Consider the following 57,671-nt stretch of genomic DNA (forward strand, 5'->3'; position numbering starts at 1 on the left):
TAGCCACTTTATTACCAGGAACAACTTTCTATTTAAATAAAGAAAGCTTTGCCCGCGGTCGTAAAATGATCGATGAAGGTGTTGCAGTTGCGTTAGCTACAGACTTTAACCCAGGTAGCTGTCCAACTGAAAACATTCAGCTTATTATGAGCATCGCAATGTTGAAGCTGAAAATGACACCAGAAGAAGTTTGGAACGCGGTAACAGTTAACTCTTCTTATGCTATTAACCGAGGCGATGTAGCTGGGAAAATTAGAGTTGGTCGTAAGGCAGATTTAGTTTTATGGGATGCTTACAATTATGCTTACGTACCGTATCATTACGGCGTAAGTCATGTAAATACAGTATGGAAGAATGGTAATATCGCATATACAAGAGGTGAACAATCGTGGAGCACGGCCACTATTTAAAGAAGAATGCAAAGTTTATCGATCGTGAAGTGACGAAATGGAGTGAAATGATTAAAGATTGGGAGGAAGGCGTGGAAATATTCGGTGCTGCCTTAATTGGAGCACCCCTTTCTAAACCATCTATTAGTCATTCAGGAGCAAGTTTTGCGCCAAAAACGATTCGTGCGATGTTGGATGCATATAGCACGTACGCGATTACAGAAGAACACGATATGAAAGAAAGTGTTTTATATGATTGCGGCGATATTACGATGCATGTGACGGATATAAAAGAAAGTCATAACCGAATTGCGAAAACAGTTGGTCATGTAACGAAAGTAAATCCGAACATGATACCAATCGTTCTTGGCGGGGATCACTCAATTAGTTTTCCGAGTATAACAGGATTTGCAAACAGTAAAGGAAAGGTCGGGATTATTCAATTTGATGCCCATCATGATTTACGTAATTTAGATGATGGTGGTCCGTCAAATGGTACTCCGTTCCGTAGTTTACTAGAAAATGATATTATTACAGGAAAACAACTCGTTCAAATCGGAATTCGTAATTTTTCAAATGCACGAGCGTACCATGAATATGCAAAAGAACACGGTGTGACAGTTTATACAATGAAAGATGTACGAGAGCGAGAAATCAAAGATATTATTATAGAAAGTATTGAAGTATTAAGAAAGCAAGGCGTGACCGCTATTTACATTTCTCTTGATATGGATGTACTAGATCAAGCATTCGCACCAGGTTGTCCAGCGATTGGTCCTGGTGGAATGGACAGTACGACTTTACTTGATGCGATTGAATTGCTTGGTAAAGAACCGCTTGTGCAAGGGATGGATATTGTAGAAATTGATCCAACCCTCGATTTTAGAGATATGACGAGTCGAGTAGCTGCGCAAGTGATTATGAGTTTTCTTTTGGCCAGGGAAACAGTCCATAAACAGGTTAGTATATAGGCGTGAAGTTAATGGAGAATTTTTACCGATTCCGTATAAAAAGACACATTACTACTCATATGTAGTAATGTGTTTTTATGTAAAAAGAGAAGGCAAAATTAGAATGTATGTATGTGTGGAAAAGTTAATAAGATTGCGGATTTTTAGTGATATTTTACGAAGTCATTTTCTTAGTTTATAAGAATTGACACGAAAAATAATTTTATGATAAAATAAAAATTTTGCTAAAAAATAGAATGTGTGTTAAGATTGAGAAGGTTACCATATATGGAGGTGGATTATTTGTTTCAAATTGGCGATAACATTGTTTATCCAATGCACGGAGCAGGTATAATTAAAGCCATAGAAGAGAAGGAAATCGCAGGGAAAAAACAACAATATTATGTTATAAAAATGTCGGCTAGTAACATGGAAATAATGATTCCTGAAGGTAAAATATTGAATTCAAATATACGACCAGTAACGGATATCACGGCATTAATACACATAATGGATATTTTTCAACATGGAGAATCAGATAGATTACTTACGTGGAAACAAAGGTATAAATTGAACACTGATAAAATAAAAACGGGTAAAATGCAAGAAGGCGCTGAAGTTGTGCGCGATTTAATGCGTATACAGAAAGAAAAAGCACTTAATGCAAGCGAAAAGAAAATGTTAGATAATGCACATGAATTTTTGATTAGTGAACTAGGATTAATTGAAGGTATCACAGAAAATCAAATAAAAAGCTTTTGTTAAGATTCATTACAAATAATGTATTATGTCCCAAAAAAGATTTTGAGTTTTTTGGGAGCATAATTATAGAAAATTAATCCTTTCAAAGACATTCAACTCTTTCAAACCACTTTTAGAGCATTAACCTCTTTTGTTATTACTACAATCAAATCCATTTTTATTTTTTAATTCTTTTACGAATGTTCGAAGTTTAATGAAATACTTCGATAGAATAGTTACTTGATTTTTGCAATCCTGATTCACACTGGCACGGACAAGGAGCCGTAAGGATGAAAGAGAGGTAGGGCTTTCATTGTTTTAGGTATATAAGTTATTATTTTTAGAAGAATACTGAACTATTTTCACTTCTATTGATAAGGGATTTTTTATATGTGAAGAGATAAAGAAATTGATACCCATATATGGTCAACTAAAAAGGTTTCCTACTAAGGAAACCTTTTTAGTTGATTTATCCCGCTATTTGCCGGGCAGTAAGACCCCCACCTCAAAATTTAGCGGAAGCAAAGGAGTCAGGTAGGGATCAACTGCCCGTAAAAGCCCGATTGGTGAGGGCTAATAATCAGTGGGGAATGAACAAAACCCCCACTGATTTTATAGTATTCTATTTGTTTGATATTCGAATATTTCGTGTTTAAAGCGTATAAATTGACGTTACTATCTAAAAGTAAGTATGATGCGATTATAGTGAGAATATTTTTAGGGGGAAGAAAAATGACAAATTCAAATAAGAAAGCGGCAAGTATTTATGAAGGAACAAATGTAAACGCTTGGGGATCTTTTGAAAATATTGAAGAAACGAAGTTGTTTGATCAGATTCAAGTCGGAGCTTGGTCTCTTCGTAATCGCATAGCAATGGCACCGATGACGAGATGCTTTGCAGACAATGAAACTGGAGTAGTTGGTGCTGATGTAGTGGAGTACTATAGAAAGCGTGCTGCTGACGGAGTTGGATTAATTATTACAGAAGGAATTGTCATTAGTCCGAGAGCGAAAGGGAATCCAGGAGTACCAGGGATTTATACGCAAGAACAAATCGACTCTTGGAAACCTGTTACAGAGGCAGTACATAAAGAAGACGGGACGATTATTGCTCAAATATGGCATGTTGGACGTATGAGTCATCACGAAATAATTGGTGGGCAAATGCCGCAAGCGCCTTCTGCAATCGCTGCAGAAGGGAATGTTCCGCGTTTTCGTAAACCATTTGATACACCAGAAGCAATGACGATACAAGAAATACAAGAAGTTATCAGTCAATACGCACAAGCTGCGAAAAACGCGATCGAAGCTGGGTTTGATGGGGTAGAAATTCACGGTGCACACGGATATTTAATTGATCAATTTACTTATGAGTTTGCTAATAAGCGTACTGATAAATATGGCGGTGACTTAAAGCAAAGGTTAACGTTTATGAAAGAAGTAACTGAGGCTGTAATAGAAGCAGTTGGAGCTGATAAAACACTTCTTCGTTTCTCTGCTTTTAAAGGGGATAATCCTACTTATATGTGGGAAAACCCTGAGCTGGCAATTGAAACATTCGTAAATATGTTTAAAGAAGTTGGATTAACGATGATTCACCCTTCAACGATGAATTATACGCAAGTGATTGCTGACGGAAAGAATTTTCATCAATTAGTAAGAAAATATTGGGATGGTACGATTGTTGGAGTTGGTAATTTAAATCCGAAAGAGGCAGAAGAAGCACTGCAAGAAGGAACAATTGACGTAGCTGCATTCGGAAGACCGTTAATTGCGAATCCAGATTTTGTTCATCGAATTAAACATGCTGAAAGTTTAGTTGAATATGACGCGAAAGAGCATCTTGCTACATTAATTTGAATAAAGATAAAAGGAGAACACATGGAGTGTTCTCCTTTTATTATGGAATTTCATAGGGGGAAGCGAGATGAGTGAAACGCTACTCGTTATTATTAGTATATTACTATTATTAATGTTGCTTTTAATCGTCTTTTTTATTATCACATTTTTTATAAAAAAACGGACGCATCATTCTATTTTAAAATTACATCCATACTTAGGAAGAATGCGTTACTTACTGGAAAAGATAGGGCCGGAATTCCGACAATATTGGTTTGATCACGATACAGATGGAAAACCTTTTTCACGCTACGATTTTCAAAGTGTTATGTTTTTAGCGAAGTATCGCTCTGAAATACTTGGTTTTGGGTCGAAACGAGATTTTGAAGCATCTGGTTATTATATTGCTAATACGTTGTTTCCGGTATTAACAGAAGAATTAAGTGTGAACGTAACGCAAGAACGTGAAGGGAAAAAGTATGTGATTCATAAAGAAGGATTATTTTCACGGAGAGAAAAATTGACAGCGGATACAACGAATCTTTGGTTATACGAAGAAGACGATGCAATTATCGTCGGCGAAAATTGTAAATATCCGTGGAAACTGTATGGCATGTTTGGGGCATCAGCAACTTCTTACGGTGCGATTGGCGAAAATTATATTTTAGCGAGCGGCTTTGGAGCGAAAATGGCAGGCGGATCGTGGATTAATACTGGTGAAGGTGGCGTTATTCCAGAACATTTACATACAGGGGCGAATATCGTTGCGCAAATTGGTCCAGGACTATTTGGATACCGTGATGAGGACGGGAATTTTTCAATGGAGAAATTTATGGAGAAAGTGAAAGAAAGTAATATTAAAGCATTTGAATTGAAATTTGGGCAAGGTGCGAAAATACGTGGTGGTCATTTAGAGGGGCAAAAAGTAAATGAGAAAATTGCTTCTGTTCGGAATGTACGAGTAGGAGAGACGATTAATTCTCCGAATCGATTTTCATTTTTGAACAATGCGGCAGATACACTTTATTTTATTCAGCGTTTGCAAGAAACTGGCGGGAAACCAATCGGTATGAAAATTGTAATTGGACAGCAGCAGCCGTTGGAAGATTTATTTAAAACGATGAAAGAGTTAAATATCTATCCGGATTTTATTACAATTGACGGTTCAGAAGGTGGATCAGGAGCAACATATAAATCGATGGCAGATAGTATGGGGATGCCGCTTATTCCAGCGTTACTGACATGTATTGATACAGCGAATCAGTATGGTGTTCGTGATAAATTCAAAGTGTTTGCCTCGGGGAAATTAATTACACCAGATAAAGTGGCAATTGCTTTAGCGATTGGTGCAGATGCTGTAAACTCGGCACGTGGTTTTATGATGGCAAGCGGTTGTATTATGGCGCTTCAATGTAATTCTGGCCAATGTCCATCTGGTGTTGCCACGACGAATCCGCACTATCAAAAAGCGTTAGATCCGTATGAGAAGAAGTGGCGAGTTATGAATTATATTATTAGTATGAGATATAGTTTGTTTTCGTTAGCAGCAGCAGCGGGAGTAAAGAGTCCACGTCATTTAAAGAGAGATCATATTGTATTTAAAGATGAGATGGGGCGGATAGTTCCTCTCTCAGAATTGTTTCCTACTAGTAAATAGAAGTAAGCTATGTTTAATAGATTAAAAGTCATACATTTGTATGGCTTATTTTTATTAAAAAAATAGGTGTTTTATTTTCTGAATATTTTTACTTTAATTCTTTTTAAAAACCGGGTAATCCACTGGGATAAAGGCGTTTATGAAGGTTTTCACATGCAGTAAAAAACACCTGTTCACTTGAAAGAACAAAAAATGTTTGTTAAGGTAGGGAACCATAAGCGAAAACAAGAAAATAGAAAAAGTCATTTTTCGAAATTTTGAATGGCTTATGTAACTAAGGGAGAGATTTGGTGAAGATTGAGATTATGGTTTCGCTTGCTATTTATATGGCAGGTATGTTGTATATCGGTTATTGGTCTTATAAGAAGACATCCGATTTATCAGATTATATGTTAGGCGGAAGGGGACTCGGTCCAGCAGTTACAGCTTTATCAGCTGGTGCTTCTGACATGAGTGGTTGGATGCTAATGGGATTACCTGGTGCGATGTATGCGACAGGGTTATCAAGTGTGTGGATTGCGATAGGTTTATTAATAGGTGCTTATGCAAACTATTTAATTCTTGCCCCGCGTTTGCGAACGTATACAGAAGTGGCTAATGATTCAATTACGATTCCAGACTTTTTAGAGAATCGATTTAAAGATCGTACGAAAATACTTCGTTTTGTCTCCGCTATCGTCATTTTAGTATTTTTCACATTTTATGCGTCGGCTGGTTTAGTATCAGGTGGACGTTTGTTTGAAAATTCTTTCAACCTTGATTATAAAATTGGTTTATTTGTAACTGTCGGTGTCGTAGTTGCTTATACACTATTCGGTGGTTTTTTAGCAGTAAGTTGGACCGACTTTGTGCAAGGGTGTATTATGTTTATTGCTCTCGTATTAGTACCAATTGTTGCTTTTACAGATGTCGGTGGTGTAACAGAAACATTCAATACAATTAAGCAAGTGGATGCATCACATTTAGATATGTTTAAAGGGACCACAATTCTTGGTATTATTTCCTTTTTAGCATGGGGCCTTGGGTATTTTGGTCAACCACATATTATTGTCCGCTTTATGGCAATTACCTCTATTAAAGATTTGAAAACTTCTCGTAGAATCGGTATCGGTTGGATGGCGATTTCCATTATAGGTGCAATGCTTACTGGCTTGGTTGGTATCGCCTACTATGCTAAAAATAATGGGACATTACAAGACCCAGAAATGGTCTTTGTAACATTCTCAAACATTTTATTCCATCCGTACATTACTGGGTTTTTATTGTCAGCTATATTAGCTTCTATAATGAGTAGTATTTCCTCGCAATTACTTGTTATTTCAAGTGCAGTAACGGAAGATTTCTATAAAACATTTTTCCGTCGTAACGCAAGTGATAAAGAACTTGTATTTATCGGTAGACTGTCAGTTTTAGTAGTAGCTATGATCGCAGTTGTTTTAGCGTATCATCCAAGTGATACAATTTTAACACTCGTCGGTTATGCTTGGGCAGGATTTGGTTCAGCATTCGGACCTGCCATTTTATTAAGTTTATATTGGAAAAGAACGAACAAATGGGGCGTTCTTGCTGGGATGATTGTTGGTGCAGTAGTTGTAATTACTTGGGTACAAATTCCAAGTTTAAAAGCGACTATGTATGAGATGGTACCTGGATTCTTCTGTAGTTTATTAGCTGTTATTATCGTAAGTTTAGTAACGAAAGAACCAGTTAAAGCAATACATCGTGAATTTAATGAGATGGAAGCAGTGCTGGAAGAAGAAACGAAATGATTTGAAAAGGGAGTAAACGGTGAATAGTGTTTACTCCCTTTTCATTTTAAATGAAATAAGTAACTTGTTGACAAAGAAAAGTAAGTAACTTATAATAAGTGTTAAGTTCGAGGTAAATGATATTCTAAATCACGTTTTATCCCACTTTAATGGGCGGTAAGCCCCCCCACTGATTATGGTATTAAAGTGAGTAAATTTTTTGGAAACTATCTTGAAATCGAGATAATTTCGATAAGTTAAACGTTAATGTGTAATTTTATAATTAATATCTCGAATTCGAGATAAAATTATCATGACGGATTTTACTAGGCAGTATGGAAAAAATGAATAATGAATTTTAATGTAAAGCAATTTTTATAATAGAATAAAAAGGAGTGGACGAAATGGAAAAGAAAACAATGGGAATTCATCACATTACAGCAATCGTAGGACATCCACAAGAAAATGTAGATTTTTACGCTGGTGTGTTAGGTTTACGTTTAGTAAAACAAACAGTGAATTTTGATGATCCAGGTACGTACCATCTTTATTTTGGTAATGAAGGAGGAAAACCGGGAACAATTATTACGTTTTTCCCATGGGCAGGTGCTCGTCAAGGAGTTATTGGTGACGGTCAAGTAGGAATCACTTCTTATGTTGTACCAAAAGGGGCAATGCAGTTTTGGGAAAATAGATTAGAAAAATTCGATGTTTCGTATACAAAAATGACTCGATTTGGAGAGCAGTATTTAGAATTTGATGATCCACATGGTTTGCATATAGAATTAGTAGAAAGAGAAGAGGGTGAATTAAATAATTGGACTTTTGGAGAAGTTACGCCAGAAGTAGCAATTAAAGGATTTGGTGGTGCAGTTCTTTTATCAACGCAGCCTCAAAAAACAGCCGAACTGTTAGAGCACGTTATGGGTCTTGAGAAAATTGGGGAAGAGGGCGAATTTGTTCGATTCCGTTCTTCTGCTAATATTGGAAATATTATTGATTTGAGATTATCGACAATTGGTCATGGCCAAATGGGCGTTGGTACAGTGCATCATATTGCTTGGAGAGCGAGTGACGATGCTGATCAGCTAGACTGGAAAGAGCATGTGTCCCGTTTTGGATACCACGTAACTCCTGTACAAGATCGAAATTATTTTAACGCAATTTATTTTAGAGAACACGGTGAAATTTTATTTGAAATTGCAACAGATCCCCCTGGTTTCGCTCATGATGAATCGTTAGAGACGATGGGTGAGGAATTAAAGTTACCGGAACAATATGAAAAACATAGAAAACAGATTGAACAAACGCTTTTACCATTTGAAGTGAGACATTTAGATTAAAGTGATTGAAAGGGGAAAAGGATTATGATGAAACATATTTTTCAAAAAGGAAAAGATACGTCAAAACCAGTATTGCTATTACTTCATGGTACAGGAGGTAATGAATTAGATTTATTACCACTTGCAGAAATAATTGATCCGGAAGCATCTGTATTAAGTGTTAGAGGAAATGTATTAGAAAATGGCATGCCACGTTTCTTCCGTAGATTGGCAGAAGGCATTTTTGATGAAGAAGATTTGATTTTCCGTACGAAGGAATTAAATGAGTTTTTAGATGAAGCTTCAAAAGCATATGAATTTGATAGAAATAACATTGTAGCTATCGGGTATTCAAATGGAGCAAACATTGCGGCAAGCTTATTATTCCATTACGAAAATGCGTTAAAAGGTGCTGTGCTTCATCACCCAATGGTGCCTAGAAGAGGAACACAATTGCCTAATTTAGCTGGGAAATCCGTGTTTATTGCTGCTGGGACAAATGATTCAATTTGTTCATCTTCTGAGTCAGAGGAATTGAAGCTACTATTAGAAAATGCAAACGCTAATGTAACAATGCATTGGGAAAATAGAGGACATCAATTAACGATGGGTGAAGTAGAAAAAGCAAAAGAATGGTATGGAAAAACAGTTCTATAAGTATAAATAATAAAAGAAGCATCTGCTAACGATTAGCAGATGCTTCTTTTATTATTTAAGACTGGATTGCAAGGTGAGGTGAAGAAAGTGGTAGGTGAATATCAACGACCGTACCTTTATTTAATTCACTTGAAATGTGTAATTTACCATGATGTTCTTCAATTATTTTGTAACACATCATTAATCCTAGCCCTGTGCCTTTTTCTTTTAAACTATAAAACGGTTCGCCTAAACGGGAGATACGATCTTCTGGGATACCGCAACCTTCATCGATGATCCGTATTAAGATGAAATTACCCTCTAATGGTTTTGTTTGGATGAAAATATTTCCGCCATTTGGCATTGCTTCAATCGCATTTTTTAATATATTTATAAAAACTTGTTTTAATTGGTTACCGTCACATTGAATATCATATACGTAATCAAAATGGTCCATAATGATATGAACGCTGTGCATAATAGCAGTCGGTAAAATAAATGTAACTACCTCTTCAATTAAAGTTTGTATGTTACAAGTTTGGATTGCTAATACTTGTGGTTTAGACATCGCCATAAATTGACTCGTGATAGATTCCATCTGTGAAATTTCACTTAACATAACATCGATATACCACTTCTGCTCCTCATTTATTTCAGGGAGTAGCAATGTTAGAAAACCTTTTAGAGAAGTGAGTGGATTTCGAATTTCATGAGCAATTCCAGCTGTCAGTTGTCCGACTACGGCGAGCTTTTCAGATTTTCGTAATAACTTTTCCGTTTCCTTTAGCTCAGTAATATCTCTTCCCATTACGATAAGACCTTTACGGGAGCCGTCAGGGTGATAGAGAGGAACCTTCGATATACTTAAGATTAGGTCGAAATCATCTCTATGAATAATAAATTCTTCACCATGAAGAATTTGTCTTTGTTGCCATGCTAATTCATCGACTTCTTCACAATGTAAAAAAGCTTCTCGGTACGCTTCATTATATTGAATGAGTTCACTATCTTTTTTTCCGTGGTAAGGTACATGATGGAAATTGAAGCAAGAAAGTGCGTAGTCATTTGCCTCAAGCCAGCGCCCTTCATGATCTTTAAATATAACAAATGCAGGCATGGAGTTTACTAATGTACGCAACCTCTTCTCACTTTCTTTAAGCTTTTTCTCAATTCTTTCTGATTTTTCAAGAGGCTTCATAATGGCATATACGCCAGTTAGACGATTTTGGACAAAAATAGGAACTAGTTTTGTCACGACGTCTAATAAAAATCCATTTTTATGATAAATAGATAATATATACTCGTGCTGATTATCAGCTTTAGTGTTCTTTATATTTTGTAATACTTGCTCAGAAATATGAGCTTCTAAAATAGAGGTAATGCTTTTTCGTTCTAATTCTGAAGAAGTGTAACCTAGTGTTCTTTCGGCAGAAGGATTAGTGTGTATAATAATTCCTTCTAAATTTAATGAAATAATACCATCAGGGTTGTGTTCGAACAGAGATGCATACATTTCTGTTAATGAACGATCTTGTATATGGTTCCGTAAACGTCTAGAAATGTTCGGATGACGTTTTCTTTGAGTTGATGAATATTTTTTACGACTCATAATAGTTCCTCCGTACAAATAGCATCTAAAAAGATTTGTCTATTCATAACTATAATATAGATGTAATGTGTATTTCTATAAAAAATGGAAGTTATATAATAAATTTTGTTTTCTTTATTTTGGAAAAGTGCGTATAGGGTGGTAATAAGGGGAGCTTATATTGTTTTATAAATCATTTGTAAGTTACAGGAGTAGGTTTTCCTTATAACATTAGGGTAGAAGAGGGGGAGAGAAAATGAGAAATTATATTCAAGGTATCGATCATGTACAAGTAGCTGCGCCTGTAGGGTGTGAAGAAGAAGCGCGAGAGTTTTATAGTAATAAAATTGGTATGGAGGAAATCCCAAAGCCAGAGGAATTAAAGAAGCGCGGTGGGTGCTGGTTTAAGTGTGGAAATCAAGAGATTCATATCGGAGTTGAGCAAAACTTTACCCCAGCTAAAAAGGCACATCCGGCTTTTTATGTTTTAAAAATAGATGAATTTAAACAAGCGTTAATACAGCAAGGCATTGAAGTAATAGATGATCATGCACGACCAGATGTAATTCGATTTTATGTGTCAGATCCGTTCGGAAATCGAATTGAATTTATGGAAAATAAAAACTAGGTGGAAATCCACCTAGTTTTTTAACCTTTTCTAAACAATCCTAATACTTCAACCGTTTCTGTAATGTTAACGAATGCATGAGGGTCAATTTCAGAAATTGTTAATTTCATACTTGCTAATTCTTCACGAGAAACGACTGTCATAAGTACACGTTTCTTTTCGCTAGAATAAGCACCTTCGCCATCAAGTAATGTAATGCCACGTACAACAGTTGAAAGAAGTTGTTTTTTCATTTTTTCTGCTTCATTTGTTACAATCATAAGTGTAACCTTCCGATGTTTCGTATGAATAGCATCAATAACTTTACCAGTTACATAAATCGAAAGTAAGCTTGTAAGAGCAACATCCCAAGTGAAGAAGAATCCTGCAATGATTACAACGACTGCATTTAAAACAATAAGGAATCCGCCAAGTTTAATATCTCTTTTGCGAGACAACAACATACCGATAATATCAAATCCACCAGTTGATCCATTACAGTTAAAAACAAGACCGATACCAGCTCCGGCAATAACACCACCAAAGATAGATGATAAAAGTGGATCTGTTGCTACGACTTTCACTGGAACATAGTATAATGCAACAGATAATACAATCACAGAGATAATCGTGTTAAAAATGACTTTTTTTCCAAGACCTATGTATCCTAAAATAAGGATAGGTAAGTTTAATACAAAGTTAATAATACCTGTGTTTACAGGAGTTACAATCCCTAAAATAATAGCAATTCCGCCAATTCCACTACTTAAAATTTTGTGGGGGATAAGGAAAAGATTAAAGGCAATCGCAATAATAATAGAACCAATAATAACACCAAGAAATCTGACCATCTCTTTCCCGTCCTTCACTGAAAAATTCATATTATTTCAAGATTATATATGATATTGAAAGTTTTGGGTAAAAACAGTTTATTTCGGAAAATTAGATTAATCAAAAGAATTTGAGTATTTTATCATTTGGAAGGGGATACAGTTATGAAGATAAAAACATATCAACAGAAAAGCCCGTTGAAGCAAGAATGTGAGGATTCTTATTTTTGTAATGAAGAAAAAAAGATTTATGGTGTATGTGACGGCGCAACACCACTTGTCCCGTTTCGTGATGAAAAGGGACATAATGGAGCATACATCGCTTCACATTTATTTGCAAGTTATTTTAATTCATTTCGCGAAAATCATAGTTTACAAGTTGCTGTTGCAAAAGCAAATGAAGCATTGCAAAGAAAAATGTTAGCATATGGAGTAGATACGAGAAAGAAAGAGCATTTGTGGTGCACATGTATCGCGGCAGTCCAAATAGTTGGTGAGAAAATTGAATATGCACAATTAGGGGACTGTATGATTGTTGCAATACTTCAAAATGGAACGATGCAAGTATTAACGAAAGACACGGTCGAAGGAATTAGTAAACGAGCAAAAAAGAAAAGAGAAGAAGATCGTAAAGAAGGGGTATCTGTACTAGAAGAACATGTTTTTCAAGATGTGCGAGAACAGTTAAAATATAATCGTTATCTTGCAAATATGCAGGGGGGGTATTCCGTTGCAAATGGAATGAAAGAAGCGATTCATTATTTACAGCATGGGGAATTACATATAGATGAAGTGAGCGGCATTTTTATTTGTTCAGACGGATTATTCCACCCAGATTGGTCACTCGAACAAACTGTTGCATATATAAGAAAGAATAGTATAAATGAATATGTAGCAATTATTGAAGAGCTAGAAGGAGAAAAGAAAATAAGACCAGATGATAAAACAATGATGATGATTGATTTTTAAGGGAGGATGTTCAAATGGAAATTAAATGTGTTAATTTAACATTTCAAGATGAATTAGTTCCTTTAGAAAAAGTGAATAAACTGATTATCCACCATACATCCGAAGACGGATGGGATGTATATCAAACACATGAATTTCATCAAAAAGTAAGGGGATGGAGCGGGATTGGTTACAATTATTTTATTGAAGAAGATGGAACCATAGTTGAAGGACGAGGTTTACATATTGGAGCACATGCGAAAGATAATAATAGGGATACAATTGGAATATGTATGACGGGTAATTTTGATAAATACGATCCAACTGCCGCACAAATGAATGCATTATATTCTTTATGTAAAATGTTTATGAAGCAGTTTGCTATAAAGAAAGAAAATATACTCGGTCATAGAGAGCTAGAAGGAGTTACAAAAACTTGCCCTGGAAAGCGTTTTTCTATGGTAGAGTTAAGAAACGTACTATCCTAAATATAGAGGAGTAATAAATGATGATGAATATAAAAATACCAAATGATAAAAAAGAAGAGCTAGTAGCACAAATTCAGCAATTTTTCGTTGAGGAAGATTTAGATGAAATTGGACGCTTCCAAGCAGAGCGTTTAATAGAAGAAATGATTAAATTAGTAGGACCATTTGCATACAATCAAGCGATTGGAGATGCTAGAAAGCTTGTAACAGAGAAATTATCTAATATTGAAGAAGATTTGTATGTGTTAGAAAAAAGTGAAGGGAAGTAAACTTCCGTCAATTATAAAATAAGTGTTATGTCACGGCCTTTTTCGATGTTTTATTTGGAAAAGGCCGTGACATTTTTTTATTGTCATCAGGAAAATAATGAAACTTATTCCTCTATCTCGTACTCCATTCTTTTGCCATTTCATCATGATATGCTTCTGTCCAATGATATGGTTGCAACTCTTTTAAAGGTTTAAAAATAATATCTTGTTTAGCATTTGTAATCGCACACTGTACTTCTGGTCCCCAATAAAATAAACGTTCTTGGCATACACCACAAGGCGAGAGTACCTTTAATTCAGAATGCTCATTTTCTCTCGCAAGACAAATAGAATGTGTAACTTTCTTTTGAAATTTATGAGCTTCTAAAATTGCACCTGTTTCCATACAAAGTTCTGTTGAAGCATTTATTACGCCTGGAGCAACACTTGTATAAATTGTTCCATCTTCTACACGAATCGCTGCGGCTCCACCCCAATCGTTTGGATATCTTTGTTCAATTAACTGTTTCACCACATCATATAATTGTTGCTCAATATTCAATTTCTTTTCCTCATTTCTGCCCAAATTCAGGTTTGTTATTTCGAAATATTCTTTCTTTTATCATAATAGCATAAACAAAAAAATGGAATGAACATTTAATTTCAAGCCATCTTTTTGCCAAAAGGAACGTTTTTTTATAAAAAGATTGAGATTAAAAAATATATAATCTTAATTTTATCTTTTTTTAATAATTTGTTTATGGGCAATTTATAGTTGTTATTTATAATTCCTATATATAGCAGCTATGGATACTACGAAAAAAACTTTGGAGGTGTAACACTTTGTATCCAATTAGCTGTAATGAAAATTTAAAACATGAATTGCTCACATAGAGTCTTCTTTTGGAAGAAAAGTGGTGTAATTATTTGTTAAATTAAGGAAGGGATTGGAAAGCTATGAATAAAACAATTTTAAAAACATGTATCATATCAGCAGTTCTAGGTGGAGTTCTATTAACTGAAAAAAATGGAAAAGTAAAAGCAGAAGAGATTACACCACAAACGAATCATACTGGTGTATTTAAAGATGTTCCAAAGGGGCACTGGGCATATGAGGCGATTCAGCAATTAACAGATGAGAAAATCGTTTTCGGATATGATGATGGGAGATTTGGTTTTGGAGATAATGTGACACGCGAACAAGTTGCAGCTTTACTGTATCGTTATTTTAATTTGGCAGAAGAGAAAAATTATGAGAATCCATATGGGGACGTAAGTGAAGAGTCGACAAGCTATATAAAGGAAATCTTGTCTTTAACAGAAATGGGCGTTTTTAAGGGTGACGAGCACGGGAACTTTAGACCGAAGGCATCCTTAACACGTGCAGAAATGGCACAAGTTCTTACAAATGCTTTTCATTTAAAGGCAAAGAGTAATCATACTTTTAATGACGTTTCAACGAACTCATGGGCAAGCAATGCCATTAGTGCTGTTCAAACAAATAATATTGCAAAAGGAGTAGGCGGAGGGAATTTTGCTCCAAATATGGATGTGACGCGTGAACAGTATGCACAATTTTTATACAATGCAATACAAGAAACTGAGAAAACTCAAGAAACGAAAGGGCAACTATTAGCTAGCATACTTGGTGAAACAAATTGGCAAGGGACAAAAGTCTATGACAAAGATCATAATGATGTAACGAAAGAAAATCAGAATTTCATCGGGCTTGCAAAGTATGATGCTAAAACGGCAAGGTATGAATTTTTTAATGCAAGTACAGGAGAGAGTCGTAATGATAGCGGTACCTTTTTTATAACGAATGATGGAAAGAAAAGAGTACTAATTTCTGAGACGCAAAATTACCAAGCAGTTGTTGAATTAACGCAATTAGATAAAGAGAAATTTACATATAAAAGAATGGGGAAAGATGCAAAAGGGAACGATGTAGAAGTATTTGTTGAACATATTCCTTATCAAGAAAAAGAGCTATCTTTCACGCGACCTGATAAAAATTTAGAGAGCTCGACGGGTAAAATAGTTACAGATGTTGATGGAGATAAAATATTATCTAGTACACTATGGAATGGAACGGTGGTATTAGATGAACAAGGTAATAATGTAACAAAATACAATTCAAACTTAATCAGTCTAGCAAAATATGATAAAAATACAAATAAATATGAGTTTTTTAATGTGAATACAGGAGAAAGTCGTGGAGACTATGGTTTCTTTGATGTTGTACATGATAATAAAATAAGAGCCCACGTTTCGTTAGGAAATAATAAATACGGTGCAGTTCTTGAACTTACAGAATTAAATAAAGAGAAATTTACGTATACAAGAATGGGGAAAGATGCGAATGGAAAAGATATAAAAATCTTTGTTGAGCATGAACCGTATACAGGTGACCTAAAACCAAATTTCACAAAGTAAGCCTTTACTGTATGTAGCAAAGGCATTATGTTAGAAAAGGTTAGTAAGGAAAGATCAGAGTGATTATATAATTAAAATAGTTGTTTATAGACAAATAGATGCCTTGAGGCATCTATTTGTCGTTTTAAAATGATTTTTTATGGGTGCAATTTCTCTTTTCTCAAATCTAGTAACTTACTACTTGCACAACCATACATTGTCGTTTTTTCATTTATTTTCTTTATATTCATTAACTTTCTTTTTTACATTACCAACCGTATCTTTAGCAGTTCCTTTTACCTTATCCCATTTTCCTTCAGCTTGTAATTTCTTATTGTCAGTTACTTTCCCGACAACTTCTTTTACTTCACCTTTTACTTTATCAATAGCACCTTCTACTTTTTCTTTTAAACCATGATCATGTTTAGTCATACATTTCTCCTCCTTGTAGTTTGATTAGAATTCTCTTTTCATATTGCAAGTTGAATGATGTATCTAGCAATAGCGTAACAGATTTAGTTTGAATATTCAAATGATTAATAGAGTTGAAAAGGAATTGTCATAAAGTGTATAAAGTTGTAATGAGAAGAGAAAGAATGTTAATTATATGTTTTTGGCGGTCCAGATTGATTTTGTATAAGCGATCTTCATATGGGCACGTTCCATATTATTTTGACTGCTGCTACCGAATCTTGCTTGTCCGACTATTAAATGACAATTGGATTCAATAGCTGTCTCAATTCGCTTTTGAATTAAGGCAGTATGACAGCCTTTACGCTGAAATTCTGGCAAAGTAGCAGAAGCAGCTAATGATGCGACACCCTTATTTATATACAGGACACCAATGCCCGCAGGAATGTTTTGAACTTCAGCTATGAAAAAATGCCATCCTGGTTTATCGTAGAGAATTTCGTTATTTTGGCGCACACCATCTTTTGTAAAGGATGGCATGTTAAATCCACGTACATATATGTCTGCAAAAACATCAAACTCATTTTCTTTTAATTTGCGTACTGAAATGTTAGAAGGAACAAGGGACGGATCTTCTCGCGGTGTACTATATAAAGCGGTATGGAAGCTAGATTGATAAAAACCTTTTTCAGATAAGTATTGAAATAGTTCAGCTGTACCTTGCGCTGGCGTAATTTCAAAACGGCAAGGAATTTGTAGTGAGTGATAATAAGAGATAATCGCATCTATCTCATCTGTATTTATAAATGTAACGCCTTTTACTGTGTTAAAAGCAGGACCAGCAATTACTTTTGATGAAAAGGCAGTGGCACTACTGAACTTTTTCACTTGTACCTGCATTGGATTTCCGTCCATTGCTTGTAGTAGTGCTAATCTAGAAGAAAGCATATGTATTTCTGCGTTTTCAATTTCTTGTGCGGTATTGATTGTCATAATTGTACTCATGAGATTCCCCCGTCAATAAATATATTTCATAGTACATATACGATGTTTGTTCTGAGATTCCTGTTGAAATGTAAGAGAATAAGGGGTTTTTTGGAAGGGAAATGGAAGTGAACTGTCGAAGGGAGTAGAAACAGATTAAAGGTGGTGCTCTCATGAAACAGAAAGACGTGCAGACATGCTCTAATTGTGGTTCTCAAAATATAGGAGAAGGTGAGTTTGTCGGTTATGCACAAATACGGAAAAAGGAGACGATGTTCACATCTTCACCAGTAGATGCTTATATTTGTACAGATTGCGGGAATGTCCTTTTATTAAAAGTACGACATTATGAAAAGTTTAAGCAGAAGCCGTTATGATTATTAAAAAGTGTTTTTATTAGGGAAGTTAATAGGAGAAATATTTTACATATATATGAATATGCCTTATATAAAGAGATAACAACATATACTGTGTGGGATGCTTATTAATCGTTGCACAACGTACAAAAATGTATAGAAGAAATTGTGAATTAATTGAGATAGAAAATTAGCCATTCTGGAAATATTTCATATCGAAAACTCCTTTAAATAAATAAAGGAGTTTTTATTTTTGGGTAACAATAATTACCTTTAATTGTTATAATTGGTTATTGAGATGGGAGGTTTTTATTCACACCATAATCATAAAAGAAAACTAGCTAAATTATATAGAAAACCGCTATATAACACATTCGCAACCGTAAGTTGACAAAGTGCAACCGCAGGAAGATAGAGACAAGGGCAATGTTTACATACAATTTAGGTAAGAAAACAAAGGGGGACACACACATATGGGATTTGGTGAAAAGCTTTTTAAATTAAGAAAGGGAAAGGGCCTTTCTCAAGAAGCATTAGCTGAAAAATTAAACACGACAAGGCAAGCGGTTAGTAAATGGGAAAACGGTCAAGGTTTTCCTGAAACTGAAAAGTTAATAATGATTGGAAATGTTTTTGAAGTATCACTCGACTATTTATTAAAAGAAACTGCAGAGAAAAGTAATGAAAATATGGATGGCTATTACGTAAGTCAGGAAATGGCAGAAGGGTATATAGTGTACGGACAAAAAATTTCTAAATATATAGCGCTAGGGTTTAGTTTGCTCATTTTATCTACAATACCGTATTTATTATTTAAAGAAAATGTAACAATGTCTATGTTCCTTGTCATCATTATTGCTGTCCTTGGTATTGGAGCAATGATGGTACCTGTAATGATAGAAGAGAGTCGATACAATGTATTAAAAAAGGAAGAATTATTATTTGATCAAAACTTTCTAAAAGAATTGACAAAAAGATATGCAATTATTAAGAAAAAGTATGCTGTAGTAATAATCGTTGGATTTTGTTTTATAGCAGCAGGAGCGCTACCTTTTTTATTTGAGAAAAAGCATATCACTTCAGGAGAATTAGTCCAGTATCACCCTTATTGTGTTGTACTTATTGCTATTGGAGTTTATCTTTTTGTTCGTGTGTTAGGAGTATTAGAGGCGTATCGAATTTTAGTAGAAAATAAAGAATATAGTAATCGTCTTATTTTTAAACTGAAAAAGAAAGTGAGAGAAAAAGTGGATAATTTTTAATAGGAGAAAACATATTTTTATGAAAAGTTAAGATAGGAGTGTAATGATGTCAAATCTTCTAGAAATTGAAAATTTAAGTAAATCATTTGGAAACAAAGTTGTTTTAAGAGATGTTTCTTTCAATGTGCCGTCTGGATCAATTGTTGGATTCATTGGTAACAATGGAGCTGGGAAATCAACAACCTTTAAAACAGTATTACAATTAATTTCTAAAGATAATGGTACAGTAAAAATATTTGGTAAAGAAAATATAAATAAAGATGCCAAGATTAAGGAAAAGATAGGAGTCGTATTTGATGCTATGAATCTCCCGGCTCATCTTACAATAAAACAACTAAATAAAGTTTTTGAAAAGATGTTTGAATCTTGGGATAGAGAAAATTTTTACCGATTAGTTCATTCTTTCTCTGTACCTACTAATGAGAAAGTAGGTAAATTCTCGCGTGGAATGTCAATGAAACTATCTATAGCTGTTGCATTGTCACATAATGCTAAATTATTAATTCTAGATGAAGCGACGGGAGGTCTTGATCCTTCATCTAGGGAGCAGGTATTAGAGGAATTAAAAGGTTTTGTGAATAAAAGTAATGGTGGTATATTACTCTCTTCACATATTATGAGTGATGTAGAAAAAATAGCTAGTCATCTTATTGTGATAAAAGATGGAGAAATTTTATTGAATGAAGAAAAGAATAAGGTTTTGAACAATTATGCCATTGTAGATGTTGATGAGGAACAACTAACTTTAATTAACAAAGATATAGTTGTGGTGGAAAAGAATAATGGCTCTTATTTCAATGTACTTGTATCAGATGTGCATAAACTACCAAATGGGATTGCACATAGAACCATTTCGATAGAAGAAATGAGTGTCTTATTAACGAGGAGTGAAAAATAAATGAGAGGTTTATTATTGACAAACTATTATCTAGTGTATCGAACTTTCTTTACGTTCATGGGAATAGCGATATTAGGGTCGGGATTTGTTTTTTATTTTGGTAATGCTTCAATGTACCGTTTAATTGCTACATTCATTATATTATTTGCTGCAATTCCTGCACTTGAAATTATTAAATATGAGAGTAAGTCGGGGTATGAAAAATATGTACTTACTTTACCGGTTACTAGAAATAACATTGTGCAAAGTCATTACCTTTTCTATTTTTTAGTTGTAATTATTGGTACTTTATTGTCGTATGGCATATTTTATATATATAGTTTCGTTTCAGATACACCAATTGATGATGGGATATGTAAGAGTGTTTCTTTAGGGACGTTCATCATCCTTAATGCCGGAGCAATAGCCTACCCACTTCTCTATGTTTTTGGAGCAGAAAAATCTGATGCTATTACAATTGGAGGCGCATGCGGGGGACTTGTTACTTATTTTGGATTACAAAGTGTAATTGGCTATCTAATAGAACAATTTCCAATATTAAATTTAAATTCATCTTTATACGTTTCCATTTTATATACGATATTTGGCGTTATCATATATATCTTTTCTTTTGTTATTTCGGTATTTATATATCGTAAGAAGGAATTTTAGTATATCTTCTCTTAGTATTTTCTGAATTATTTCCAAAGAAATAATTCAGAAAATACAGAAAAATGTCGTGATTATTTGTAGAAGTCTGTTATAATAAACGAAAAATGAAAGCGTTTTAAAGGGGGATATAATCAATATGATGATGAATGTACCGCTAACAATTAGTTCTATGATGGAAAGAGCAGAAAAACTGTTTTCGAAAAAAGAAATTGTTTCACGGACACATGACACGGTTACGACATTAACGTATAAGCAGTTAGGTGAAAGAACGAGAAGGCTTTCCAGTGCGTTAAAAAAATTAGGAATTAAAGAAGGCGAGCGTATAGGAACGTTAGCGTGGAATCATCATCGACATGTGGAAGCGTATTTTGCTATTCCTGGTATTGCTTCCGTTTTGCACACAATTAATATTCGTTTATCTCCTCAACATATTTCATACATTATTCAGCATGCAGAAGATCGAATTCTACTTATTGATGAAGATCTTGTACCACTCATTGAAAATATTCAATCACAATTAGCAACTGTACAAGCCTACATTATTATGACTGATAAAGATGAAATTCCAAATACTACGCTAGAACCTGTATATCATTATGAAAAACTATTAGAAGAAGGCGATCCAAATTTCCAATTTGTAAAAGATATTGATGAAAATACACCTGCTGGTATGTGTTATACGTCAGCGACTACAGGAAATCCAAAAGGTGTTGTATATACGCATCGTAGTACTGTACTGCATTGTATGGCACTCGGTTTAGCAGATACAGCTGCTTTATCGGAAAGTGATGCGGCAATGGCTATTGTACCGATGTTCCATGTGAATGCTTGGGGACTACCTTTCGCAGCTACTTGGTTTGGATCAAAACAAGTGCTTCCAGGACCGATGTTTACGCCGAAAATTTTATTAGAAATGATTCAAGCTGAAAAAGTGACGTTAGCTGCTGGTGTGCCGACAATTTGGCTTGGTGTATTACAAGAATTAGAAAATAATAGTTACGATTTATCTAGTATGACGAGAATATTATGCGGTGGTGCAGCTGCACCGAAAAGTGTTATTAAAGCATTTGAACAGAAACATAATGTTCCGTTCATCCATGCATATGGTATGACCGAAACAAGCCCACTCGTAACACTTGCACGTTTAAAAAGTTATGAAACAGAATTATCGTATGAAGAGCAATTAGAAATTAGATCAAAGCAAGGGTATCTTGTCCCTGGTGTAGAAATGAAAGTAGTCGGTACAAATGGTGAAGTGAAGTGGGATAGTACGGAGATGGGAGAGCTATGTTTACGAGCACCATGGATCGCTGCAAGCTATTATAACGATGAGCGTACGGTCGAAGGTTTTCGTGATGGTTGGTTATATACAGGAGATGTTGTCACAGTCGATGAGGAAGGTTGCGTAAAAATTGTCGACCGCACGAAAGATGTGATTAAAAGCGGAGGCGAGTGGATTTCTTCAGTAGACCTTGAAAATGCTTTAATGGCACATGATGCTATATTTGAAGCGGCTGTCGTTGCCGTTCCTCATCCGCAGTGGCAAGAGCGACCAGTTGCCTGTGTCGTTCAAAAGAAAAATAGTACAGTAACAAAAGAAGAAATATATGAGTTTTTAAAACCACAGTTTGCAAAGTGGTGGTTACCAGACGATATTGTATTTATGGAAGAAATACCGAAAACATCTGTTGGGAAGTTTTTAAAACAGGCGCTTCGGAAAGAACTTGAGCATTTGCATAAAGAGAAATAATGGAATTTATATTTGTAAACCTAAATTAAAAATAAGTTGACAAACGCTAGATAGAAAGATAATATAACTCCTATAATATGTTATCTAAAAATCATTTCGAGTTTACAAATAGGAGAAGCAAATATGAATACAAAAAACTTAGTTTTCGTCGCTTTATTTAGTTCTATTATGGGAGTGTTAGGGTTAATACCTCCAATTGCTCTTTCTATTACACCAGTTCCAATTACATTACAATCACTCGGTGTTATGCTTGCTGGTGGATTGTTAGGATCACGTCTTGGTGCATTAAGCCAGCTTATTTTCTTACTTATTGTAGGAGTTGGAGCGCCATTACTTGCTGGTGGACGTGGTGGCTTTGGCGTATTTGTTGGGCCAAGTGCAGGATATTTACTTGGTTATATCGTTGGAGCATTTGTCATTGGTTACTTAATTGAGCGTTTACGTGAAGTTTCTATTATAAAAGTATTATGCATTAATATAATTGGTGGTATTTTCGTAGTTTATGTATTTGGTATTATTGTACAAGCTTTCGTAATGGATATTTCTATATGGCAGACGATGAAAGTAAGTGTCGCATTTTTACCAGGGGATTGCATAAAAGCAATTATAGCAGCAATTCTTGTAACGAAATTACATCGTTCATTGAAACATATTATTACGCCTGCTTTAAAGAGTGGGAAATATACAAAAGCGGGATAAGAAAGAGAAGAAACACGTTTATTGCGTGTTTCTTTTTAGTATTTTGTAAAGAAAGGACATCTCATATGGGAATAACAAAAGAATATAAAAAACATGCCTCTTTACAACCGAATAAAATAGCAATAAAGGAAAATGATCGAGTTTTAACATATAAAGAGTGGTTTGAGTCAGTGTGTAAAGTAGTAAACTGGTTGGATGAAAAAAAGTCAAAGAATAAAACGATAGCAATTGTATTAGAAAATCGTATCGAGTTTTTACAACTATTTGCAGGTGCTGCTATGGCCGGATGGATTTGTGTACCATTAGATATAAGGTGGAAACAGGATGAGCTTAAAGAAAGGATTGCAATTAGTAATCCGGATATGATTGTGACAGAGAGATATAAGTTAAATGATTTACCGGATGGAGAAGGAAGAGTAATTGAAATTGATGAGTGGAAAAGGATGATTGAGAAATATCTTCCTACATATTTCCCTATAGAGAATGTACAAAATGCTCCTTTTTATATGGGATTCACATCAGGATCGACTGGGAAAGCAAAAGCGTTTTTACGTGCGCAACAATCGTGGCTTCATAGTTTTGATTGTAATGTACATGACTTTCATATGAAAAGAGAGGATTCGATTTTAATAGCTGGGACGCTCGTTCATTCTCTTTTTTTATACGGGGCAATAAGTGCATTATATGTAGGAGAAACGGTACACATTATGAGAAAGTTTATTCCAGATCAAGTACTGGATAAGTTAGAAACGGAACGTATTTCGGTCATGTATACAGTTCCTACAATGCTTGAATCTTTATATAAAGAAAACAGAGTAATAGAAAATGAAATGAAAATTATTTCGTCAGGGGCGAAATGGGAAGCTGGAGCGAAAGAAAAAATAAAGAGTATATTTCCTTATGCGAAAAGATATGAATTTTATGGTGCATCGGAACTGAGTTTTGTAACAGCATTAGTTGATGAAGAGAGCGAAAGAAGGCCAAATTCAGTAGGGAAATCTTGCCACAATGTGCAAGTGCGAATATGTAATGAAGCAGGAGAAGAAGTACAGAAAGGTGAGATAGGAACTGTTTATGTGAAAAGTGATCAGTTTTTTATGGGATACATATTAGATGGGATTTTAATTCCAGAGTTGACTGCAGATGGCTGGATGACAGTGCGAGATGTAGGTTATGAAGATGAAGAAGGATTTATTTATATTGTCGGTAGAGAGAAGAATATGATTTTATTTGGAGGAATTAATATTTTCCCAGAAGAAATAGAAAGCGTATTACATGAACATCCAGCTGTTGATGAAATAGTTGTAATTGGTGTGGAAGATAGTTACTGGGGTGAAAAACCTGTCGCGATTGTAAAAGGAAGTGCTACGAGGCAACAATTAAAGAGTTTTTGCTTACAACGATTATCCTCTTTTAAAATACCGAAAGAATGGTATTTTGTAGATGAAATACCTTATACAAATAGCGGGAAAATCGCTCGTATGGAAGCAAAAAGTATCATTGAAAATCAGGAGAAAATATATGAATAGAGCAGTTGTTGTAGAAGCGAAAAGGACACCTATTGGTAAGAAGAATGGGATGTTAAAAGACTATGAAGTTCAGCAATTAGCAGCGCCGCTTCTTACATTTTTAAGTAAAGGAATGGAGAGAGCAATAGACGATGTCATATTAGGGAATGTTGTTGGGCCAGGAGGGAATGTTGCGAGATTATCTGCTTTAGAAGCAGGGCTTAGTCATCATATTCCGGGTGTAACGATTGACCGGCAATGTGGTGCCGGATTGGAAGCGATTCGCACCGCATGTCATTTCATTCAAGGGGGGGCCGGTAAGTGCTATATCGCCGGAGGAGTAGAGAGTACAAGTGTGTCACCTTTTCAAAATAGGGCGCGATTTTCACCAGAAACAATTGGCGATCCTAATATGGGAGTAGCGGCTGAATATGTTGCAGAACGTTATAACATCACGAGAGAAATGCAAGATGAGTATGCTTGCCTCAGTTATAAACGAACACTGCAAGCATTAGAAAAAGGATATATATATGATGAAATATTGTCTTTTCATGGATTATTAGATGAATCTATAAAGCCAGAAATGAATTATGAACGAATTATTAAAAGAACAAAACCTGCATTTTTACAAAATGGTACAGTAACGGCAGGTAATTCGTGTGGTGTCAATGATGGGGCATGTGCTGTTCTTGTAATGGAAGAGGGGCAAGCTCGAAAATTAGGATATAAGCCTGTCCTTCGTTTCGTTCGTAGTGCTGTAGTTGGAGTAGACCCAAATCTTCCGGGGACTGGTCCGATATTTGCGGTGAACAAATTATTAAACGAAAGGAATATGAAAGTAGAGGACATCGATTATTTTGAAATAAATGAAGCATTCGCCTCAAAAGTTGTAGCTTGTGCAAAGGAGTTACAAATTCCGTATGAAAAATTAAATGTAAATGGTGGTGCAATTGCGCTCGGTCATCCGTACGGTGCATCTGGGGCTATGCTTGTAACGCGCTTGTTTTATCAGGCGAAACGAGAGCGTATGAAATACGGAATCGCGACGTTAGGAATAGGGGGCGGGATAGGTCTTGCATTATTATTTGAGAAAGTAGAAGACTAGAAAGGAACTAGTTTTCTACTTTTTGAGGAACATAAGCATTGCTACCACGTTTTGCTTTTATTTCATTCCAAGCAGCGATAGCATCAGCTTTTGATTTTCCTTTATTATTTGGATCTTCGAAAAAGTCACGAGTAAAACGATTGTATTCAAACTGCGCACTGATCGTTGTTTTATATGTAGGGTCTTTTTTACGTTCGTTTTCTTCATACCAAAATGTTATCGCGTCTTCATATGTTTTTCCAACATTCTCTTTAAAAAACTTTTGAAGAGCTACTGTAAAGCGGAAGTTTGCTCCAATTTTTTCTTTGAAAAAAGCCCGAACCTTTTCGCTACAGCGGTGATTTTCAGTAATAACAGTTTGAAGAGAAAGGTCTTTATAAGAGAGAGAAGTTTTACTCGCTTTTGGACCAGAGCTGTTTTTTAATATTTTACCAGTATGTAAATAATGGGAGATACGCTCGATTATTTCAATCTTAGAGCCACTAGCTGGTAAACCATTCTCACGACAAAATGTTTGAAGTTCTGCTTTTAACCAATAATAGTTTTGGAAATCTTCAAGTGATATAGACTTTGTTAAAGATGGACGCATGAATGTAACAACTTCTTTCTTCCATAATTTTCTTTAATTATAAAACGTACGTTCTTTTTATGGAAGGATTAATTTGTAAATATAATAGGAAGAGGAGATTACATATGGAAAATGTAATGCAAGTTCGTGTTACCGGAATTTTAATTGAAGATGAAAAGGTATTGCTAGTAAAGCAAAAAGTTGCTAATCGGAATTGGTCTTTACCTGGAGGAAGAGCAGAGAATGGCGAAACGTTAGAGGAAGCAATGATTCGAGAAATGAGAGAAGAGACAGGGTTAGAAGTTAACATTCAGAAGCTACTCTATGTTTGTGATAAACCAGATGCACGCCCGTCTTTATTACATATAACGTTTTTGCTTGAAAGGATTGAAGGTGAAATTACGCTACCTTCTAACGAGTTTGATCATAATCCAATTCATGATGTGCAAATGATACCGTTTAAAGATTTAAGTCAGTATGATTTTTCGGAAACTTTTATAAAACTGGTAAATGAAGGGTTTGCAAATGCAGGGAGTTATCAAGGTTTGAAACAAAATATAGGTCTGTAAATATAGGGGAAGGATAGCCGTTTGCTATCCTTCATAACATGTTTTACACTGCTGACTGTAAAGAAGAAATAAGTTGATTTAAAAACTCATCCCCAGTCATAAACGCTTTTCCACCGCCACGAGCACTTTTTTTATTTCCGCCACCTTTTCCTTCAATTGCAGGAAGTGCATCTTTTAAAAGAGCATTCATATCAAACGTGACTGTTTTTCCGCAAGCAAGAATACATTGTAATTTGTCCTCGTTTTCAATAACAAAATATGTAATGGCATGTTCTTGTTGTTCTGTAATAATAGCGGATAGTTTTGCGATTTCTTGCATAGAACGATTTGTAAACACTTTAGAAATAAGTATGCTAGCATGTATTTTGACAGGCTGTTGAAGTAGTTCATTTGCCTCTGTATATAATAATTTTTCAGTCATTGTTTGCATTGCTTTTTCATTTTCTTTTTGAGAAGTAAGCAGTTGTGCTACTTTTGCTGGAATATCACTCTCGCTACTGTTTAATTGTTTGGAAACATCCTTCATAATTTGTTGTTGTTGCCCTATTAATTTAAGTGTGCGCCAGCCAGCGATAAACGTTAGTCGTATGCCACCTTTATTGCGTTCCCAGCTAAGAACTTGAATAGGACCTACTTCACCAGTACGTTTCGGGTGTGTTCCGCCACAGCCGTTATAATCAAAGTTTTCGATCATAACAATGCGTATATTTTCTGTCATATTCGGTTCTTTACGAAGAGGTAATGTTTTCGCTTCTTCTAAGTCCATCCACTCTATACGGATTGGATGGTTTTCAAAAACTATATTGTTTGCAATTTGTACTGCTTTTTCAACTGTTTCTGTATGCAGATTTTCTGTTTCTAAATCGATTGTTACCGTTTCTCTACCAAGATGGAATCCAATCGTAGGTATGTTAAAATAATCCCAAAAAGAAGCAGATAAAATATGCTGAGCCGCATGTTGTTGCATATGATCAAAACGGCGCTCCCAATTGATTTTACCTTCTACTTCTTCTGTATGTAATTGTTCTACAATGAAGTGGCGAATTTCTCCATCTATCTCTTCTACATTGATTACATCGATGTCATTTAATGTGCCAGTATCATACGGTTGTCCGCCACCTGTCGGATAAAATGCCGTTTCGTTTAAAACAACGTATAAGTGCCCGTCTTTATCATAATCTTGCTTTATAATTTTAGTAGTAAAGTCCTTTTTATAAGCGTCAGTGTAATATAATTTTTGTACCAATTTTCTTTCCCCTTTCATGTTCACTAGTTTCATTGTAAAACAATTGAAATTAGTTTCCTAATATTTCAGAAGAAAGAAACTTTTTTTGGAATTTTCTTGCTATAATAAGAAAAAGAAAATGCGGGGGTGGAATGAATATGTTATATGAAAACGGCGTAGATAAACTGCTTAGTTTAAGCAAAAATATTTCTGAATTGTATCGAGAATTAAACGAAATGACCCGGATTTTAACGGATTGTAACCGTGAAAGTGTGAAGTTTGATCGGTTATATGTAAAAGAGGTACTGTGGAAGAAAGAAGATGTAATAGAGAAATATGACGAGCTGCTTGTACAACTTTGTATAAATGAATGCTTTGATCTAAAAAGTGTCATTACAGGGGAATATAAGTATACATATGAAGAAGTAGAAAACATCGTTTTACAATTTAATGAAAAGTATAATGTCGCAATTTTAATTAAAGATGTTTGTAAAGAATTACAGTTTACATATGGCATAGATATGGATATAACGAGAACAGCTCGAGTATCAACAGCTCAAGTATAAAAAGGGAAAAGAAAGCAAATCCTTTGCTTTCTTTTTTTATGTGATAACAGGGAGAGTAGGTTTTTAAGATGAAGGGGAAGTTACAAAATATTCATCCGTTAGGAATGACAATTATAATAGGGACTTTATTTGCGAGGTTTGCCACGTCAATGAGTATTCCTTTTTTAGCAATTTATTTAACGACTGTTAAAGGTGTATCAGCTGGAATGACGGGTGCTATTATTGGAACGAGTGCACTTGTTGGAGTGTTTGCTAGTTTTATCGGAGGGAATTTATCTGATCGATTTGGTCGAAATATGATTCTAATATGGTCCATGATTGTTTGGGTGTTTGTATTCATAGGATTTTCACTTGCAGATCATGTTTTAAGTTTCTTTTTATTAAATGCTTTGAATGGATTATGTAGGTCCTTTTTTGAACCGACGTCAAGAGCATTATTATCAGATTTAACGAAACCAGAGTATCGTTTACTCGTATATAATTTGCGTTACGGTGCAATCAATGTTGGAGTAGCGATTGGGCCACTTGTCGGATTACAAATCGGAAGCGCAAAATCTACAATTCCTTTTTTAGTAGCAGCGGGAGTATATATTCTATATACAGCTATATTAGCATTCCAATTTAAGAATTATCCAATTGAAAAAAAGAAAGTAAATATAGAAAAGCCTGTAACAATGTTAAATGCAATTCGCATTTTGCGAAAGGATGTTGTATTTTTAGTTGCGTTAGTTGGTATTATTTTGAGTAATTGTGGTTTTTCTCACTTAACGACGACAGTATCACAATATTTTGCAAATGCACATATATTCCAGGATGGAGTGAAATTATTTTCATATATGTTAGCATTAAATGCGATTGTTGTAGTCGTAATTCAATATCCTGTTATTCAAATGTGTAAAAAGTATACACCATTAGCATCCATTATGGTTGGAACTTTATTTGTGAGCGGGGGATTATTTGGATTTGGAATAGTAGAATCTATGCTAGGTGCTGCTATTTGCACAATTATTTTTACAATTGGAGAAGTCTTAATGTTTTCGATGACGGATGTATTTATTGATGATATAGCTGTTGCGCATCTAAAAGGAACGTACTTTGGAGCAATGGGCTTTTCAGGAATTGGAGCAGTAATTGGTCCATGGTTTGGGGGCGTACTTCTCGATTATTACGGGTACCAAAATGGATTTGTAGTATTTTCAGCGCTAGCTATATTTTCAACTGTAGCGTTTCCAGTACTGTTAGTTACGAAAGGTTTATTGAAAAAAAGATATGATGGAAATTCTAATATGAAAGTACATGCGAAATAACATAAGCCCCAGTTACCAACTGGGGCTTATGTTTGTATTATATTAACTCCTAATTTGAAAAAAGAACTTGCTTTTCATGTTTATCAGCTACTTCATTTTTGGAAATATGAATGGCTAAATATCCATTCTCTAAGCAGGCTAGCATCTTTTTATAAATAATATTATCGGGTAAAGGAATGATCCTCTGCAAAGAAATATTTTTATGAAGTATGCAAATGTTTAGGCCTGTCTTCATCTTTTTAATGACTACATTTTGTTCTGTCACATTTGGTACATCTGTTTCCAAAATGTATTCTTGTTCCGTTTCACAAAGGTCAATATGAATTTGATTTGGGAAACTAAAGTTGCTACAAGAATCAGAACAAAACTGATCCATCCATTCTTCGAAACCATCAACATGAAAAAGACAATCCTTCTTTTTCTTGCCCATGTAAGACACCCTCCGTAAAATCTCAATTCATACTATGTTATGCATGAATGAAGTAGGGGTGAAGAATAAATGGAAAAATATAAATATTGTATGTGGAAAAGGTAGCTAGTGTGCACTTTTTGTGTTACATATCATGATGCGCATGATGTTTTTGGCGTGAATGGTTACGGTTTTTTACTTTATGAGATCCGCTTAATGGTTCGGGTTGTCCTTTTTTTTCTTTCACTTCACGATTGTTTTTGCTCATTGTCTGTGACACCTCCTCTTTCTTTTTAGAATGAGAGAAGTTTGCAAATTTATACGAGAATGTTTTTAGAAAAAAAGGTAAAGATAAGTGGGACTAACTATTATGGAAAGGGGATTGTATAATGCCATATCATAAAGATAAGCAACAAGCTTTTCAAGCAGCGCAGCAAGGTGTTACACAAGCAGAACATGCATTTAACAACATTGTAAAAAATGATCCAAACTACGGTCATGATTTAAAAGAATTACGCCAAGAGGTTCAGGAAGCCTATGAACAGATTCAAAATGCACTAGAAGTAGCTTCGGAAACACAACGCCCACAACTTGAGCAATACGAAAATAATCTTCAAAATATTATGCAGCATGTAGATCAATTAGAAAAGTAAATGAGGTTGTTGTGTGTTCGACAACCTCTTACTTTAACGAATATTATGCGAAAACAGAAAATTTTTCTACTCATTTTTTCTTTATTATGCGCAGTACATATATTTCAAGTTGAAAAAGTGGAAGCGAAAATGTTGCTCAGAAAAGAGCTAGAACCAACTGGCTATGTAACATGGGAAGTACCTAATAATGAAAAGATTATTGCTATTACATTTGATGATGGACCGGATCCAACTTATACACCACAAATTTTACATTTATTGCGCCAATATAAAGCAGAAGCGACATTTTTTATGATTGGATTTCGAGTGCAGCGTAATCCATATTTAGTGAAACAAGTGTTAAAAGAGGGACATGAAATTGGAAATCATACGATGAACCATTTGTATGCGAGTAATTCATCAGATGAAAAATTAGAAAATGATATTTTAGATGGAAAGAAATTTTTAGAAAAATGGGTGAAAGAACCTTTACTCTTCCGTCCACCTGGTGGATATATTAACGATGCTGTATTTAAAACAGCGAAAGAAGCTGGTTATCAAACTGTTCTATGGTCGTGGCATCAAGATCCACGTGATTGGGCAAATCCAGGGGTTGAATCCATTGTAAATCATGTAGTGAAACATGCTAAAAGTGGCGATATTGTATTGTTACATGATGGGGGAAATAATCGTAGTCAAACAGTAGCGGCGCTAGCAAAAATATTACCTGAACTGAAAAAGCAGGGCTATCGATTTGTAACGGTTTCGGAATTGTTACGTTATAAACATTAGAAAAAATCCCAAAAGGTGAATGCTCCTTTTGGGATTTTTCGTTACTGGTTCTTTTTGCGTTTCTTATTATTTTGTCGTTCTGCAGCAGTTAAGTTTTCATTTGCAAACTCTTCGTTATAACCAGCACCTTGTCCTTGTGCAGATGCTGCATTCATTCCTGAAATAGTATGATTTGCTTTTCTTTTACCCATTTTATTTCACCTCTATAACTTTTTTGTAAGTTGCATGATGAGCAGTTCATAGTATGTATGAACTGTAAAGAAAGCGCTAATAGAGCACTTTACTTTATGGTAATAGTATTCATAAGGAACATGAACACTATTCAAATTTAGAAACATAAAGAAAACTTATGATAATCTATAAGTTTCTTATTATTTACTTATTTAGAAAGTTGTAATAAGATATTATCGTAAGGTATTGAAAAGTTTGTCTACATTTTATATTCAGACAACTTAGTCACGTTTAACAGGGGGGAAACATAATGGTCAAACATAATCCATTTCAATCACGTGCAACTTTTGAAGTAGATGGAAAAACGTATCATTATTATGATTTGAAAGCGCTTGAAAATGCAGGGGTTGGCAACGTATCTCAATTACCATATTCCGTGAAAGTTTTACTTGAATCAGTACTTCGTCAAGTAGACGGACGTGTAATTACAGAAGAGCATGTTACAAATTTAGCGAAATGGGGAACGAAAGATGTGCAAGATATCGATGTTCCATTTAAACCATCTCGTGTAATTTTACAAGATTTCACTGGTGTTCCAGCTGTTGTAGATTTGGCTTCGCTTCGTAAAGCAATGGCAGACATGGGTGGGGATCCTGATAAAATCAATCCAGAAATTACTGTAGACCTTGTAATTGACCACTCTGTACAGGTTGATAGAGCGGGTACGGCAGACGCGCTTGCATTCAACATGGACTTAGAGTTTAAACGTAATGAAGAACGTTATAAATTTTTAAGCTGGGCACAAAAATCATTTGATAACTACCGTGCAGTTCCGCCAGCTACAGGTATTGTACACCAAGTAAACCTTGAATATTTAGCACCAGTCGTTCACGCGGTAAAAAATGCTGAAGGTGACTTAGTTGCATACCCAGATTCATTAGTTGGAACAGACTCACATACAACAATGATTAACGGTATCGGCGTTCTTGGATGGGGCGTTGGTGGTATTGAAGCAGAAGCAGGAATGCTTGGACAGCCTTCATACTTCCCAGTACCTGAAGTAATCGGTGTGAAATTAACTGGTACACTTCCAAGTGGTACTACAGCAACAGACGTTGCATTAAAAGTAACACAAGTATTACGTCAAAAAGGTGTAGTTGGTAAATTCGTTGAGTTCTTCGGTAATGGACTAAAGAGCATGCCTTTAGCTGACCGTGCAACAATTTCAAATATGGCACCAGAATACGGCGCAACTTGTGGATTCTTCCCAATCGACGAAATTTCATTAGAATACTTACGTTTAACAGGTAGAGATGAAGAGCAAATTCGCGTTGTTGAAGAATACTGTAAAGCAAACGGCTTATTCTATACAGCAGACAGCAAAGATCCGATTTACACTGATCTTGTTGAAATTGATTTAAATACAATTGAATCTAACCTTTCTGGACCGAAACGCCCACAAGATTTAATTCCACTTTCAGATATGAAAGATGCGTTCCACAAAGCTGTTGTAGCACCAGTTGGAACACAAGGACTTGGATTTAATGAGCAAGAGTTCGATAAAGAAGTGAAGGTTACATTAGAAGATAAAGAAGTAACGATGAAAACAGGTGCAATCGCAATCGCTGCAATTACAAGCTGTACAAATACATCAAACCCATACGTATTAATTGGGGCAGGTTTAGTTGCGAAGAAAGCAATTGAAAAAGGACTTAAAGTACCTGAGTACGTAAAAACATCATTAGCACCAGGATCTAAAGTTGTTACTGAATACTTAGATAAATCAGGTTTAACAACGTATTTAGACCAATTAGGTTTCCAAACAGTTGGTTACGGCTGTACGACTTGTATCGGTAACTCTGGTCCATTAGCGCCAGAATTAGAAGAAGCAATCGCAGCAAACGATTTATTAGTAACATCTGTTTTATCTGGTAACCGTAACTTTGAAGGTCGTATTCACCCGCTTGTAAAAGCGAACTACTTAGCATCACCACCACTTGTTGTGGCTTATGCACTTGCAGGTACTGTTGATATTGACCTGAAAAATGATGAAATCGGTAAAGATGCAAATGGCAATGCTGTTTACTTCAATGACATTTGGCCATCAGCTAAAGAAATTGAAGATGTAGTCCAAAGTGTTGTTACATCTGAACTGTTCAAGAAAGAATATGCACAAGTATTTAACAGCAATGAGCGTTGGAATGAAATCCAAACTTCAAACGAAGCTTTATATACTTGGGATAATGATTCAACATACATTCAAAACCCACCATTCTTTGAAGGTTTATCTAAAGAGCCAGGTGAAGTTGAAACGTTATCAGGCTTACGCGTAGTTGGTAAATTTGGTGACTCTGTAACGACAGACCACATTTCACCAGCGGGTTCAATCGGTAAGCACACACCAGCTGGACGCTACTTATTAGAAAACGGCGTACAACCAGTTGACTTCAACTCTTACGGTTCTCGTCGTGGTAACCATGAAGTTATGATGCGTGGTACATTCGCGAACATCCGTATTAAAAACCAAATCGCACCAGGAACAGAAGGCGGATATACAACATACTGGCCAACTGGTGAAGTAACATCTATCTATGATGCTGCTATGAAATATAAAGAAGATGGCACAGGCCTTTTAGTTGTTGCTGGTAAAGATTACGGTATGGGAAGTTCTCGTGACTGGGCTGCGAAAGGTACAAACTTATTAGGTATTAAAGCAGTAATTGCAGAAAGCTTCGAACGTATCCACCGCAGTAACTTAGTATTAATGGGTGTATTACCACTTCAATTTAAAGATGGCGAAAGCGCTGAAACGTTAGGTCTTGTTGGTAACGAGTCGTATGAAATTCAAATCGACAAAACAGTTAGACCACGCGATCTTGTAAAAGTAGTTGCAACTGATGCAGATGGCAACGAAAAACAATTTGAAGTAGTAGCTCGTTTCGATAGTGAAGTGGAAATTGACTACTACCGTCACGGTGGTATCTTACAAATGGTTCTTCGTGAGAAAATTGAAGAGTCTAAAGTGTCGAACTAAACAATTGAAATGAATGATAAGGAAGCTAACAACTGTTAGCTTCCTTATTTTATCCGACTTTAATGGGCAGTAAGACCCCCACCTCAAAATGCAGCGAAAGCAAAGGAGTTAGGTGGGGGATCAACTGTCCATAAAAGTCCGATTGGTTCAACTAATAATCAGTGGGGATGAAGAAAACCCCCACTGATTAAAGTTTCACTTTATGGAAAGGGATGAAACCAAATGGTTTCATCCCTTTCTTTTTGCTATAAAAAATGGAGGGAATGTCATGAAAGAATTTAAAAGAATTTTGTTACCGTTACAGAAAGAAAAAATATTAGTAATAGCAGCTGTATGCAGTGGAATTTTTGCAGCTATTTTAAATCTATCCCGTCCGCTATTCATGGGACTAATTGTAGATAATCTGATTCAACGAGAGCTGAAGGGAGCGTATTTTTACATTACTTTGTTTACAGTTAGCCGCTTGTTGATGTGGGTGAACAATCTTTCATTTGATTATGTAAGCTCAAAAGCAAGTCAACGAATATTGCAAAAGAAGCGTATAGATGTATTGCGCCATTTTTTCTTATTACCATTTGAAGAGAGTGAGAAAATCAAACAAGGAGAGTTAGAAACGTTAGTTGTGTCTGATATCCCAAACTGGGTCAGATTATATGGTTCTATATTAATAGAATATATACATGCCATTGCACAATTTATAGGTGCGTTCATAGCACTACAACATATAGATATACAGTTTATATTGTGGGTAACTCCGTTTTTATTTTTAAGTGCAACGGTTCCGGTGTTGATGGGGAAAAAGGTAAGAAATATTGCAAGTATTGCTCAAAACAATCAGTCAACTGTCGTAGAGGCAGTGTCACAGTTTGTAAAAGGAGCACAAGATTTACGTAGTTTGCAAAAAGAAAAGTGGGCCATTCGCTTATTTAAAGGAGTAACAGCACAATCTTATAAAACAGAAGTAAAGAAGACGATGATGCAACATTGCATTGGAGTAGTTGGAACAGTGATTGAAACAGGAGCATATATCGTTGTTCTCATTATAGGTGCGCAAAAAATAATGAAAGGGGAAATGGAAGTTGGTTCACTTGTTGCCGTGTTAGCGACAATTGAAATGCTCTTTTTCCCTGTCCATTATGTGGGCGATTTGTTAATGATGACACAAGTTGCAGTCGCTTCGGCAAATAGAATTTTTTCTTTTTTAGATAGACGAGTGACAAATGATAATCGAGAAAGAGCGATGGGGATAACGGTAACAAATGTTTCATTTCAGGAGAATGATGAAGAGAAATACAGAATTCATAATATTGATTTGCAAATTACTCCAGGTGAACTCGTTATGATTTTAGGAGAAAGTGGTGCAGGAAAAACGACGCTTTTAAAATTAATGACAGGTTTGTATAAACCATCTAACGGTAGCATTGTTTATTATAGTAATGAGGCTCGTATGACGACAGTATGGCAAGAACCTCGTTTCTTTCGGAAGACAATAAAAGAGAATATGTATTTTGAGGAAGAGGACTTAGAAAACGAGTTAGAAAAAAATGCTGGACTTGTAAATGTAACGCCAATTATTAGGGGGTTACCTGAAAGTCTTCAAACTGTACTACATAAAAGTGGTGAAGAGTTTTCAGGAGGAGAAAGAAAACGTCTTGCATTATTGCGAGCAATTGTTTCAAATCCAAATCTTATTATTTTAGATGAACCGACTGCTGGATTAGATCCGAGCAATCAAGAAATTGTTTGGGATATGATAGAAGGGCTGGGAGGTGAGGTCACGAGAATTGTGGCGACACATGATGTAGAGAAAGTAATACTAGCAGATCGTGTTGTCATAATGAAAGAAGGTAGTATTGTTGCATGTGGAAGTCCTGAAAAATTAATATATAGTCATTCATTTTTTAAGAAATGTGAACAAGGATAAGGGCACTGCTCTTATCCTTATTCAGCATCATTAATTTGATACTCAATAGATTCTGAATGATTCAGATCAACGTTAAAGGTAGCAGTCACAAGGAAAGTGGCAATTCCAAGAATTAAGAAAAGGACGAATGAGACTAGAGAGACGTAGAGACAAATGCGTCCTACTTTCTTTTTTTCAAGATCTTTACTAAAGAGTGAAATGATCCATGTAATAATACCGACTGGGTATAAAAGAAAACTAAGAATATATAATGTTGTTTTTTCGAATGAATTCATAAACAATCCCCCTTTTTGTTGTAGGTTTATAACTACGAGAGGAAAAAGGTGAATGGGTCCATAAGAAGATAAGCAACACTTCATCTGTTTTTCAAATTATATGATAAAAAGGAAAAAATTGCACTTTAAATAAGAATATTCTAATTATTTCGACTGTGAATATTTCCAAGCTTGTCCGTATAAGCTAAAATAAGGTATATAGTATTTTGATAAATATGTTAAAAGAAGATAAATACGTTAGGGTGATATAAAATGTGGCGGAAGCTTACGATTATTGTAGTGTTACTTTGTTTAGCGGGATATGCAGCTTATGAACAGTTTGGTAAAAACGATCAAGTGGTCCAAGGGGAGCGCACAAAAAGTGAAGCTGCTATGAAAGAAATGATTGCAAGTAATGGTATTGAAATAGGGAAGAGTGCGCCAGACATTGAATTAACGAAGTTAGATGGAACGAATGTAAAGTTATCAGATTTAAAAGGAAAGAAAGTGATTTTAAACTTTTGGGCAACTTGGTGTGGGCCTTGCCAGCAAGAAATGCCAGATATGGAGGCTTTCTATAAAGAGCATAAAGAAAATGTAGAAATTTTAGCAATAAATTATACGCCTTCAGAAAAAGGCGGGGGGATAGAAAAGGTAAGTAATTTTGCAAAGGAAAAAGGAATTACTTTTCCTATTTTATTGGACAAGAACATTGATGTAACAACAGCGTATAAAGTCATTACGATCCCAACTTCGTATTTTATAGATACAAAAGGTGTCATTCAAGATAAGTTTATTGGACCGATGACACAAAAAGAAATGGAGAAACGGATTGCTAAATTAAAATAACAGTGAAAAGGTAGAGATGGAATATAATCATTTCTGCCTTTTCTTTTTCACGTAGTGAAAGCTTCATGATATGATAAAAGAAATATAAACGTTGAGAGATAAAGGAGTGTATTTGGAGTGGGGAATATATCCTTACCGTTAGATTATGTTGTAATTGACTTTGAAACAACAGGATTTAACCCTTATAATGATAAAATTATTCAAGTCGCAGCAGTGAAATATCGTAATCATGAACTAGTAGATCAATTTGTTTCCTATGTGAATCCAGAGCGTTCAATTCCGGACCGAATAACGAGTTTAACAGGTATTACAAATTATCGTGTTTCGGATGCACCGACGATTGAAGAAGTGTTACCTTTATTTTTAGCATTTTTACATACAAATGTAATTGTCGCTCATAATGCATCTTTTGATATGCGCTTTTTGAAAAGTAATGTGAATATGCTTGGTTTACCGGAACCGAAAAATAAAGTGATTGATACTGTATTTTTAGCGAAGAAATATATGAAACACGCTCCTAATCATAAACTTGAAACGTTAAAGCGAATGCTTGGAATTCGTTTAAGTTCTCATAATGCATTTGATGATTGTATTACTTGTGCAGCAGTTTATCAAAAATGTGCCTCTATTGAAGAAGAGGCGAAAAGGAAATCGAATACAGAAGTACTTGATGAAACAGCAGTATATGAAGCGGTAAAAGAGATACTTGTACGAAATAAACGTGATATTGAATGGATTCGTTGCATGAATGTAGGAAGCTATTTAGATATAAAAGCTTTTTATCCAGTTATGAGATTAAAGGTAAAAGGGCGAAAGAAATACGTATTAACAGACATATTAGAAGATGATGTGAAAGAAATATGTACGAGTTTAGCCTGTGAACCGGCGTTAAAAAGTGAAGTTGGTAATACGAGAATTATGCTGAATAGCTTAGAGGACGTCCTGAAATTAGAAAGTTATATTTTAGAACAGTATGATTTCGTACTGCAAGCGCTGCATGATTATAAACAAAGTGAAATGAATGCAGATGAAAAGTTAAAAGAGTATTTAAATATTATGGTATGAAAAACTCCGTGTACGTTTTATTGTACACGGAGTTTTTTTAGGAGTATTAAAACATAAAATTTTCTTGCAAATCTGATTAAAGAGTTTTTCCTTTGCTCATACTATGTATAGTAAGAATGCGAAGGAGAGAGGGTGAACAGCATGAGAAGAAGTCGTCGCAAATCATTTGACGAGCTTGTGAAAGAAAATAAACAACAATTATTAAGCGATCGCGATGCAATCGATCGCATTGAAGAGCGTATTGAAAAACGTTATGAAATGAAACTTTTTAAGCAAGCTGAATAATTCTTAACACTAGTACGATACTACTGTTAAGGAGGCGATAGTAATGGGTAATCCGAAAAAGAATTCAAAAGACTTTGCACCGAATCATATTGGAACACAATCAAAAAAAGCTGGTGGCAATAAAGGGAAGCAAATGCAAGACCAAACGGGTAAACAACCGATTGTTGATAACGGTTAAAAAGGGAGAATGTTATCATTCTTCTTTTTGTGACGAGTTTTTAATAGTAAAAAGGGCTGACTTTTGTCAGCCCTTTTTCGTAATCGTAAAGTTTTCAACGAGTAAACGCCAATTTTGTGGAAATGGCAAGCCGATCTTCCAGTAGCTAATACCGCCTATACCTTGTTCTTTCATTAAATTGAATTTACTTTGAACAGAACGTGAATCTTCAAACCAAACTTCGTGTTGTACACCATTTTCATCGAAATAATTAAAATGAGGGGCTTGGGCTGTGAAGTCATAGCGGATAGGGACATTGTATTTACGAGCTAGTGCAACAGCTGCAACAGAGCTAATTGCTTTTGCAGGCGGATTTCCTTGTTTGAACGGTAGTTTCCAATCGAATCCGTACAAATTTTGCCCCATCATAATTTTTTGTGGAGGCATTTGAGATTTTGCGTATTGAAGTACTTCTTTTACAGGACCGATAGGAGAAATAGCCATCGGTGGTCCGCCTTGCCAACCCCAGTCATATGTCATAATGACGACGAAATCAACGATTTGTCCTTGTGCTTTATAATCGTGAGCTTCAAAAAATTTTCCCTTTTGATTTGAACTTGTTTTCGGTACAAGTGTTGTACTTAATGTGTACCCGTTAGGCAAGCGTGTTTTTACATTTCGTAAAAAGCGATTATACGCTTCGCGATCTTCAGGTGCCACGCTCTCAAAGTCAAAATGAATGTCTCGCATACCGTACTTCTCAGCAGTTTGCAAAATGTTTGTAATAAATTTATTTTGAATCGTTGCATCACGTAAAATAACGGATGTTAGATCGGCACTAAAGTTTCCATTTTCAATATTTGTAATAACGAGCATAGGAATGGTGTTTCCTTGTGTTGCAATATTAGCAATTTTAGCTGTTTCAGTTGGTTCTTTTAACGTACCATCTCTTTTTGCCTCGAAACTGAAGTAGGCTAAGTATGTTAAAAATGGATTAATAGCACGTGTAGAATTAACTAAACTTTCTTTAATGGGGATAGTTGAAGGTTGTAAATAAGCGATGGATTCTACTGCTCGTTTCGTCCCTTTTGGAATATATAATTGCTGGCCAACATGGAGAATGGATTTTAAAGATAAATTATTCACTTTAGCTAAACTAGCGAGAGGAACGTTATATGTTTGAGAGATTCGATATAAGCTATCGCCAGGCTGTACATAATAATTATTTCCTTTCGTATTCACAATTAGTGCCTGACCAACAACGAGTGTTTCAGCTGGATTTAATCCATTGTCTTTTACTATCTCGTCAGGTGTTGATCCATATTTTGATGCCAAGCTATATACGCTATCCCCGCTACGAACCGTTACAATTTGAATCATATGCTTGCTCCTTTCGGTAAAAGATTCACTATTTTTATTTTATTTTTGATTCCGCTGTATTATGATTAAATGTATGCAAGGTAGCAGAAGTGAAAGAAGGGGAATACATATGTTTGTAGCAGAACATGAAGTTGAAATCCGTTATGCGGAAACAGATCAAATGGGTGTTGTTTACCATTCAAACTATTTAGTGTGGCTTGAACTAGGTCGCACGAAACTTATACAAGATTTAGGGTTTTCATATGTTGAAATGGAGAAGGAAGGAATTATTTCTCCTGTTTTAGATTTGCAAATTTCTTATCGTAAAGCGATGCGCTACGGGGAAAAAGCAATTGTAAAAACGTGGGTTGATACAGTGAGCCCGCTTCGCGTTGTATATGGATATGAAATTTATAATGGTGATGGCGAACTTTGTATTACTGCAAGTACGACAAATATTTGTGCGAAAAAAGAAGGGTTCAGGCCTGTATCATTTAAAAAGTTCTATCCTGAGTGGTATGCGAAATATGAGGAAATTAAGAAAAAATAAAAAAACGTGGCGGAAGCCACGTTTTTTTATTTTTCATAATTAAATTGCGGGAAATCATCACCGTCGTTAAATGTAACAACTAAATTATGTCCATCGAAGAACCACTCATCATCGCTTTCAATAAAGAAGTTAATATCTTCTTCTTGAATTTGCACAGCAGGATGTGCAGGATCATCTTTACGAATACCTAAAGAAAGTCCTTTTTGCACAGTACTGCAACCACCGTATTGTACGAAAAAGCGTAGTGTTTCACCTGATTGTAAGTTTAATTCGTTTTTATACCATTGTGCTGCTTCTTTTGTTACGGAAAGATTCATGTATAGTTCCTCCAAATTATGTTGCTTTTTCTTTAGTATAAAAAATAACGCAAAAAGACGCTATTAATATGCTTCACGTTTTCTTTTTGCGTTATGTGGGTTACGATCTTATTTTTGCTTTTTTGAAAAGTTTGCTTTCGGTTCAGTTTTATTTATAATTCGTCCAATATTTGCACGGTGTTTATAAATAACCATACCTGCTAATAAACACATCGCAATAATGAAGATTTTATCCCCGCTAACAATGGATGCAATAACAGCAACGACGGCTGTTACCATAGAAGAAAGTGATACGTATCTTGTTGTAAATAAAAGGCTGAAAAAGACAACAGCTAATATTGCAAAAACAACTGGTGAGTAGCATAATAGCACGCCAGCAGAAGTTGCAACTGCTTTACCACCACGGAATTTTGCGAAAATCGGATACACATGTCCAAGAACAGCTGCTAATCCGAACCATAGTGGGTGAACATCTAATCCGAAAATAATCGGTAGACTCGTTGCTAATGTACCTTTTAAAATGTCAGCAATTGTAACGATAAAACCTGCTTTTTTCCCTAATGTGCGGAATGTATTTGTTCCGCCTAAATTACCGCTTCCGTGCTCACGAATGTCAATTCCATAACCAATCTTTCCAACGACTAGTGCAAATGGAATCGAGCCAAGTAAGTAGGCAACGATAAATAAAAGATATGTAGTAACCATAAGTTCAGTCTCCTTTATTCAAATGTGTTGATAAAGGGTAAAAAGAGTTTTTCCCGTATATTGTACCATACATTTGTAAAGAGCACATTTCTTTTTTGTAAATGAAAAATTCATTATTTCGTGCAAAAAATTTCACAGGAATGTTACATTTCTCACAGAAACAATAAGACTATATGTAGTAACATTTTAATCAAAAGACAACAACATATTGGTGGAGGGTTATAAATGTTACAAAAAAATACACGTGGAGAAGAATTAATGAGAGTGTTTGAGACGATTGTCCACGGCAATGAACAAGATTTAATGCAAGAAAATGCAAATGTAGACGGCCGCTCTCCAATGGGAGTAATGGGAACGTTCGCATCTGAGAGTGCAAAATATTATGCTGTTGAAAATTTATTGTCAGATCAAGTGAAAAAAGCGATAAATGAAAATATATTATATCCACATGATTTAGATTTTTATGCGACAGGAACGACGACTTGTTCACAAATTCCGTTAGCGCAAATGCTTGCGAACGGTTTTCATACCGGACATGGACATATGAGACAACCGCAAGACATTAAAAGTGCATTGGCTCTTTCATCTATTATTTTTCAAGCGAATCAAAATATGCAGCACGGTGGTCAATCGTTTGCACTCTTTGATGTTGATTTAGCTCCATATGTGAGAAAAACAGTAGAGAGACATAAGAAACGATTACAGTCATATCCGCTTACGAAAGAACAAATAGAAGAATTTGCGTGGAAAGAAACAGAAAATGATACGTATCAGGCTTGTGAGGCTTTCATTCATAATTCAAATAGTATGCATAGTAGGGGCGGCGGGCAAGTACCGTTTATTTCTATTAATTATGGAACAGACACATCAAAAGAAGGAAGACTTTTGATTAAACAACTTTTAAAAGCGACACAAGCTGGTCTTGGTAAAGGAGAAACACCAATTTTTCCTATTCAAATTTTTAAAATGAAAAAAGGTGTGAACTTTGAAGAAAGTGATCCGAACTATGATTTATTTGAATTAGCGTTAGAGACAACGGCTGAACGATTATTCCCTAACTTTTCATTTTTAGATGCGCCATTTAATGCTGTGCATTATGATGGAAGACCGGAAAGTGAAGTATGTTACATGGGATGTCGTACTCGTGTTATGTCGAACATACATGGAGAAGAAACGGCGATTGGAAGAGGGAATTTATCATTTACATCTATTAATTTAGTGAAATTAGCGTTAATTAGTGGTTCAAAAGAAGCGTTTTTTGAAGCGTTAAATTATTATTTAGATTTAGGAATTAAGCAATTATTAGATCGATTTGAGTATCAATGTACGAAGCGAGCAAGAGATTTTCGATTTTTATATTCACAAGGTGTATGGCGCGGTGGAGAAAAGTTACAGCCTGAAGATTCTGTAGCATCCATTTTAAAGCAAGGGACGTTAAGTCTTGGTTTTATCGGTCTTGCGGAGTGTTTAGTAGCTTTAACAGGAAAGCATCATGGAGAAGATGAAGAATCATGGAAACTTGGGTATGAAATCATTTCCTTTATGAGAGATAGAATGGATAAAGCGACAGAAGAACATGAACTGAATTTCTCAGTCATTGCAACTCCTGCAGAAGGATTATCAGGGAAGTTTGTGAAAAAAGATAGAGAAGAATTTGGCGTGATTAGCGGTATAACAAATCATAATTACTATACGAATTCATTCCATATTCCAGTTTATTATAACATGCAAGCGATAAATAAAATTCGTTTAGAAGGACCGTTCCACGCTCTATGTAACGGGGGACATATTACGTATATTGAACTAGATGGAGCAGCAATGCATAACAAAAAGGCATTAAAACAAATTGTACAAGCGATGGCAGAACATGGCGTTGGATACGGTTCTATTAATCATCCTGTTGACCGTTGTAAGTGCTGTAGTTATCACGGGGTTATTGGAAATGTATGTCCGAGCTGCGGAAATGAAGATGAGGCTAATATAGAAAGAATTCGCCGTATAACAGGTTATCTTGTAGGAGATATGTCGAAGTGGAATAGTGCGAAACGTAGTGAAGAGATGGATCGGGTGAAACATAAATGAAAGTGATGAACATTATTCATGATAGTGTAGTAGATGGAGAAGGGTTGCGGACAGTCGTGTTTTTTGCGGGCTGTCCGCATCGTTGTTTCGGTTGCCATAATCCGAAATCGTGGAATATTTGTAATGGAACTGAAATGACAGTAGAAGAAATTGTGAAAGAGATTGCAAGTAATCCATTAACTGATGTAACATTTTCAGGTGGAGATCCATTTTTCCAAGCTTCTGAAGTGAAAAAAGTAGCAAAAATCGTGAAAGATTTGAAAAAAAATCTATGGATGTATACAGGTTATACGTTAGAAGAGATACAGAGTTCTCAAAATAATGATATGATAGAGTTGTTATATTATGGGGATGTTTTAGTCGATGGAAGATTTGAAATCGAGAAAAAAGATTTAACACTTCCATTTCGCGGAAGCTCCAATCAACGTATTATTCGATTGAAAGAGTAAAAAGGCGGGATAGATTATTATGAATAAAACAGTATTACTTGTTGAAGATGAAAGAAGATTACGTGAAATTGTTAGCGATTATTTTCGCAATGAAGGCTTTGAAGTAATCGAAGCAGAAGACGGGAAAAAAGCGCTAGAATTATTTGCAGAGCATGAAATTGATTTAATTATGTTAGATATTATGTTACCAGAAATAGATGGATGGTCTGTTTGTAGACGAATTAGAAAAGAATCAGCAGTACCAATTATTATGCTAACAGCACGTTCGGATGAGGATGATACATTACTAGGGTTCGAATTAGGTGCAGATGAATATGTAACGAAACCTTTCAGCCCGAAAGTGTTAGTAGCTCGCGCGAAGACGTTACTGAAACGTGCGGATGGCGTGGTAGGAGTAGCTGAAGAAAATACTATGTCTTTAGCTGGAATAGAAGTGAATCGTCTATCTAGAACTGTTTTAGTAGATGGAGAAGAAATTATTTTGACACATAAAGAATTTGAACTTCTCGTTTATTTAATGGAGAACAAAGGAATTGTGTTGTCACGTCAACATTTATTAGATCAGTTATGGGGATATGACTATTACGGCGATGACCGAACGGTTGATACTCATATTAAAAAACTACGAAATAAGCTAGGAGATAAAGCGAAGCATATCGGTACTGTTATTCGTGTTGGTTATAAATTTGAAGAATAACGCGGAACGTATTGTGCGCTTCACTCTAGGAAAATAACAATTTTATATCCTCTTTTGCAGGTAGAATGTACAAAAAGTGCTTTTTTTGTCTACAATGTTAAATAAGCGTATTTTTTTAATTGGATTTCACGATGAGTTCACAAGAAGGACACAAAACGTGACTATACTGAAAATACGAATTCACCAGAGAGGGGAAGTAAACATGGGATATTACGACGGACCAAATTTAAATGAAGAGCATAGTGAAACGAGAGAAGTGAGAAAATCAAGCAGTAAAAAAGGTTATTTTTTCACAGGTTTAGTCGGAGCTGTAGTTGGGGCTGTTTCAATTAGTTTTGCAGCACCGTATATGCCATGGGCTCAAAATAATGGAGCGCCAGTATCATCATTCAGCTCGGATTCAAAAGTAGAAGGTACTGTAGTTCCTGTTGTCAATAAAGCAAAAAATGAAACGGACTTACCTGGTATGATTGAAGGCGCGAAAGATGTTGTTGTAGGTGTTATTAATATGCAACAAAGTATTGATCCATTTGCAATGCAACCGACGGGTCAAGAACAACAAGCTGGTTCAGGATCAGGTGTTATTTATAAAAAGGCAGGAAATAAAGCATATATTGTAACGAACAATCATGTAGTAGATGGTGCAAATAAACTTGCTGTAAAACTGAGTGATGGCAAGAAGGTAGATGCGAAGCTTGTAGGGAAAGACCCTTGGTTAGACTTAGCTGTTGTTGAAATTGATGGTGCTAATGTAAATAAAGTTGCCACTTTAGGTGATTCTAGTAAAATCCGTGCGGGTGAAAAAGCAATTGCAATCGGTAACCCACTAGGATTTGATGGAAGTGTAACGGAAGGTATTATTAGTAGTAAAGAACGTGAAATTCCAGTAGATATCGATGGTGATAAGCGTGCAGATTGGAATGCTCAAGTTATTCAAACAGATGCAGCGATTAACCCTGGTAACAGTGGTGGAGCGTTATTTAATCAAAACGGTGAAATAATTGGAATTAATTCAAGTAAAATTGCACAACAAGAAGTTGAAGGAATTGGATTTGCTATTCCAATTAACATCGCAAAGCCAGTTATTGAGTCACTTGAAAAAGACGGAGTAGTAAAACGTCCAGCGCTTGGAGTAGGTGTTGTTTCATTAGAAGATGTGCAAGCTTATACAGTAAATCAATTGAAAGTACCGAAAGACGTAACAAACGGCGTTGTATTAGGTAAAATTTACCCAATATCACCTGCTGAAAAAGCTGGTTTAGAACAATATGATATTGTAGTAGCATTAGATAATCAAAAAGTAGAAAATTCACTTCAATTCCGTAAATATTTATATGAAAAGAAAAAAGTAGGCGAGAAAGTAGAAGTTACATTCTATCGTAACGGTCAAAAAATGACGAAAACAGCTACTTTAGCAGATAACTCAGCTACAAAGAATCAATAATCGGAATAAAAGAAAGTCTCTTTCATATTGAAAGAGACTTTCTTTATCGGCTATACTAAAGGAATAGGAGGGATAATTTATGACAATTGAAAACCCAACTCGTACGGAAATTGGTGAAGTATTAAAGAAAAGCAAAACGATTGCAGTTGTTGGTTTATCGGATAAGCCAGAACGTACATCGTATATGGTTTCAAAAGCAATGCAAGATGCTGGATACCGCATTATTCCAGTTAACCCAACAGTAGATGAGGTGCTTGGAGAAAAGGCAGTTGCTTCACTAAAGGATATTAAGGAACATGTTGACATTGTAAATGTATTCCGCCGTTCAGAATTTTTAATGGATGTTGCAAAAGAATTTGTAGAGATTGATGCAGATGTTTTTTGGGCACAATTAGGAGTACAAGATGAAGATACATATAAACTTTTAAAAGAAAAAGACTATACTGTAATAATGGATCGTTGTATAAAAGTAGAACATGCGATGACAAAATAGTGTAGACTGTAAAGTTAGAAAGATTGCTTCAGCCCTCATGATAATAAGTAGGGCCGATGAACGAGGTGTTCATCATGAGATTTTTTAAAGGCTGTTTTTGGGGATTGTTACTTGTAATCCCGTTTTGGATATTGATCATTTGGATCATAATAAAGGTTTGGAATGTGTAATCTTGGAATACATATCCATTTCTCGTTGACAAACGATTATTTTTCTGAAATAGTAGCCTAGAGGAATCCTTGTGAAAAAACAAGGATTTTTCTATTGAAAATGGTATATAAAAGAGATAAGATAACTTGCCAAAACTATAGTCGAGGCGTTATTCTATAATAGAAACATATGTTCTGATTTTGGATTAGGAAAGGGGCAAGGAGTTTGGCGAAGCATCAGTTCCAATATAATGAAGATGCAATTCAAGTGTTAGAAGGACTTGAAGCCGTTCGAAAACGCCCGGGTATGTATATCGGGAGCACGGACAGCCGTGGATTGCATCATTTAGTATACGAAATAGTAGATAACTCCGTTGATGAAGCGTTAGCGGGATTTGGCGACGAAATTTCTGTCGTAATACATAAAGATAATAGTATTAGCGTTATAGATAAAGGGCGAGGAATGCCTACGGGAATGCATAAACTTGGGAAACCGACACCTGAAGTTATTTTAACTGTACTTCATGCAGGTGGTAAGTTTGGTCAAGGTGGTTACAAAACAAGTGGTGGTTTACACGGTGTTGGAGCATCAGTTGTAAACGCCTTATCAGAATGGTTAGTCGTAACGATTAAGCGTGACGGAAATATTTATGAACAACGCTTTGAAAATGGTGGTGTTCCTGTAACGACGCTTGAAAAAATCGGAAAGACGAAAGAATCTGGTACGACAATGCATTTTAAACCAGATACAACGATTTTCAGCACAACAAATTACAATTACGAAACATTATGTGAAAGATTACGTGAATCTGCATTCTTATTAAAAGGGATGAAAATTTCAATAAAAGATGAGCGAAACGATTTAGAAGATGTCTTTCATTATGAAACAGGAATTGAAGCTTTCGTTTCATACTTAAACGAAGAGAAAGATGCGATTCATCCAGTTGTATATTTCTCTGGTGAACAAAATGGAATTGAGGCAGAGCTAGCATTTCAATTTAACGATGGCTACTCAGAAAATATTCTATCGTTTGTAAATAACGTACGTACAAAAGATGGTGGAACACATGAAGCTGGATTTAAGACAGCGATGACGCGTGTGTTTAATGAGTATGCTCGTAAAGTTTCGCTATTAAAAGAAAAAGATAAAAACTTAGAAGGTACAGATATTCGTGAAGGTGTAGCGGCTATCGTTTCTGTACGTGTACCAGAAGAAGTACTTCAGTTTGAAGGACAAACGAAGGGGAAACTAGGTACAAGTGAAGCTCGGTCTTCAATTGATGCCATTGTATCAGAGCATTTAGCTTACTTTTTAGAAGAAAACCCGGACGTAGCTACACTTCTTGTGAGAAAAGCAATTAAAGCAGCGCAAGCACGTGAAGCCGCTCGTAAAGCGAGAGAGGAAGCGCGTACTGGTAAAAAGAAAAAGAAATCAGAAGGTACATTAAGTGGTAAGTTAACACCTGCACAATCACGTAACCCGCAGAAAAATGAACTATACCTAGTAGAGGGTGACTCTGCCGGTGGTTCTGCGAAACAAGGGCGAGATCGACGTTTCCAAGCGGTATTACCGTTACGTGGTAAAGTAATTAATACAGAAAAAGCAAAGCTTGCTGATATCTTTAAAAACGAAGAGATTAATACAATTATTTATGCGATTGGCGGCGGTGTAGGCAATGAATTCGATGTGGAAGACATTAACTACGATAAAGTTGTCATTATGACCGATGCCGATACAGACGGGGCGCATATTCAAGTATTGTTATTAACATTCTTCTATAGATATATGAAACCACTTATCGAAGCTGGTAAAGTGTTTATCGCACTTCCTCCTTTATACAAAGTAAGTAAAGGAAAAGGAAAAAGTGAAGTAATTGAATACGCATGGTCAGATGATGAATTAGATGAAGTAACGAAAAAAGTTGGAAAAGGTTACATGTTACAGCGTTATAAAGGACTTGGCGAAATGAATGCAGATCAATTATGGGAAACAACGATGAATCCTGAAACGCGTACATTAATTCGCGTGAAAATTGATGATGCAGCAAGAGCAGAGCGCCGCGTTACAACATTAATGGGTGATAAAGTAGAACCGCGCCGTAAATGGATTGAGCGTAATGTACAGTTTGGTATGCAAGAAGAAGGAAATATTTTAGAAAATGAAATGATTATGGAGACGGAGGTGGAATAACATGCAAGCAGAGAAGTTTCATGACCTCCCGCTTGAAGACGTGTTAGGTGATCGCTTTGCACGTTATAGTAAATATATTATTCAAGATCGCGCGCTTCCAGATGCTCGTGATGGCTTAAAACCAGTACAAAGACGTATTTTATATTCTATGTATGTAGAAGGAAACGTGCACGATAAAGCGTTCCGTAAGTCAGCTAAAACAGTCGGTAACGTTATTGGTAATTATCATCCGCATGGTGATTCCTCTGTATATGAGGCGATGGTACGTTTAAGCCAAACTTGGAAAGTACGTAATGTTTTAGTTGAAATGCACGGTAATAACGGTAGTGTTGACGGGGATCCAGCAGCAGCAATGCGTTATACGGAAGCCCGATTATCACCAATTGCATCCGAGTTATTACGTGATCTTGATAAAGAAACAGTAGAATTCGTATCCAACTTTGATGATACGAGTGAAGAACCGGTTGTTTTACCAGCAGCGTTCCCGAACTTATTAGTGAACGGATCTACAGGGATTTCCGCTGGTTATGCAACAGAAATTCCTCCGCATCATCTTGGAGAAGTTATTGACGCTACAATGATGCGTATTGATAAACCGAATAGTACTGTTGATGATTTATTAACAGTTATGAAAGGACCTGATTTCCCAACAGGTGGTATTATTCAAGGGATTGATGGTATTAAAAAGGCGTATGAAACAGGTAAAGGTAAAATTATTATTCGCGGGAAAGCAGAAGTTGAAACGGTTCGTGGTGGGAAACAGCAAATCGTAATTACTGAAATTCCATACGAAGTAAATAAAGCAAACCTTGTTAAGAAAATGGATGAGTTACGTCTAGATAAAAAATTAGATGGCATTGCTGAAGTACGTGATGAGACAGATCGTACAGGTCTTCGCATTGTCGTAGAATTAAAAAAAGAAGCAAATTCTGAAGGTATTTTAAATTATTTATATAAAAATACAGATTTACAAATACCATATAACTTTAATATGGTAGCGATTAATAATCGTCGTCCAACGCTTATGACATTACCGAAAATTTTAGATGCATATATTGGGCATCAAAAAGAAGTTGTTACGAGACGTTCACAATATGAATTACGAAAGGCAGAAAATCGTCAACATATTGTGGAAGGTTTAAAGAAAGCATTATCGATTTTAGACCAAGTTATTGAAACGATTCGAGCTTCAAAAGATAAGCGTAATGCAAAAGATAATTTAAGTGCGAAATTTGGATTTACAGAAGCGCAAGCGGAAGCAATTGTATCCTTGCAATTATATCGTTTAACGAATACAGATATTACAGCACTACAACAAGAGGCAGATGAGCTTAATAAGAAAATTATTGAGCTACAGGCAATTTTACAAAGTGAAAAAAGATTACTTCAAGTCATTAAAACAGATTTAAAGAGAGTTAAGAAAACATATAGTGATGATCGACGTGCGATTATTGAAGATCAAATCGAGGAAATTAAAATCGATGTAGAAGTGATGATCCCACAAGAAGATGTCATCGTTACTGTAACGAAAGAAGGATATGTGAAACGTACTGGATGGCGCTCACATAATGCCTCAAATGGCAAAGACTTCGGTATGAAAGAGGGTGACATCTTACTTGAACGATTCGATACGAACACGACAGAGACAGTCCTCTTATTTACGAATAAAGGAAACTATATATATTTGCCAGTATACGAAATGCCAGATATTCGTTGGAAAGATTTAGGTCAGCACGTTGCTAATATCGTTTCACTCGATCGGGATGAAACCATTATTTGGGCAACTGTCGTACCGAACTTTGAGGAAGAAAAGCGATTTATCGTATTTGTAACAAAGAATGGTATGATTAAGAAGACAGAATTAAACCAATATAAAGTACAGCGTTACTCAAGGGCGTTCGTTGCTGTAAACTTGAAAAAAGATGATGAAGTTGTTGATATATTTGCGACAGATGGAACGAGTGATATCGTTCTTGCTACACACGGTGCATATGCACTTATTTTCCATGAAGATGAAGTAAGTCCAGTCGGTGTAAGAGCCGCTGGTGTGAAAGCAATTAATTTAAAAGAAGATGACTATGTCGCTTCTGGTAAACCATTAAATGGTGACAAAGATCAACTTATTCTCGTAACGCAGCGCGGTGCTGTAAAACGCCTAAAAGCATCAGAAATTGAGAAATCAACGAGGGCGAAGCGAGGTCTTGTTATTTTCAAAGAGTTAAAACGTAATCCATACCGCATTGTCGGTATTGAAATCGTTCGAGACGATGAACTAGTTTACATGAAGACAGAGAAACATATCGTAGAAGAAATTGATCCGAAAGCGTATCGAAATAAAGACCGGTATAGTAACGGTAGTTTAGTGCTAGATGTTAACGATACTGGTGAAGTTATTGAAACGTGGACGAAAAAAAGACCGGAATAAAAAAAGCATCTTGCCATGAATAATGGCAAGATGCTTTTTTCTAGGCAATTTAGTATGAATCTTGTTATAATAACTGAATGAAATCGTTCTCATATAGTGAAAGTTTAATCAGTGAGTATTTTCTTTATCCTGACTGATTATTAGTTGAAGCAGGACAGATGGAGGGACAATATGAAAAAAATAGGTGTAGGGATTGTAGGGTTTGGATTTTCTAGTACAACATTTCACATCCCATTATTACAAACGATAGAAGAATACGATATTCGTGCCGTATTATCTTCAAAAGAAGAGGTAGTAAAAGAAGCATTACCGCATGCTAACGTCGTGAGTACAATTGATGAATTGGTGAAGCGAGCTGATATTGACTTAGTTGTTATTACTTCACCAAATACAACTCATTTTCCATATGTAAAAGCAGCAATATTAAACGGTAAGCATGTTGTTGTAGAGAAACCATTTGTTGTTTCAATTGAAGAAGGAGAAGAGCTTATTTCATTAGCAGAGCAGCATAATGTCGTATTAAGTGTATATCATAACCGCCGTTTTGATAATGATTTCTTAACGATAAAGAAATTATTAGAAGAGGATAGAATAGGGAATGTATACGCATATGAGGCGCATTTCGATCGTTTCCGTCCACATGTACGTGATCGATGGAGAGAAAAGAATTTACCAGGATCAGGAATACTATACGATTTAGGATCGCATTTAATTGATCAAGCACTATCATTATTTGGGAAACCAGATGCGATAAGTGCAGATGTAATTAAACAACGACCAGGTGCAGAAATTGATGATTATTTCCATGTTATACTTCACTACGGTGTGAAACGTATCACTTTACATAGCAGCAGTTACGTAAAGCAGACAGGTCCACATTTTACACTGCATGGAGATAAAGGTTCTATCGTGAAATACGGTATGGATTCACAGGAAGAACAATTAAAAAATGGAATGAAGCCAGGCGATAACGGTTATGGAGTAGATGCTGAAGAGAATTTTGCTACTCTAGAAACAGAAGAAGAGTTAGTGCGTATTCCAACAGAAGTCGGCTGTTATGACATGTACTATAACGGTGTAAGAGATAGCATTATAAATGGTGAGAAACCACCTGTAACAGCGCAAGAAGGTTTAGAAGTAATCAAGCTGATTCAATTAGCGGTTGAAAGTAGTGAAACGGGTAGAGTTATCACTATAAAATAAAAAGACACGAATTTCGTGTCTTTTTTATTAGGAATATGTGAATATGATTAATTAATTAATTAATTAATTAATTAATTAATTAGTTTAGTCGTTTATCATACATTAATTGGATTTGTATGCCATAAGGATCTTCAATAATCCCGTATGCTTCACTAAATACATTTTTTTTCAGCGGAGAGATTATTTTCACATGCTTATCGGAAATTAAATTATTATAAAATCTTTGTATTTCTTCTAGATTAGCGCTTTGAATGCAAAGTGACATGTTATTTCCAACGTTATAACGTTCATTAGGATTCATTGTATCTTCTGCTATCATTAGCTTTGTATTCCCAATTTGTAAAACAGAGTGAGCAATATGATCTTTATTTTCACTTGTAATTTTGAAAGAACGATCTCTTTTCGCCAGTTCTTCATACGTAACCATCATTAACTTTTTGGCTTCTAAATTACGTGTATAAAAATGAATTGCCTCCTTTGCTTGCCCATTCATTGAGAGAAAAATAGCTATTTCTAATGTCATAAATTCACAACTCCTTTATTCGTTAATAATTATAATATAGACTAAAAAGGTTTCAATACATGACACCTTTCGGGAGGGAAATATGAAAAAAACGGAACGAATAAATGATATGCTTATTTTCTTAAATAATAAAAGATATTTTAATTTAAAAGATTTAATGGTTAGATATGATATTTCTAAAAGTACAGCTTTACGAGATATTCAATCATTGGAAGAAATAGGTGTACCAATATATTCTGAACTAGGTAGAAATGGAAGTTATAAAATTATAGAAAATAGTATATTATCTCCAATTTATTTTAGTGTGGATGAAATGTATGCGTTATACTTTTCAATTCTTACACTAAATGGATACAAGACAAAACCATTTAATATAGAAAGTATTGCGCTTGAAAATAAATTTAAACATGTCTTACCTGATAATGTGCGTAAAAATATTTCAATTATGGAACGAACGCTTTCTTTTGAAGTAACAAATCATAGTAATTTTAGTCCGTTCTTAAAAGAAATTTTGCAGGGGATTTTTGCTGAGCGAGTTTATTATGTAACATATTTAAAAAAAGATGAGGAGAAAGTATTGGTCGCACAATTTATTCGAATAGAATCTAAATTTGGCCAGTGGTATGCTAAAATCTTTAATTTTGAGACAAATCATGTTCAAATAATTAGATGTGATAAAATTCTTTCTATTGTGGAAACAAGCAATACGAATTCAAAAAATCTTGAAGAACTATTAAGTTATCTTACAAACTTTCACAGAAAACCTGATGCAATTGATTTTAGTGTCATTGTTAATCAAAAAGGAAAAGATATTTTTGATAAAGAGAATTATCCTTCCATGAGGATACAAAAAGAAAATGAAAATTATAGTATAACAGGCTATTTTAACAAGCAAGAAGTTGAGTTTATTTCAAGTTATTTTCTAAATTTCGGTGAAACGATTATTTCAATTCAGCCTGTGATGCTAAAAGAGTTAATCTATAATAAGGTATTATCTTTAAAGCAGCATTTAACTTCTTTAAGATAAAGTTAGTTTTAGTTATTTTTGACATGAAAAAGCCCTTGAGATTTAAAATATCCAAAGGGCTTTTTTTGTGATGTTATTTTTTCTATAGAAACATTATTTTGTTGGGACGGATAGTCCATAAAAGAACATCGTAACGATATCTTGTATATGTTTTTCGCGATCTCCTTCAAGAAGCTTGGCTCCAAAATCATCGCCTAATTTAGTAAACATTTGAATGTATAGCAACATCATTTCTTTAGTAAGGTGAGGGTTAATTTCATTTTTTTGCTGTGCTTGTTCTAATATTTCTAAATACCAAGGCAAGATTTTTTCGTTTTGATAACTATAAATAAACTCTCGGAGAATTTCATCTCTTTGCATCATTTGTAGCAACATGTCAGGCTGAAATAATCCGCCAGTATTCATTTTTCTTACAATCATTTTTTGCATCATATCATGAAAAGGTAATTTCTCTTCAGCAAGCTCTTTATAATATTGAAATTCAGATGTTATAAATTCTTGTATAAGTTCTCTAAATAACGCGTCTTTACTTCCGAAATGATTATAAATGGTAACTTGAGAAACGTTTGCTTCTTTTGCAATATGTTCTATTTTAACTTCATTAAATCCACGTTCTGAAAATAATAAGAAGGCTGCCTCTTTTATGGCACGTTTTTTCTTTTCTTTCACTTTTTCAAAGCCGTTCAATGCAATCACCTCAATTAAAATATACAAGAAAAAATAATGGAAAACAATATTTTTGAAATATGGACATATAAATATTTCAAAAAGTTGTTGCGAATATGAAAGATGAGGAGTACAATAATTTTGAAATATCATAAGTGAAATATTTCAAAAAATGAGGTGGAATTATGATTTCAGTTCAAAATGTTACAAAACAGTTTTCAAATGGAAAAGGTTTGTTTCATATTACATTTGATGTAAAAGAAGGAGAAGTATTCGGTTACTTAGGACCAAATGGTGCAGGGAAATCCACAACGATTCGTAATTTAATGGGATTTATAAAACCGACAGCTGGAAAATCTTCCATTTTCGGATTAGATTGTTGGAATGATGCCGCGAAGATTCAAAGGGAAGTTGGTTATTTACCAGGAGAAATTTCTTTTATTGACGGAATGAATGGATTAGAATTTTTAAAGTTAATGCAAGGAATGCGTGGTTTAAAGGATACGAAAAAACGAGATGAATTAATAGAACGTCTACAATTCGATGTGAAAACACCAATTCGAAAAATGTCTAAAGGAATGAAGCAAAAAGTAGGGATTGTCGCTGCATTTATGCATGATCCAGAAGTGTTAATTTTGGATGAACCGACTTCAGGACTCGATCCACTTATGCAGCAAGTATTTATAGATTTAATAGTAGAGGAAAAGCAAAGAGGGAAAACAATTCTTATGTCGTCGCATATTTTTACTGAAATTGAACGTACATGTGACCGAGTAGCGATTATTAAAGATGGTCGCCTTGTAACGGTTGAAAATATTCATGATTTACAAAGTATAAGACGACAAGTGATAGATGTAACCGTATCATCAGAGGAAGAGATTGAATCTCTCGCGCAATGTAATTTGCAATTTGAAGCGGTAAAAGGCAGAGAGGCATCTATCATTGTACAAGGAAACTATCAAGCTGTTTTACAAATACTTTCAAACTATAATGTAACGGCACTTCAAACGAGAGCGATGGATTTAGAACATTTATTTATGCATTATTACGATAAGAAAGAAGGGATAACGCATGAATAAGCAATTGTTTTTAGCTAGTTTGAAAGAAACACAAAAAAGTATTTTGAGTTATGCGTCTGGTGCGGCTTTATATTTGTGGTTATTAATTTGGATATTCCCGTCAATGGTATCAGCGAAAGGGCTAAATGAATTAATAGCTGCCATGCCTGATAGTGTGAAAAAAACCGTTGGTATGGAAAGTCCGATTCAAAACGTAATGGATTTTTTAGCTGGTGAATACTATAGTCTATTGTTTATTATCATTTTAACAATTTTTTGCGTAACAGTTGCGACACATTTAATTGCTCGTCATGTAGATAAAGGAGCGATGGCATACTTGCTGGCAACGCCTGTATCTAGAGTACGAATTGCAATCACGCAAGCGTCTATTCTTATATTGGGACTACTAATTATTGTAGCTGTTACGTATGTAGCGGGTATAGTAGGTGCAGAATGGTTTTTAGAAGATAATAATTTAAATAAAGAATTATTCCTG

Annotated in this window: 60 protein-coding genes (2 of these 60 cut by a window edge); 44 read left to right on the forward strand and 16 right to left on the reverse strand. The window is 35.2% G+C overall.

Annotation, left to right across the window (positions count from 1 at the left end; genetic code table 11):
- The 8 genes from hutI to MR070_RS14245 form a co-directional block, all read left to right on the forward strand.
- Positions 1–410, forward strand: the 3' portion of a protein-coding gene (gene hutI / locus MR070_RS14210; RefSeq protein WP_000887529.1) for an imidazolonepropionase. 862 nt of this gene lie to the left of the window's left edge; only the last 410 of its 1,272 coding nucleotides appear in the window; its start codon lies beyond the left edge, outside the window; its stop codon occupies positions 408–410.
- Complete coding sequence (hutG, locus tag MR070_RS14215) at positions 389–1,360, forward strand: formimidoylglutamase (protein ID WP_242261500.1); 972 nt, start codon at positions 389–391, stop codon at positions 1,358–1,360. Before hutI ends, hutG begins: the two co-directional genes overlap by 22 nt.
- A 282-nt stretch (positions 1,361–1,642) precedes the next feature.
- The gene (locus MR070_RS14220; protein WP_172801695.1) at positions 1,643–2,104 is read left to right on the forward strand and encodes a CarD family transcriptional regulator; all 462 of its coding nucleotides are present in this window, start codon (positions 1,643–1,645) and stop codon (positions 2,102–2,104) included.
- A 708-nt stretch (positions 2,105–2,812) separates the two neighbouring features.
- On the forward strand, positions 2,813–3,940 hold the full coding sequence (locus tag MR070_RS14225; protein WP_044793432.1) for an alkene reductase: 1,128 nt from the start codon (positions 2,813–2,815) through the stop codon (positions 3,938–3,940).
- 67 nt (positions 3,941–4,007) lie between these two features.
- Positions 4,008–5,576 (forward strand): FMN-binding glutamate synthase family protein, encoded by a 1,569-nt coding sequence (locus MR070_RS14230; protein WP_000005198.1) that lies wholly within the window; start codon positions 4,008–4,010, stop codon positions 5,574–5,576.
- Between the two features lie 290 nt (positions 5,577–5,866).
- The gene (putP, locus tag MR070_RS14235; RefSeq protein ID WP_000687601.1) at positions 5,867–7,345 is read left to right on the forward strand and encodes a sodium/proline symporter PutP; all 1,479 of its coding nucleotides are present in this window, start codon (positions 5,867–5,869) and stop codon (positions 7,343–7,345) included.
- Positions 7,346–7,728: 383 nt separating this feature from the next.
- Entirely contained in the window at positions 7,729–8,667 is a 939-nt protein-coding gene (locus MR070_RS14240; protein ID WP_000412749.1) for a ring-cleaving dioxygenase, read from the forward strand.
- A gap of 24 nt (positions 8,668–8,691) precedes the next feature.
- Positions 8,692–9,303: an alpha/beta hydrolase gene (locus MR070_RS14245; protein WP_000975439.1), complete on the forward strand. Its 612-nt coding sequence runs from the start codon at positions 8,692–8,694 to the stop codon at positions 9,301–9,303.
- A 55-nt stretch (positions 9,304–9,358) separates the two neighbouring features.
- Here MR070_RS14245 and MR070_RS14250 read toward each other — a convergent pair whose 3' ends face one another.
- Positions 9,359–10,891 carry a BA3702 family sensor histidine kinase gene (locus MR070_RS14250; RefSeq protein ID WP_048550127.1) on the reverse strand — a complete coding sequence of 511 codons (1,533 nt, stop codon included), beginning with the start codon at positions 10,889–10,891 and terminating at the stop codon, positions 9,359–9,361.
- A gap of 235 nt (positions 10,892–11,126) precedes the next feature.
- Here MR070_RS14250 and MR070_RS14255 point away from each other — a divergent pair, with 235 nt between their 5' ends.
- A complete protein-coding gene (locus tag MR070_RS14255; RefSeq protein WP_001246942.1) occupies positions 11,127–11,498 on the forward strand; it encodes a VOC family protein in 372 nt (123 codons plus the stop codon).
- 20 nt (positions 11,499–11,518) lie between these two features.
- On the opposite strand, the gene MR070_RS14260 is transcribed toward MR070_RS14255, so the two are convergent.
- Positions 11,519–12,328, reverse strand: coding sequence for a YitT family protein (locus MR070_RS14260; RefSeq protein WP_000251333.1), 810 nt, complete (start codon positions 12,326–12,328; stop codon positions 11,519–11,521).
- Positions 12,329–12,472: 144 nt separating this feature from the next.
- On the opposite strand from MR070_RS14260, the gene MR070_RS14265 reads away from it, so the two are divergent.
- The 3 genes from MR070_RS14265 to MR070_RS14275 are packed head-to-tail and all read left to right on the forward strand — an operon-like array spanning position 12,473 to position 14,012.
- Positions 12,473–13,276 carry a protein phosphatase 2C domain-containing protein gene (locus tag MR070_RS14265; RefSeq protein WP_242261501.1) on the forward strand — a complete coding sequence of 268 codons (804 nt, stop codon included), beginning with the start codon at positions 12,473–12,475 and terminating at the stop codon, positions 13,274–13,276.
- Positions 13,277–13,290: 14 nt separating this feature from the next.
- On the forward strand, positions 13,291–13,743 hold the full coding sequence (locus MR070_RS14270) for a peptidoglycan recognition protein family protein (RefSeq protein WP_000402971.1): 453 nt from the start codon (positions 13,291–13,293) through the stop codon (positions 13,741–13,743).
- 17 nt (positions 13,744–13,760) lie between these two features.
- Positions 13,761–14,012 (forward strand): DUF2164 domain-containing protein, encoded by a 252-nt coding sequence (locus tag MR070_RS14275; RefSeq protein ID WP_001983516.1) that lies wholly within the window; start codon positions 13,761–13,763, stop codon positions 14,010–14,012.
- 112 nt (positions 14,013–14,124) lie between these two features.
- Here the strand turns inward: MR070_RS14275 and MR070_RS14280 are convergent, their stop codons facing one another.
- A complete protein-coding gene (locus MR070_RS14280) occupies positions 14,125–14,553 on the reverse strand; it encodes a cytidine deaminase (RefSeq protein ID WP_001019674.1) in 429 nt (142 codons plus the stop codon).
- Between the two features lie 395 nt (positions 14,554–14,948).
- On the opposite strand from MR070_RS14280, the gene MR070_RS14285 reads away from it, so the two are divergent.
- A complete protein-coding gene (locus MR070_RS14285; protein ID WP_041184245.1) occupies positions 14,949–16,427 on the forward strand; it encodes a DUF4822 domain-containing protein in 1,479 nt (492 codons plus the stop codon).
- A 207-nt stretch (positions 16,428–16,634) separates the two neighbouring features.
- Here MR070_RS14285 and MR070_RS14290 read toward each other — a convergent pair whose 3' ends face one another.
- Both MR070_RS14290 and MR070_RS14295 read right to left on the reverse strand, forming a co-directional pair.
- Entirely contained in the window at positions 16,635–16,838 is a 204-nt protein-coding gene (locus MR070_RS14290; RefSeq protein WP_000160412.1) for a CsbD family protein, read from the reverse strand.
- Positions 16,839–17,009: 171 nt separating this feature from the next.
- Positions 17,010–17,822, reverse strand: a complete 813-nt coding sequence (locus tag MR070_RS14295) for a GNAT family N-acetyltransferase (RefSeq protein WP_139896247.1) — start codon at positions 17,820–17,822, stop codon at positions 17,010–17,012.
- A gap of 152 nt (positions 17,823–17,974) precedes the next feature.
- On the opposite strand from MR070_RS14295, the gene MR070_RS14300 reads away from it, so the two are divergent.
- The 8 genes from MR070_RS14300 (at position 17,975) to MR070_RS14335 (ending at position 26,030) form a co-directional block, all read left to right on the forward strand.
- Positions 17,975–18,178, forward strand: a complete 204-nt coding sequence (locus tag MR070_RS14300; protein WP_000810212.1) for a hypothetical protein — start codon at positions 17,975–17,977, stop codon at positions 18,176–18,178.
- Between the two features lie 452 nt (positions 18,179–18,630).
- On the forward strand, positions 18,631–19,419 hold the full coding sequence (locus MR070_RS14305; protein ID WP_000505633.1) for a helix-turn-helix domain-containing protein: 789 nt from the start codon (positions 18,631–18,633) through the stop codon (positions 19,417–19,419).
- Positions 19,420–19,465: 46 nt separating this feature from the next.
- Positions 19,466–20,317 (forward strand): ABC transporter ATP-binding protein, encoded by an 852-nt coding sequence (locus tag MR070_RS14310; protein ID WP_000067340.1) that lies wholly within the window; start codon positions 19,466–19,468, stop codon positions 20,315–20,317.
- Positions 20,318–20,968 (forward strand): ABC-2 transporter permease, encoded by a 651-nt coding sequence (locus MR070_RS14315; protein WP_242261502.1) that lies wholly within the window; start codon positions 20,318–20,320, stop codon positions 20,966–20,968.
- 136 nt (positions 20,969–21,104) lie between these two features.
- Positions 21,105–22,718 carry a long-chain fatty acid--CoA ligase gene (locus tag MR070_RS14320; RefSeq protein WP_242261503.1) on the forward strand — a complete coding sequence of 538 codons (1,614 nt, stop codon included), beginning with the start codon at positions 21,105–21,107 and terminating at the stop codon, positions 22,716–22,718.
- Positions 22,719–22,841: 123 nt separating this feature from the next.
- The gene (locus MR070_RS14325; RefSeq protein WP_001093328.1) at positions 22,842–23,417 is read left to right on the forward strand and encodes a biotin transporter BioY; all 576 of its coding nucleotides are present in this window, start codon (positions 22,842–22,844) and stop codon (positions 23,415–23,417) included.
- A 65-nt stretch (positions 23,418–23,482) separates the two neighbouring features.
- Positions 23,483–24,946: an acyl-CoA synthetase gene (locus tag MR070_RS14330; protein WP_242261504.1), complete on the forward strand. Its 1,464-nt coding sequence runs from the start codon at positions 23,483–23,485 to the stop codon at positions 24,944–24,946.
- Entirely contained in the window at positions 24,939–26,030 is a 1,092-nt protein-coding gene (locus MR070_RS14335) for an acetyl-CoA C-acyltransferase (protein WP_242261505.1), read from the forward strand. The genes MR070_RS14330 and MR070_RS14335 overlap by 8 nt, the downstream gene beginning before the upstream one ends.
- A gap of 7 nt (positions 26,031–26,037) precedes the next feature.
- Here MR070_RS14335 and MR070_RS14340 read toward each other — a convergent pair whose 3' ends face one another.
- Entirely contained in the window at positions 26,038–26,619 is a 582-nt protein-coding gene (locus MR070_RS14340) for a DUF6434 domain-containing protein (RefSeq protein WP_242261506.1), read from the reverse strand.
- A 104-nt stretch (positions 26,620–26,723) separates the two neighbouring features.
- On the opposite strand from MR070_RS14340, the gene MR070_RS14345 reads away from it, so the two are divergent.
- Positions 26,724–27,167 (forward strand): NUDIX hydrolase, encoded by a 444-nt coding sequence (locus tag MR070_RS14345; RefSeq protein ID WP_242261507.1) that lies wholly within the window; start codon positions 26,724–26,726, stop codon positions 27,165–27,167.
- A gap of 43 nt (positions 27,168–27,210) precedes the next feature.
- Here the strand turns inward: MR070_RS14345 and MR070_RS14350 are convergent, their stop codons facing one another.
- Entirely contained in the window at positions 27,211–28,413 is a 1,203-nt protein-coding gene (locus tag MR070_RS14350) for an alanyl-tRNA editing protein (RefSeq protein ID WP_242261508.1), read from the reverse strand.
- 137 nt (positions 28,414–28,550) lie between these two features.
- On the opposite strand from MR070_RS14350, the gene MR070_RS14355 reads away from it, so the two are divergent.
- On the forward strand, positions 28,551–28,958 hold the full coding sequence (locus tag MR070_RS14355) for a hypothetical protein (RefSeq protein ID WP_000965137.1): 408 nt from the start codon (positions 28,551–28,553) through the stop codon (positions 28,956–28,958).
- A 68-nt stretch (positions 28,959–29,026) separates the two neighbouring features.
- The gene (locus MR070_RS14360; protein WP_242261509.1) at positions 29,027–30,265 is read left to right on the forward strand and encodes an MDR family MFS transporter; all 1,239 of its coding nucleotides are present in this window, start codon (positions 29,027–29,029) and stop codon (positions 30,263–30,265) included.
- Positions 30,266–30,314: 49 nt separating this feature from the next.
- Here the strand turns inward: MR070_RS14360 and MR070_RS14365 are convergent, their stop codons facing one another.
- Both MR070_RS14365 and MR070_RS14370 read right to left on the reverse strand, forming a co-directional pair.
- Positions 30,315–30,695, reverse strand: coding sequence for an Hsp20/alpha crystallin family protein (locus tag MR070_RS14365; RefSeq protein WP_000516744.1), 381 nt, complete (start codon positions 30,693–30,695; stop codon positions 30,315–30,317).
- A gap of 124 nt (positions 30,696–30,819) precedes the next feature.
- Positions 30,820–30,942: a small acid-soluble spore protein P gene (locus MR070_RS14370; RefSeq protein WP_000042143.1), complete on the reverse strand. Its 123-nt coding sequence runs from the start codon at positions 30,940–30,942 to the stop codon at positions 30,820–30,822.
- A 121-nt stretch (positions 30,943–31,063) separates the two neighbouring features.
- On the opposite strand from MR070_RS14370, the gene MR070_RS14375 reads away from it, so the two are divergent.
- Complete coding sequence (locus tag MR070_RS14375; protein WP_001146291.1) at positions 31,064–31,327, forward strand: hypothetical protein; 264 nt, start codon at positions 31,064–31,066, stop codon at positions 31,325–31,327.
- A 45-nt stretch (positions 31,328–31,372) separates the two neighbouring features.
- Positions 31,373–32,098, forward strand: a complete 726-nt coding sequence (pdaB, locus tag MR070_RS14380) for a polysaccharide deacetylase family sporulation protein PdaB (RefSeq protein WP_014481734.1) — start codon at positions 31,373–31,375, stop codon at positions 32,096–32,098.
- A 41-nt stretch (positions 32,099–32,139) separates the two neighbouring features.
- On the opposite strand, the gene sspO is transcribed toward pdaB, so the two are convergent.
- Entirely contained in the window at positions 32,140–32,289 is a 150-nt protein-coding gene (sspO, locus tag MR070_RS14385) for an acid-soluble spore protein SspO (protein ID WP_000518051.1), read from the reverse strand.
- 290 nt (positions 32,290–32,579) lie between these two features.
- Between sspO and acnA the strand changes: the two genes are divergently transcribed.
- Together acnA and MR070_RS14395 are read left to right on the forward strand one after the other, a co-directional pair.
- Positions 32,580–35,303 carry an aconitate hydratase AcnA gene (acnA, locus tag MR070_RS14390; RefSeq protein ID WP_044793409.1) on the forward strand — a complete coding sequence of 908 codons (2,724 nt, stop codon included), beginning with the start codon at positions 32,580–32,582 and terminating at the stop codon, positions 35,301–35,303.
- Positions 35,304–35,505: 202 nt separating this feature from the next.
- The gene (locus MR070_RS14395; protein WP_242261510.1) at positions 35,506–37,227 is read left to right on the forward strand and encodes an ABC transporter ATP-binding protein; all 1,722 of its coding nucleotides are present in this window, start codon (positions 35,506–35,508) and stop codon (positions 37,225–37,227) included.
- Positions 37,228–37,244: 17 nt separating this feature from the next.
- Here the strand turns inward: MR070_RS14395 and MR070_RS14400 are convergent, their stop codons facing one another.
- On the reverse strand, positions 37,245–37,502 hold the full coding sequence (locus tag MR070_RS14400) for a hypothetical protein (protein WP_044793406.1): 258 nt from the start codon (positions 37,500–37,502) through the stop codon (positions 37,245–37,247).
- A gap of 252 nt (positions 37,503–37,754) precedes the next feature.
- Between MR070_RS14400 and MR070_RS14405 the strand changes: the two genes are divergently transcribed.
- From MR070_RS14405 to sspN, 4 genes are all read left to right on the forward strand, one after another.
- A complete protein-coding gene (locus MR070_RS14405) occupies positions 37,755–38,330 on the forward strand; it encodes a TlpA family protein disulfide reductase (protein ID WP_242261511.1) in 576 nt (191 codons plus the stop codon).
- Between the two features lie 117 nt (positions 38,331–38,447).
- The gene (locus tag MR070_RS14410; protein ID WP_000526916.1) at positions 38,448–39,395 is read left to right on the forward strand and encodes a 3'-5' exonuclease; all 948 of its coding nucleotides are present in this window, start codon (positions 38,448–38,450) and stop codon (positions 39,393–39,395) included.
- A gap of 141 nt (positions 39,396–39,536) precedes the next feature.
- Complete coding sequence (locus tag MR070_RS14415) at positions 39,537–39,680, forward strand: FbpB family small basic protein (protein WP_001254697.1); 144 nt, start codon at positions 39,537–39,539, stop codon at positions 39,678–39,680.
- A 43-nt stretch (positions 39,681–39,723) separates the two neighbouring features.
- Positions 39,724–39,858 (forward strand): acid-soluble spore protein SspN, encoded by a 135-nt coding sequence (sspN, locus tag MR070_RS14420; RefSeq protein ID WP_000527987.1) that lies wholly within the window; start codon positions 39,724–39,726, stop codon positions 39,856–39,858.
- Between the two features lie 66 nt (positions 39,859–39,924).
- On the opposite strand, the gene MR070_RS14425 is transcribed toward sspN, so the two are convergent.
- Positions 39,925–41,217: a glycoside hydrolase family 18 protein gene (locus tag MR070_RS14425; RefSeq protein ID WP_044793403.1), complete on the reverse strand. Its 1,293-nt coding sequence runs from the start codon at positions 41,215–41,217 to the stop codon at positions 39,925–39,927.
- A 109-nt stretch (positions 41,218–41,326) separates the two neighbouring features.
- On the opposite strand from MR070_RS14425, the gene MR070_RS14430 reads away from it, so the two are divergent.
- Entirely contained in the window at positions 41,327–41,746 is a 420-nt protein-coding gene (locus MR070_RS14430; protein ID WP_000495810.1) for an acyl-CoA thioesterase, read from the forward strand.
- A 26-nt stretch (positions 41,747–41,772) separates the two neighbouring features.
- Here MR070_RS14430 and MR070_RS14435 read toward each other — a convergent pair whose 3' ends face one another.
- Positions 41,773–42,063 (reverse strand): HesB/YadR/YfhF family protein, encoded by a 291-nt coding sequence (locus MR070_RS14435; protein ID WP_001054442.1) that lies wholly within the window; start codon positions 42,061–42,063, stop codon positions 41,773–41,775.
- Between the two features lie 108 nt (positions 42,064–42,171).
- Positions 42,172–42,768 carry a glycerol-3-phosphate 1-O-acyltransferase PlsY gene (plsY, locus tag MR070_RS14440; protein ID WP_000258967.1) on the reverse strand — a complete coding sequence of 199 codons (597 nt, stop codon included), beginning with the start codon at positions 42,766–42,768 and terminating at the stop codon, positions 42,172–42,174.
- 225 nt (positions 42,769–42,993) lie between these two features.
- On the opposite strand from plsY, the gene MR070_RS14445 reads away from it, so the two are divergent.
- From MR070_RS14445 to MR070_RS14480, 8 genes are all read left to right on the forward strand, one after another.
- Positions 42,994–44,850 (forward strand): anaerobic ribonucleoside triphosphate reductase, encoded by a 1,857-nt coding sequence (locus tag MR070_RS14445; protein ID WP_242261512.1) that lies wholly within the window; start codon positions 42,994–42,996, stop codon positions 44,848–44,850.
- Entirely contained in the window at positions 44,847–45,299 is a 453-nt protein-coding gene (gene nrdG, locus MR070_RS14450; RefSeq protein ID WP_242261513.1) for an anaerobic ribonucleoside-triphosphate reductase activating protein, read from the forward strand. Before MR070_RS14445 ends, nrdG begins: the two co-directional genes overlap by 4 nt.
- A 19-nt stretch (positions 45,300–45,318) precedes the next feature.
- Entirely contained in the window at positions 45,319–45,996 is a 678-nt protein-coding gene (locus MR070_RS14455; protein ID WP_001044686.1) for a response regulator transcription factor, read from the forward strand.
- A gap of 202 nt (positions 45,997–46,198) precedes the next feature.
- Entirely contained in the window at positions 46,199–47,440 is a 1,242-nt protein-coding gene (locus MR070_RS14460) for a S1C family serine protease (protein WP_242261514.1), read from the forward strand.
- Between the two features lie 79 nt (positions 47,441–47,519).
- Positions 47,520–47,933 carry a CoA-binding protein gene (locus MR070_RS14465; RefSeq protein WP_000151382.1) on the forward strand — a complete coding sequence of 138 codons (414 nt, stop codon included), beginning with the start codon at positions 47,520–47,522 and terminating at the stop codon, positions 47,931–47,933.
- A 375-nt stretch (positions 47,934–48,308) separates the two neighbouring features.
- On the forward strand, positions 48,309–50,273 hold the full coding sequence (parE, locus tag MR070_RS14470) for a DNA topoisomerase IV subunit B (protein WP_098921886.1): 1,965 nt from the start codon (positions 48,309–48,311) through the stop codon (positions 50,271–50,273).
- Between the two features lies 1 nt (position 50,274).
- Positions 50,275–52,698: a DNA topoisomerase IV subunit A gene (gene parC, locus MR070_RS14475; RefSeq protein ID WP_001147477.1), complete on the forward strand. Its 2,424-nt coding sequence runs from the start codon at positions 50,275–50,277 to the stop codon at positions 52,696–52,698.
- 171 nt (positions 52,699–52,869) lie between these two features.
- Positions 52,870–53,901, forward strand: coding sequence for an oxidoreductase (locus MR070_RS14480; protein ID WP_242261515.1), 1,032 nt, complete (start codon positions 52,870–52,872; stop codon positions 53,899–53,901).
- A 79-nt stretch (positions 53,902–53,980) separates the two neighbouring features.
- Here the strand turns inward: MR070_RS14480 and MR070_RS14485 are convergent, their stop codons facing one another.
- Positions 53,981–54,424, reverse strand: a complete 444-nt coding sequence (locus MR070_RS14485; protein ID WP_000171335.1) for a VOC family protein — start codon at positions 54,422–54,424, stop codon at positions 53,981–53,983.
- An 82-nt stretch (positions 54,425–54,506) separates the two neighbouring features.
- On the opposite strand from MR070_RS14485, the gene MR070_RS14490 reads away from it, so the two are divergent.
- Entirely contained in the window at positions 54,507–55,451 is a 945-nt protein-coding gene (locus MR070_RS14490; protein ID WP_000750576.1) for a helix-turn-helix transcriptional regulator, read from the forward strand.
- A 93-nt stretch (positions 55,452–55,544) separates the two neighbouring features.
- Here MR070_RS14490 and MR070_RS14495 read toward each other — a convergent pair whose 3' ends face one another.
- On the reverse strand, positions 55,545–56,147 hold the full coding sequence (locus MR070_RS14495; protein ID WP_240458524.1) for a TetR/AcrR family transcriptional regulator: 603 nt from the start codon (positions 56,145–56,147) through the stop codon (positions 55,545–55,547).
- Between the two features lie 155 nt (positions 56,148–56,302).
- On the opposite strand from MR070_RS14495, the gene MR070_RS14500 reads away from it, so the two are divergent.
- Together MR070_RS14500 and MR070_RS14505 are read left to right on the forward strand one after the other, a co-directional pair.
- Entirely contained in the window at positions 56,303–57,196 is an 894-nt protein-coding gene (locus MR070_RS14500; protein WP_242261516.1) for an ABC transporter ATP-binding protein, read from the forward strand.
- Positions 57,189–57,671: the 5' portion of an ABC transporter permease subunit gene (locus MR070_RS14505; RefSeq protein WP_242261517.1), read on the forward strand. Its footprint extends 324 nt past the window's final position; only the first 483 of its 807 coding nucleotides appear in the window; its start codon is at positions 57,189–57,191; the stop codon falls past the right edge of the window. The genes MR070_RS14500 and MR070_RS14505 overlap by 8 nt, the downstream gene beginning before the upstream one ends.

Source organism: Bacillus cereus group sp. BfR-BA-01453, assembly GCF_022662915.1.
In the GTDB taxonomy this organism is placed as follows: Bacteria; Bacillota; Bacilli; order Bacillales; family Bacillaceae_G; genus Bacillus_A; species Bacillus_A paranthracis.

What these genes read in the sequence shown, in the direction of transcription:
- MR070_RS14225 (WP_044793432.1), top strand. Translation starts at nt 2,813, where the DNA reads ATGACAAATTCAAATAAGAAAGCGGCAAGTATTTATGAAGGAACAAAT.
- MR070_RS14230 (WP_000005198.1), top strand. Translation starts at nt 4,008, where the DNA reads ATGAGTGAAACGCTACTCGTTATTATTAGTATATTACTATTATTAATG.
- MR070_RS14240 (WP_000412749.1), top strand. Translation starts at nt 7,729, where the DNA reads ATGGAAAAGAAAACAATGGGAATTCATCACATTACAGCAATCGTAGGA.
- MR070_RS14245 (WP_000975439.1), top strand. Translation starts at nt 8,692, where the DNA reads ATGATGAAACATATTTTTCAAAAAGGAAAAGATACGTCAAAACCAGTA.
- MR070_RS14250 (WP_048550127.1), bottom strand. Translation starts at nt 10,891, where the DNA reads ATGAGTCGTAAAAAATATTCATCAACTCAAAGAAAACGTCATCCGAAC.
- MR070_RS14255 (WP_001246942.1), top strand. Translation starts at nt 11,127, where the DNA reads ATGAGAAATTATATTCAAGGTATCGATCATGTACAAGTAGCTGCGCCT.
- MR070_RS14260 (WP_000251333.1), bottom strand. Translation starts at nt 12,328, where the DNA reads ATGGTCAGATTTCTTGGTGTTATTATTGGTTCTATTATTATTGCGATT.
- MR070_RS14265 (WP_242261501.1), top strand. Translation starts at nt 12,473, where the DNA reads ATGAAGATAAAAACATATCAACAGAAAAGCCCGTTGAAGCAAGAATGT.
- MR070_RS14270 (WP_000402971.1), top strand. Translation starts at nt 13,291, where the DNA reads ATGGAAATTAAATGTGTTAATTTAACATTTCAAGATGAATTAGTTCCT.
- MR070_RS14275 (WP_001983516.1), top strand. Translation starts at nt 13,761, where the DNA reads ATGATGATGAATATAAAAATACCAAATGATAAAAAAGAAGAGCTAGTA.
- MR070_RS14285 (WP_041184245.1), top strand. Translation starts at nt 14,949, where the DNA reads ATGAATAAAACAATTTTAAAAACATGTATCATATCAGCAGTTCTAGGT.
- MR070_RS14290 (WP_000160412.1), bottom strand. Translation starts at nt 16,838, where the DNA reads ATGACTAAACATGATCATGGTTTAAAAGAAAAAGTAGAAGGTGCTATT.
- MR070_RS14295 (WP_139896247.1), bottom strand. Translation starts at nt 17,822, where the DNA reads ATGAGTACAATTATGACAATCAATACCGCACAAGAAATTGAAAACGCA.
- MR070_RS14300 (WP_000810212.1), top strand. Translation starts at nt 17,975, where the DNA reads ATGAAACAGAAAGACGTGCAGACATGCTCTAATTGTGGTTCTCAAAAT.
- MR070_RS14305 (WP_000505633.1), top strand. Translation starts at nt 18,631, where the DNA reads ATGGGATTTGGTGAAAAGCTTTTTAAATTAAGAAAGGGAAAGGGCCTT.
- MR070_RS14310 (WP_000067340.1), top strand. Translation starts at nt 19,466, where the DNA reads ATGTCAAATCTTCTAGAAATTGAAAATTTAAGTAAATCATTTGGAAAC.
- MR070_RS14315 (WP_242261502.1), top strand. Translation starts at nt 20,318, where the DNA reads ATGAGAGGTTTATTATTGACAAACTATTATCTAGTGTATCGAACTTTC.
- MR070_RS14320 (WP_242261503.1), top strand. Translation starts at nt 21,105, where the DNA reads ATGATGATGAATGTACCGCTAACAATTAGTTCTATGATGGAAAGAGCA.
- MR070_RS14325 (WP_001093328.1), top strand. Translation starts at nt 22,842, where the DNA reads ATGAATACAAAAAACTTAGTTTTCGTCGCTTTATTTAGTTCTATTATG.
- MR070_RS14330 (WP_242261504.1), top strand. Translation starts at nt 23,483, where the DNA reads ATGGGAATAACAAAAGAATATAAAAAACATGCCTCTTTACAACCGAAT.
- MR070_RS14335 (WP_242261505.1), top strand. Translation starts at nt 24,939, where the DNA reads ATGAATAGAGCAGTTGTTGTAGAAGCGAAAAGGACACCTATTGGTAAG.
- MR070_RS14340 (WP_242261506.1), bottom strand. Translation starts at nt 26,619, where the DNA reads ATGCGTCCATCTTTAACAAAGTCTATATCACTTGAAGATTTCCAAAAC.
- MR070_RS14345 (WP_242261507.1), top strand. Translation starts at nt 26,724, where the DNA reads ATGGAAAATGTAATGCAAGTTCGTGTTACCGGAATTTTAATTGAAGAT.
- MR070_RS14355 (WP_000965137.1), top strand. Translation starts at nt 28,551, where the DNA reads ATGTTATATGAAAACGGCGTAGATAAACTGCTTAGTTTAAGCAAAAAT.
- MR070_RS14360 (WP_242261509.1), top strand. Translation starts at nt 29,027, where the DNA reads ATGAAGGGGAAGTTACAAAATATTCATCCGTTAGGAATGACAATTATA.
- MR070_RS14365 (WP_000516744.1), bottom strand. Translation starts at nt 30,695, where the DNA reads ATGGGCAAGAAAAAGAAGGATTGTCTTTTTCATGTTGATGGTTTCGAA.
- MR070_RS14370 (WP_000042143.1), bottom strand. Translation starts at nt 30,942, where the DNA reads ATGAGCAAAAACAATCGTGAAGTGAAAGAAAAAAAAGGACAACCCGAA.
- MR070_RS14375 (WP_001146291.1), top strand. Translation starts at nt 31,064, where the DNA reads ATGCCATATCATAAAGATAAGCAACAAGCTTTTCAAGCAGCGCAGCAA.
- pdaB (WP_014481734.1), top strand. Translation starts at nt 31,373, where the DNA reads ATGCGAAAACAGAAAATTTTTCTACTCATTTTTTCTTTATTATGCGCA.
- sspO (WP_000518051.1), bottom strand. Translation starts at nt 32,289, where the DNA reads ATGGGTAAAAGAAAAGCAAATCATACTATTTCAGGAATGAATGCAGCA.
- acnA (WP_044793409.1), top strand. Translation starts at nt 32,580, where the DNA reads ATGGTCAAACATAATCCATTTCAATCACGTGCAACTTTTGAAGTAGAT.
- MR070_RS14395 (WP_242261510.1), top strand. Translation starts at nt 35,506, where the DNA reads ATGGAAAGGGATGAAACCAAATGGTTTCATCCCTTTCTTTTTGCTATA.
- MR070_RS14400 (WP_044793406.1), bottom strand. Translation starts at nt 37,502, where the DNA reads ATGAATTCATTCGAAAAAACAACATTATATATTCTTAGTTTTCTTTTA.
- MR070_RS14405 (WP_242261511.1), top strand. Translation starts at nt 37,755, where the DNA reads ATGTGGCGGAAGCTTACGATTATTGTAGTGTTACTTTGTTTAGCGGGA.
- MR070_RS14415 (WP_001254697.1), top strand. Translation starts at nt 39,537, where the DNA reads ATGAGAAGAAGTCGTCGCAAATCATTTGACGAGCTTGTGAAAGAAAAT.
- sspN (WP_000527987.1), top strand. Translation starts at nt 39,724, where the DNA reads ATGGGTAATCCGAAAAAGAATTCAAAAGACTTTGCACCGAATCATATT.
- MR070_RS14425 (WP_044793403.1), bottom strand. Translation starts at nt 41,217, where the DNA reads ATGATTCAAATTGTAACGGTTCGTAGCGGGGATAGCGTATATAGCTTG.
- MR070_RS14430 (WP_000495810.1), top strand. Translation starts at nt 41,327, where the DNA reads ATGTTTGTAGCAGAACATGAAGTTGAAATCCGTTATGCGGAAACAGAT.
- MR070_RS14435 (WP_001054442.1), bottom strand. Translation starts at nt 42,063, where the DNA reads ATGAATCTTTCCGTAACAAAAGAAGCAGCACAATGGTATAAAAACGAA.
- plsY (WP_000258967.1), bottom strand. Translation starts at nt 42,768, where the DNA reads ATGGTTACTACATATCTTTTATTTATCGTTGCCTACTTACTTGGCTCG.
- MR070_RS14445 (WP_242261512.1), top strand. Translation starts at nt 42,994, where the DNA reads ATGTTACAAAAAAATACACGTGGAGAAGAATTAATGAGAGTGTTTGAG.
- nrdG (WP_242261513.1), top strand. Translation starts at nt 44,847, where the DNA reads ATGAAAGTGATGAACATTATTCATGATAGTGTAGTAGATGGAGAAGGG.
- MR070_RS14455 (WP_001044686.1), top strand. Translation starts at nt 45,319, where the DNA reads ATGAATAAAACAGTATTACTTGTTGAAGATGAAAGAAGATTACGTGAA.
- MR070_RS14460 (WP_242261514.1), top strand. Translation starts at nt 46,199, where the DNA reads ATGGGATATTACGACGGACCAAATTTAAATGAAGAGCATAGTGAAACG.
- MR070_RS14465 (WP_000151382.1), top strand. Translation starts at nt 47,520, where the DNA reads ATGACAATTGAAAACCCAACTCGTACGGAAATTGGTGAAGTATTAAAG.
- parC (WP_001147477.1), top strand. Translation starts at nt 50,275, where the DNA reads ATGCAAGCAGAGAAGTTTCATGACCTCCCGCTTGAAGACGTGTTAGGT.
- MR070_RS14480 (WP_242261515.1), top strand. Translation starts at nt 52,870, where the DNA reads ATGAAAAAAATAGGTGTAGGGATTGTAGGGTTTGGATTTTCTAGTACA.
- MR070_RS14485 (WP_000171335.1), bottom strand. Translation starts at nt 54,424, where the DNA reads ATGACATTAGAAATAGCTATTTTTCTCTCAATGAATGGGCAAGCAAAG.
- MR070_RS14490 (WP_000750576.1), top strand. Translation starts at nt 54,507, where the DNA reads ATGAAAAAAACGGAACGAATAAATGATATGCTTATTTTCTTAAATAAT.
- MR070_RS14500 (WP_242261516.1), top strand. Translation starts at nt 56,303, where the DNA reads ATGATTTCAGTTCAAAATGTTACAAAACAGTTTTCAAATGGAAAAGGT.